Consider the following 57671-nt stretch of genomic DNA (forward strand, 5'->3'; position numbering starts at 1 on the left):
GACGTCGGTTACGAGCATTCAGGCGATGTATGAGCAGGTCGGAAAAATCGATGCGCTAGTTGTTGCGGCTGGCTCTGCATACTTCGGGCCGCTTACAACGATGACACCAGAAAACAACGAGCAATCCATTGAAGGGAAGTTAAAAGGACAGATGAATTTGGTCTTGTTAGGATTGGAACACCTGAACGATGGTGGTAGTTTTACACTTGTTACGGGCATTATGATGGATGATCCAATCAAGGAAGGTGCTTCTGCTGCAATGGTTAACGGGGGAATTCGTGCTTTTGTTAAATCGGCTGCAATCGAAATGCCGCGCTCGATTAGGATTAACAGTGTGAGCCCCAATGTATTACAAGAATCTTGGGATAAATATTCGGACTTTTTTGTTGGTTTTAACCCAGTGCCTGTCGAAAAGGTGGCGCAGGCATTTGTGAAAAGTGTTCTTGGAGGCCAAACAGGTCAGAATTATGAAGTCTATTAGGAGGAATTAGGATATGGATATAGTAAGAGGTACGAACGGTTTCGATGTGGTGCATGAGAATGGAAATTGGCAGTTAAATCGTGATACGGGATTTTCGCCAACACAAGTAACTGTTGCTGCCGTAGCAGCATGTAGCGGTTATGTGTATGATGCCATTTTAGAAAAAAAGCGGATAGATTATACGATTGAAAATATCCATGCTGATTTTGAGCAGGATCAAGAAGCGACTGTTCGCGTTTTAAAGAAAATCGAAGTAACATTTACGTTAAAAGTTGCGCCTGAAAATCGAGAAAAAGCAGAAAAAGCGTTGCATCTCGTTAAAAAATCGTGTCCTGTTGCGATGTCCTTAGATCCAAAAATCGAGATTCTTGAAAAAGTTATCTTTTCATAAAAAAGGCTTAGGTATGAGAAAAAATCAAACCACAGGCCTAGGTAATTTAGGAAACAATGTAGCATAATGTAAATATAAGTGCCAAATGTGTCGACATTGTAGAAAAATAAAATGATTTTTTGGCTGAAATTTTGTTATAATAAGGATGGACAAGATAATCCAGCATGTTGTGACAAGCATTAGAACAGCGCTTTTAACAACGAAAATAGGCTGGAAAAACAAGCTTGGGTAATGGCACGATGGTATTGTATCATGGTGTGGAGGGAAGGCGAAAACAGTGAACATAGGTATTTTTACAGATACTTTTTTTCCGCAGATTAGCGGTGTAGCGACATCAATTAAGACGATGGAAAAAGAGTTAACCAAACGAGGACACAATGTATATATATTTACAACTTCAGACCCACAGGCTGACTTGGTTGCGGAACAGGGGAAAGTATTCCGTTTTTCAAGCATTCCGTTTGTGTTTTTTCCTGAGCGTCGGATTGCAATGGCGGGAACACAGAAGGTGGCCCGTTTAATTAAACGCTTAGAAATTGATGTTATCCACACCCATACGGAATTTTCAATGGGGCTAATCGGGAAAAAGATGGCGAAGAAATTTGATCTTCCTGTTTTGCATACGTATCACACAATGTATGAGGATTATTTACATTATATTGGTAAAGGAAAGCTGATTGGGCAGGGCGTTGTGCAGAAGTTGAGTCGTGCTTTTTGTGAGTCGATGGATACAGTAATTGTACCTACTAAAAAGGTGCAATTGTCGTTGAGGCGTTACGGTGTTAACAATCATATTCGAATAATCCCGACTGGAACAGAATTTAAGTCGTTTCAGCCAGATCGGTTTGATAAGACTGTTTTAGCACAGACAAAAGCTGAACTTGGCATTTTGCCAGAGGATAAGGTTGTTGTTTCAGTTGGACGTGTGGCGCAAGAAAAGGGTATCGATATCATTGTGAGAGCTTTTCCGAGTGTTTTGGAGGAGGTTCCCAATGCAAAATTGCTGATTGTTGGGGATGGCCCTGCGCGCGCAGATCTTGAGGAACTGGTGTTTACAGAAGGCATTTCTAAATCTGTTATCTTTGCAGGCGAGCAGAATTGGGAGACAATTGGTCGTTTTTATCAATTGGGTGATGTGTTTGTGAGTGCATCGACATCGGAAACGCAAGGTATGACGTATATTGAGGCGATGGCTTCTGGCATTCCAGTGATTGCAAAAGCCGATCGGAGCAATGAAAACTTGATTTTGAATTGGAAAACGGGACGTAGTTTTAGAAGGGATTGGGAATTACCTGAGGTGGTGTGTGATATGTTGCAGCAAACTGAGGTAGCCAAGCGTTTGGCTACTAACGCGTTACAACATATAGGTAGTTTTTCGGCGGAACGATTTGGTGCGAATTTAGAGCAATTATATATGGAAACATGTGAGAATTACGGCTGGATAGATGGACAAAGGACCTATGAACCGCTTGATCAATACACTGTTAGCAATTATGTTTTAAGTATTCCGGCGGCAGTGCTTCAAAAACGAGACAAGAAAGTGAGAAAATATCATGAATAGAATTACGATGCTATCCTCTGCGGAAAAGGTAAAAGGACAGGGGGTAGCTTCTGCTTACCGAGAATTAATTAATTTAATGACGATGCATCATGCGGATAAGTACGACATGGCTATTAATACATATCGTAAATCTGAGATAACACACTATCACACGATTGATTTTCGCTTCTTTTTAACGACATTTGCGAAAAAAAGGCGTGGTGTGATGGTTGGTTACGTGCACTTTTTGCCAGAGACGTTGGATGAAAGTTTGAAATTGCCTTGGATTGCGAAAAAATTTTTTTTATAAGTACGTGATTCTTTTTTATAAGCGAATGGACGTGCTTGTTGTGGTAAATCCGTCGTTTATACCACAACTGGTTGCTTATGGTATACCGGAGGAGAAGATTAAGTACATTCCGAATTTTGTGTCTGCAAGTACATTCTACCCGATGTCGATAGATGAAAAACGGGCGTTGCGCAAGAAACATGGCATCGCGCCAGATGCGTTTGTAGCAATCGGTGTTGGTCAAGTGCAACATCGGAAAGGTGTTCTTGATTTTATTGAAGTTGCGAAACAGTTGCCAGAAATGCAGTTTATTTGGGCTGGCGGTTTTTCATTTGGGAAAATTACGGCGGGGTATAAAGAGTTGAAAGAGATTTATGATCACCCACCTGCAAATGTGCAGTTTCCTGGAATTGTGGAGCGCGTGGATATGAATACTTATTATAATATAGCGGATGTGCTGTTTTTACCGTCGTTTAATGAGCTATTCCCGATGGCGATTTTGGAAGGTATGAGTAGCGGACTTTCGGTTTTACTTCGTGATTTGGAGCTTTACGAGGGAATTCTCGCGGGTAATTATATCGAGGCTTCTGATGTAGCTGGGTTTAAGGCGCAGTTAGAGCGGATGGCAACAGATGGTGTGTATTTAGAAGTGGCTAAAGAGGGTGCTAAAAAAGGTGCGGCGTATTATTCAGAAGCCAGACTGACAGGGCTGTGGCAAGAATTTTATGATGGGCTTTTGAAAGGATAGAGGTTGATGAGTAAAAGTACGAGTCGGCATGTGATGAGTATTTTGCTAGTTATTGCGATTAGCGTTGGATTTATTTATTTTCAATTTAAAGATATTGAGTGGATTACGGTCATTGAGGTGCTAAAACATGTAAATTTGATTTATATTGGAATTGCATGTTTAGCGATGTTTTTATATTGGTGGCTGGAATCGCTTGTGCTACATCGTTTTGCGAAACAGGCTGATTCGACATTGAAGCTTAGGACGTCGTTTCGAATTACGATGATTGGCCAATTCTTCAATTCGGTCACGCCGTTTGCGAGTGGTGGGCAGCCGGCGCAACTCTATTTACTAACGCGGAGGAAAATCGATATTGGATTAGCGAGCTCGGTTTTACTTATCAAGTTTATTATTTATCAGGCGATGATTGTTGCCACATTTATTTTCTTTCTGATTGTCGGTTTTCCATTATTGGGACATACGACGTTCGAGATTAAATATTTGATTTTGATTGGTTTTGTCATTAATTTGGTGGTTATTGTTGGGTTAATTATAGTCGCTAAGAGTGAACGTGTGGCGTCTGCGATTGTGCATGTTTTTTTGAAGCCAGCGCTTTTATTCGTTAAAAAAGAAAAGCGTGAGGGGATTCGTGAAAATGTCGCTAGTAAGATTACTTCATTTCATGAGGAAAGCTTGCGTTTTAGTGGGAATAAGCGCCTAATTTGGGAATGTACGGCATATACGATTTTGCAATTATTATTTTATTTGAGTATTCCCTATTTTGTTTTATTGAGCATGGGTGTGACGGATGTTGGCTTGATGACGGTAATGACGTACCATGCGTTTGTGATGAAGCTATCGTCTTCGATTCCTACTCCTGGTGGCAGTGGTGGGGCAGAGTATAGTTTCACATCATTTTTTGGTATGGTGCTCGGTTCAGACAAGTTGGTGATTGGTTTGATACTGTGGCGGCTGATTACGTATTATAGTTGTACAATTTTTGGCGCGATTGCAATGATTCCATTTGGTCGTCGAAAAAATCGGCAATTGGGTGGAAATAGGTGAAAAAGAGTGAGTTCTCATGAAAATGGGAGCTTTTTTAGTTGAGAATGGTTATCAACTAGGCGAGGTGCATTTTTTTTTGATATAATAGAGTTTCTTGTGGGGGAGGGAATTGGAATTGTTGAAACGATTTTTTTAGTTATTATAAGCCTTATAAGCTTTTATTTATTATCGACTTTGGATGTGCAGTGATTGCGGCGCTTCTGGAGCTGGCGTTTCCGGTAGCGGTGAATCAAGTAATTGATAAGTTGTTACCAAGCAAGGACTGGAGTTTGATTGTGACGGCGACTTTGGCGTTGTTGTTTTTCTATTTTTTGAATATGTTTATGCAGTATATTGTGACGTATTGGGGACATATGTTGGGGCTTAATATTGAGACGGATATGCGACGGGATTTGTTTGCGCATTTGCAGAAGCAGCCATTTGAGTATTATGATAATCAGAAAACGGGGAAATTGATGTCGCGAATGACGACTGATTTGTTTGAAATTGGCGAGGTGGCGCATCATGGGCCGGAGGATATTTTTATTTCGATTATGTCGCTTGTGGGGGCGTTTCTGTTGATGATGACAATTAATGTGAAACTTGCGGTGATGACGATTGTACTCGTGCCAATTTTAGGTGTGCTGATTATTGCGTTCAACAAAAAAATGACAGGTGTTAATACCCAGATCTTTAAGGACTTAGGCAGTTTTAATGCAGGTGTTGAGAATGCGATTAGTGGTGTGCGAGTGGTTCAGGCGTTTGCCAATGAGAGTTTTGAGCGGGAGCGTTTTGGATTATTGAACGAGACGTATCGTAAGTCGAAATTGATGTTTTATAAGGTGATGGGATTTAGTTTCTCGTTTAACTACTTTTTGATGCGCCTGATTACGTTGTTTGCACTGTTTTTCGGGTCGTTTTTTGTGATTAATAGTGAGATTTCGTATGGACAGTTTGTGAGTTTTATTTTGCTGACGAATGTGTTTATGCGACCGATTGAGAAGTTTAATGCAGTGATTGAGAGTTATCCGAAAGGGATTGCTGGATTTAAGCGGTTTATTGACGTGATAGATACAGAGCCGGCGATTGTGGACCGCGTGGATGCAACCGATGTAGGTCATTTGCACGGCGATATCCAGTATAAACATGTGTCATTCCAATATGATTCTGGGAAAACAGTGCTGAATGGGATTGATTTGGAGGTGAAGGCGGGCGAGACGGTTGCTTTTGTTGGGCCTTCTGGTGCTGGTAAAACGACGATTTGTAACTTGTTGCCACGCTTCTATGATGTAACCGGTGGTGCGATTATGATTGATGGTATGGATATTCGATCGATGACGTTGGCTTCTTTACGAGCACAGATCGGTGTTGTGCAGCAGGATGTGTTCTTGTTTTCAGGATCGATTCGGGAGAACATTGCGTATGGAAAGCTGGATGCAACGGATGAGGAAATTTTGTATGTGGTGAAATTGGCGCATTTAGAGAAGGTTGTGGATGAGATGCCAGACGGTCTGGATACGATTATCGGTGAGCGTGGCGTGAAACTTTCTGGTGGTCAGAAGCAACGACTTGCGATTGCACGGATGTTCTTGAAAAACCCACCGATTTTAATTTTGGATGAGGCCACATCAGCACTTGATACAGAGACGGAACTCGTTATACAGCAGTCATTAGATGAGCTGGCAAAAGGCAGAACGACATTGATTATCGCGCATCGATTGGCAACGATTAAGCATGCGGACCGGATTATTGTTGTGAATGCGTCTGGTATTGCAGAACAAGGAACACATGAGGAGTTACTTGCGAAAAAAGGAGCGTATCGTAATTTACATGATGCTCAGTTTTCAAAGAAGAATAATTAGTAGCACAAGAGCCGAGTTTTTATGTTGGTAGTGTTCACAGTTTTTACAGTGATTCCAGCTCAATTTGATAGTTTTGAATCTGCTACAAAAGAGTTTTTTACGAGCGTTATTGTTGTGGTTTAAAATGGAAATGCAGTGACGGCGGATTCAGAACAGCTAAAGTTGGAGAAGAGCAAGGTGGATATTCGATATGGATGACTGGTTGTACTTGTTCGTAGCTGGATTCTTGATTCTGAGTGCAACGATTTTGTACACGCGAAGAAAATGTTAACTAGAAAATGAAGAGGATGGAGACTGACTCAATATACGTCGTGTTCCATCCTTTTTGGCATTATTTCAAGTGCTTTTCGCGATATTCTCGGGCTAGTATGCTCATCAAAATCGAATCATGATAGGCGTGATCATAAAATAGCGCTTCACGTTGTATGCCTTCGATTTTGAACCCGACTTTCTCATAGGCGCGAGCAGCTTGTTTGTTATAGTCGAACAAGTTTAGCTCTACGCGATGTAAATTTAAAATACCAAACCCATAATCAAGCATGAGCCGCATTGCTTCAGAGCCGTAGCCTTTACTTTGGTGTTCTACTTTTCCAATCGCGATGCGGATGTTGGCATTACGGTTTGTTGTGTCGATATCTTGCAATGCGATGTCGCCAATTATTTCCTCGGTTTCCTGCAAGCAAATTAAGAGGAGCACCGAACTGCTATCCTGCCATTTATTCGCGATATAGCTCTCGATTTGAGCGTAGGTAAATGCTTGTTTTGTTCCTGTAAGTCGCCGCACATCGTTGTCGAAAAACATCGTGTAGTATGTATCTTGGTCATCAGCGTTCAACGGGCGTAGAAAAACGCGTTCTCCTTGTAATAATTTATCTTCGCGCATAGGTCACACTCCTTCATTTGATGCCAGCAATTTCTCAGCGCCGGCAATAATAACATCTAATCCAAATAGAAAGTTCAGGTCAAAACGATTTTCGGACTCCGCATGTTTTCTCATAGCTGGCAGTACTTTTAAATGTTGCGCATCTTCACGTTCAAACATGGAGGCAAAAAGGCCGTGTATTTTGTCAGGTCCGACTTCTTGTAGCGTTCGGTCTTGTGACGATTCATCTATCGCAATTCCGGTCACATAATTATCGATTAAATTACACAATGCTAATGTTTGATCTTCTGTGAAACCTGCGTCTAAAAATGCGATGAATAAGCAATCGATCATCTGTAAACGGTGAATATCAATGGGAATTGTTTTCATCATGATTTCCGCGCCATCAGGAATTTCACGCATTGCATTATGGCTTCGGATGGCAAGGGAACGGGCTTTTTCTTGCCAAGGAAGTGCGGGATCAGGAAGTTCAATCTGGGATGAGATGTAGCTTGCCAAACCTTGGAGCAAATCTTGTTTGTTTTTGAAATGCCAATAAATTGCGGGAGCTTGGACGTTCATCGCTTCGGCTACTTTACGCATCGACAAATTTTGAATACCATTTTTCTGTAAAACTTCTAAGGAGGCGAGAATAATTTTTTTCTTTCGTTAGATTTCTTTTTTTGCGCACTAAAAATACTCCTTTAGACTGATTTTATTTTTAGGATAATCGGGATATAATTTAACGGTGTTAAATTAAGGGGATGAACCGTGCTATTTCTATTATACACGGTTGCAATCAAGAAGGGTGAGGAAAATGGCAAAAACAGAAACGAAAATTGTTCCAGTATTGATAGCGCTCATGCTTGGAATCTTTGTTTCTTCTCTTGACAACACGATTGTTGCAGCGAGTATGGGTACAATCGTAGGGGATTTAGGGGGACTTGATAAGTATGTTTGGATTACATCAGCATACTTAGTGGCGGAAATGGCAGGAATGCCGATTTTTGGAAAATTATCGGATATGTATGGACGGAAGCGGTTTTATGTGTTCGGAATTATATTATTTTTAATTGGCTCGATTCTTTGTGGAACAGCGGAGACGATGACGCAACTGGCGATTTACCGAGCGATTCAAGGGATTGGCGGTAGTGCGTTGATGCCGATAGCGTTCACGATTATTTGGGACGTATTGCCGCTAGAAAAAAGAGCGAGTGTCGGCGGTTGGTTCGGTGCTGTATTTGGACTTTCAAGCGTTGTTGGACCGCTACTTGGCGCGTTTATTACGGATAACATTAGCTGGCACTGGATTTTCTATATTAACGTGCCGATTGGAATTGTGGCTTTGTTTTTAATTAGTATTTTTTATAAAGAGTCACCGAAACATAATAAAGCCAAAATTGATTGGTTAGGCGCATTCTTCCTTGTTGGTGGGACGGTTGCTTTGATGTTTGGGTTAGAGCTTGGTGGCCAGACGTATGCATGGGATTCTGTGCAAATTTTGGGTCTGTTTACTTTGTTTGTAGTCGCAATGATTGTGCTGATTTTTGTGGAGCGTCGCGCGTCAGATCCGATTTTACCATTTTATTTGTTTAAGCGGAATGTGTACTTGGGTACGGTGCTGACGGGGATGCTGTATGGTGGTGTATTCATGGTGGCAACGATTTATATTCCGCTGTATGTGCAAGGTGTTGATGGTGGAACAGCGACGAATTCAGGCTTATTGCTTTTGCCGATGATGGTTGGTACGAGTGTGATGGCTGCTGTTTCGGGGAACTTGGCGAACCGCTTTAGTTTTCGCTCGATTATGATTTATGCGGGGATTTTGACGTTTGTTACAACGATTTTGTTTGGGACGTTGACTCCAGATACGCCGCGTTATATGTTAACGATTTACATGGTTATGCTAGGTGTTGGGATTGGTCCATCGTTCTCGATTCTGGGGACGGCAAGCTTGTATAAAATCAATCCGAGTGAGCGGGGAACAGCGAGTGCTACGAACAACTTTATTCGCTCATTTGGGATGACAGTTGGGATTACGATTTATGGCGTAGTGCAGCGCAATCTGTTTGCCAACGGGGTACCGGACATGTTTCAACATATGGATAGTCGCGCGATTTTATCACCAGAACTACGCGCCAAAATTCCAGTAGAAATTTTGGATAAAGTGACCGAAGTTTTGTGTAGCTCGATTGCACAGACGTTCTTGTGGACGCTTATACCATTAAGTGTGGCATTTGTGACGATGCTCTTGATGGGCAAGGCAAAGATGTCGGATTTAAAAGAGTAATTTAATAGTATGGTAAATAGCTAAAGACCGCGAAATCCTGATTTTTTGGGATTTCGTGGTTTTTGATTTGAAAATAGTGTTTTTCGGGTATAATGGATAGTATATTGGGAAAAAAGAGGTGTTTAGAGATGCAGAGATATCAGGAAGAGGCAGATAAGGTACTAGAAGAGTTAGAAACTTCTGCAAAAACTGGATTGACAACAGCGGAAGTTGCAAAACGCTTGGAACGAGATGGTTATAATGAATTGAAAGACAAGTTGCGGGATCCGTTGTGGAAACTATTTTTGGAAACCTTTAAGGACCCGATGGTGATAGTGTTGCTTGCCGCAGCGCTCGTGCAGATTTTGATTGGCGAGGTTGTGGAGTCGTTGATTATTTTTGCAGTACTGATTCTGAACTCGGTGATTAGCGTGGTGCAGACACGCAAGGCGGAGGGGTCGCTTGATGCGCTTAGAGAAATGTCGGCGCCTGAGGCTAAGGTAATCAGGAATGGAGAGAAGTTGACAATTGCGGCGCGGGAACTCGTTGTCGGTGATATTGTTTTGCTGGATGCTGGGGATTTTGTACCGGCGGACGGGCGGATTTTTGAAAGCGGTTCGCTTAAAGTGGACGAGGGGATGTTAACAGGGGAATCAGAAGCGGTTGAGAAGCATGTCCGCACGATTTCGGGTGAGGTGGCACTTGGGGATCGGAAAAACATGGTCTTTAGTGGTGCTTTGGCGGTTTACGGGCGCGGGGCTTTTGTTGTAACTGATACAGGTGGCGATACGGAAATTGGAAAAATTGCTGGTTTGCTTGAGAGTGCAGAGGCAAAACAGACACCGTTGCAGCAAAAATTGGAGAGCTTTAGTAAGAAGCTAGGTATCGGGATTTTGCTGCTTTGTATTTTAATTTTCGCGATTGAAGCTGGTCGTGTTTGGTTTGGCGATGGAAGTGGCGATATGACGAAAGCAATTTTGAATGCGTTTATGTTTGCGGTGGCGGTGGCTGTTGCAGCGATTCCGGAGGCGTTATCATCGATCGTAACGATTGTGTTATCTGTTGGGACAAATAAGATGGCAAAACGGCACGCGATTATTCGGAAACTACCAGCGGTTGAGACGCTTGGTTCGACAAGTGTTATTTGTACAGATAAAACGGGGACGTTGACGCAGAATAAGATGACGGTAGTGGATTATTATTTGCCGGACGGGACGCAAGAAGTTTTTCCAGATACTCCGGATACGTGGTCGGAAGGGGAGCGACGACTGATTCATATCGCGGTGCTTTGTAATGACTCGAACATCAATGAGGACGGGCTTGAACTCGGGGACCCAACAGAGGTTGCCTTGATTGCTTTTAGTAATAAGAATAATAAGGACTATAACGAAGTTAGGGAGCGTTATTTACGCGAGGCTGAAATTCCGTTTGATTCGGAGCGGAAGTTGATGTCGACGGTGCATACATTTGATGGGCAAAAAGCGATGCTGACAAAAGGTGGGCCGGATGTCGTGTTTGCGCGCTGTAGTCAGGTATTTTTGGATGGCAAGGAGCAGCCGCTGACGGAGGAGTTGAAGGCAAGCTTGATGCAAGCGAACGAGGACTTTTCGAATCAGGCGTTGCGGGTCTTGGCGTATGCATATAAACGCTTGGACGGTTCGCAGGTAGATGTTGATTTGGATGATGAACATGACTTGGTGCTCGTTGGTTTGACGGCGATGATTGACCCGCCACGTGAGGCGGTTTATGCGGCAATTGAGGAGTCGAAAAAAGCTGGGATTCGTACGGTCATGATTACCGGGGATCACAAGACGACGGCGCAAGCGATTGGACGCGATATTGGCTTGATGAATTCGGATGACATTGCATTAACCGGTCAGGAACTGGATGCATTAACGGAAGAAGAACTTGATGCAAAACTGGAGCATATTTCTGTTTATGCACGGGTATCGCCTGAAAATAAAATTCGTATCGTGAAGGCTTGGCAGAAAAAAGGCAAGGTTACTTCGATGACGGGGGATGGTGTGAATGATGCACCGGCCTTGAAACAAGCTGATATTGGTGTGGCAATGGGAAGTGGAACCGATGTTGCTAAAGATGCTTCAGCGATGGTTCTGACGGATGATAATTTTGTTTCGATTGTGAGCGCGGTGGAAGTTGGCCGTACAGTTTTTGATAATATTAAAAAGGCAATTGCGTACTTATTTGCAGGGAATTTAGGTGCGATTATTGCGATTCTTTTTGCCTTAGTATTTGACTGGATTAATCCATTTACAGCGCTACAACTTCTATTTATCAACTTGGTGAATGATTCCTTACCGGCGATTGCACTGGGAATGGAAAAAGCAGAGCCAGATGTTATGGAGCGCAAGCCACGGGATATTAAAGAAGGTATTTTTGCTGGTGGAACGATGCAAGCGGTTGTGACTCGGGGTGTGTTGATTGGGGTCGCGGTTATCATTTCGCAATATATCGGGTTGCAGTATTCACCTGAGATTAGTGTTGCGATGGCATTTACGACATTGATTTTAGCTCGTACATTGCAAACATTCGCAGCGCGCTCGAATAAACAAACAGCATTTGAAGCAGGATTTTTCAGTAATAAATATGTGATTTACGCGGTCTTAGTATGTTTTGTACTTTACGGTATCACGATACTTCCGGGTGCGCGTGAAGTTTTCTCAATTCCAGAATCATTTGGCTTAAATGAGTGGGGAATAGCAGCAGGTCTCGCTCTTGGCGCCGTAATTTTGATGGAACTTGGCAAATTGGTGAGTCGAATGGGACAGAAAAAATAACGCCAAGTAAAAAGGTACGCCGCTACCCCTTATGGATAGAGCGTACCTTTTTGTTGGGTACTAATTCAGCTTTATTTATTAAGCCAAGCGTTCATGCCACCAACGACATTTTCACATTGGTAACCGCGTGCACTTAAGTATTCGCATGCTTGCATAGAGCGATTTCCAGAATAGCAAATAATGCTGTAAATCGTATTTGGATTTAGTTCTTCGATGAAATTTGGCAGGCCGATTAGCGGGATATTGCGGACACCTTCAATATGAATGGCATTAAAATCGGCTGTATCCCGCACATCGATAATGTTTTCAGCAGAACGATTCTCTAGTTCTTCCACAGAAATAAGATTAAAACTCATAGTCAAAAACCCCTCTCGAATAAGCTTATTTTAAAGGATAACGGGCTTGGAATACAACTTCTCTGCTTAGGTGGGTGTGCTATTGCAAGTAAGTCATGAGGTAAATGACAATCCCGATGTGTAGGACAACCGAAATAGGAATGCTACATGTAAATTTTAGCTTGTGTGTTTTGTGATGAAAAAGATGCATACTGATCCAAGAGCCAATACCACCACCGAGAAATGCAAAAAATAAAAGCGTGAGCTCGGGGATACGCCATTGGTGTTTCATGGCTTTTCTTTTATCGATGCCCATTGACGCAAAACCGATGCTATTGATAGCTATATAGTAGATGACTAGTAATTTGACAAACATGATTTTCCTCCTCATTTTCCTGGGAAAAGCAACCGGTTAAATGTGTTAATTTTTGGTTGATAAGTTGTAATTATAACATACTGGAGTAAGAAAGGGGCTTAGAGATGATTCGAGATTATGTTTCATATGTGGGGATGACAATTGCGCGCCCAGTAAAAACGAGTATGCAGGCTAGTAAAGAGAAGGGGTATTTTGGTTTGCTTCACGTACTTTTGTTCGTGATGGGGCTTTCGATGCAATATAGCTGGAATATGAAGGGACTAATAGTGAATTCTTTGCAGGAGTATCCCATTATCCAAAAGATAATTACTGCGATTTTCGTTTCGTCAGGTCAAGTTTTTATTTACATGCTGATTTTGATGTTATTGAATATTACTGTTGCTTGGGCTGCGATTCGATATGTGATGGGCATTAAAGAAGTGACATTTATGAAGAGCGCTGCGGGTATTGGTGGCATGATTACTTTTCCGCTCGTTGTTTTAATTATTTCAATTACGATGACGTTGCTTGGTTCAGTGCTATTTTCTATATTGCTTTGTTTTGTCGCCTTATTATTTTTGCCATTTGCCATTATGTATTTTATTATTGGTCACTATGAAGAGTCGCGCGTAGACGTTTATTGGATCAGTCTTTTGGTGTTCTTGTTGGTGGCAGTGATTACGTTTGCCGGTATTTATCTGCTGATTCAAGTGTTTATGTCCAATGTGCATGATGTTACGGAGCAGGTTCAACAGCTTATTATAGAGCGCTGGCATCATTTCCGAGAGAAATTACCTATTTAAAGATTGCAAAACTATCTGAATTAACATACAATACTAACATAAACCATAACTAGGAGGATTTATACATGACAAAAGAAATTATTCACACAGATCAAGCACCAAAAGCGCTGGGACCATATTCTCAAGCAGTGAAAGTAAATGGCTTTATTTATGCATCAGGACAGTTGGGGATTGATCCAGCAACCGGTGAAATGGTAGCTGGCGTTGAAGCACAAACGAAGCAAGCATTCGCAAATATTAAAGCGGTATTAGAAGCTGGGGGCTCAAGTCTCGGCAAAATCGTCAAAACAACGGTATTATTCAAGGATTTGGCTAATTTTGTTGCGGTCAATGAGATATACGCATCATTTTTTGAAGGGGATTACCCGGCACGTAGCGCTTTTCAAGTTGCGAAATTGCCGAATGATGCGGATATTGAAATCGAAGTAATCGCGGAAGCATAGGGTGAAAGGCTGAACCTAGTAAAATAGGTTCGGTTTTTTTAAATTCAGGATTGGAGTGGAGATTATGGGAAAAGCACCATTTAGAGCAGATCAAGTTGGCAGTATTTTGAGAACAGAAGCCATTAAACAGGCGAGGTTAGATAGGGCGACGGGCAAGATTGGGGCCGAAGAATTACGCGCGATAGAAGACGCTGAAATTCGAACAATCGTGGCAAAGCAGAAAGAAGCTGGACTAAAAGCTGTGACGGATGGCGAATTCCGCCGCGCCTGGTGGCATTTTGATTTCCTAGAAGGTTTGGATGGTGTAGAAGGTTACGACGCGCAAGATGGTATTCAGTTCGCTAATGTTCAAACAAAGACACATTCTGTCAAAATTGTAGCACCAATTAAGTTCGGTAATCATCCAATGATTGCAGATTATCAATTTTTACATAGCATTGCGGGAGAGGATGCTGTTGCAAAAATGACGATTCCGAGCCCGGCGATGTTGCATTATCGAGGGGATATGGAATACGCGCCGTATTTGGCGGACAACGCATTGTTTATTCAAGATTTGGCGAATGCGTATAAGCAGGCGATTCAGGCTTTTTATGATGCGGGTTGTCGTTACTTACAGTTAGACGATACATCATGGAGCTATTTATGTTCTGATGAGCAGCGAGAAGTTGTTCGTGCACGTGGCTTTGATCCAGATACATTGCAAGAGACGTATAAAAATCTAATCAATGAAGCAATCTCCCAAAAACCGGCTGATATGGTGATTACGATGCACATTTGCCGTGGCAATTTCCGCTCGACATGGATTGCTTCAGGGGGTTATGAGCCAGTGGCCCAAACGCTATTTGGCGGTCTGAATATCGATGGTTTCTTCCTAGAGTACGACAATGATCGTTCTGGTGATTTCGCTCCATTGCGCTACGTAAAGCGTCCCGATTTGAAAATAATTCTTGGCCTTGTCACATCTAAAAATGGCACGCTGGAAAACCCAGAAGCGATTAAAGCAAGAATTAAAGAAGCGTCTGAATTTGTGCCGCTATCTCAACTTTGCCTAAGTCCACAATGCGGTTTTGCCTCGACAGAAGAAGGAAACATACTCACAGAAGATGAACAATGGGCGAAGCTGGCGCATGTTGTAGCCATTGCTAAAGACGTATGGGGCAATTGAAGCCTAACAAAATTTTAAAAATGATTAAAAAACCTTGGAATAGTGCTATTATTCCGAGGTTTTCTCATGATGTCCATTTAACCTTATCTGAATTGGGTATTTTCAATAAGGTTACATTATGATAAAATCGAGAAAGTGTTATGTTTGTACTGCATCAAAAGTAAAGGAACATTTTATATACATACTTGCAAAATGGGGAGGAAAAAATGAAAAAAACGAAAATACTATTTTTACTGCTATCATTCATGGCGGTATTCGCAATGGTCGCAGGTAGCTTTGTGCCAAATGCACAAGCAGCAGAGCAGAAAGTATATGAAATCGGAACGGATGAAACATTTGCCCCGTTTGAATTTCAGAATGAAAAAGGCGAGCTAGTTGGAATCGATATGGATATCCTAAAAGCTATCGCCAAAGATCAAGATTTTCAATATAATGTAAAGCCACTAGGTTTTAATGCGGCAGTTCAAGCACTTACAAGTAATCAAGTGGATGGCGTTATCGCAGGTATGAGTATCACGGATGAACGCAAACAAAAATTTGATTTCTCTGATCCTTATTTTGAGTCTGGCATCGTTATGGCCATCAAAAAAGGTGACGATTCGATTAAATCTTACGAAGACCTACGCGGCAAAAAGGTTGCTGTCAAAACGGGCACAGAAGGCTACGCTTTTGCAGATGCTAATAAAGAAAAATATGGCTACACACTCGTACCTTTCGATGATTCTGCAAGCATGTATGCAGATGTTAGAACAGGTAATTCTGCTGCTTGTTTCGATGACTACCCTGTGCTTGCTTATGGCGTGAAACAAGGGAATGGTCTTGATATTGTCACAGAAAAAGAAAAAGGAAATTCTTACGGTTTTGCGGTGAATAAAGGTAAAAACCAAGAGTTACTTAAGAAATTCAATGCTGGTTTGACAAATATCAAAGCAAGCGGAGAGTACCAAGAAATTTTGGACCGCTATATTGGTAGCGATGTAAAACCCCAATCATTCTGGGATTTGCTCATTGAAAGCCTACCAGCATTACTTCTAGGCCTCTGGTACACAATTAAATTAACGCTTATTTCTCTTGTTTTCGCAGCTGCCTTAGGTCTCTTGTTTGGATTCTTAAAAGTAAGTCGCAGTAAAGTGTTACGCGGTATTGCAACAGTTTACGTTGATATTTTCCGCGGTATTCCATTAATCGTTTTAGCTTTCTTCATCTATTTTGGTATTCCTGAAGCAATGGGCTTTAAAATGGATGCCACCGTTGCAGCAGTGATTACGCTAAGTTTAAATGCAGGAGCTTACATTACCGAAATTATTCGTGGCGGAATCCAAGCTATCGATAAAGGTCAAATGGAAGCAGGTCGCTCACTCGGCCTACCATACGGCAAAACGATGATTAAAATTATTCTCCCTCAGGCGATTCGCGTCATGATTCCGTCGTTCATCAATCAGTTTGTCATTACGTTGAAAGATACGTCAATCATGAGTGTTATCGGTCTTGTTGAGCTTACGCAATCTGGTAAAATTATCATCGCTCGTACATTCGAATCATCGACTATTTGGCTGATTGTCGCAATCATGTACTTGATTGTCATCACCGCCTTAACGAAACTATCGAACTGGATGGAACGGAGGGTAAATAATGACTAAACTAAAAGTAACCGATTTAAAGAAGAGCTTTGGTACGAATGAAGTTTTAAAAGGAATCAATCTGGAAGTGGCAGAAGGCGAAGTAGTTTGTGTCATCGGTCCATCTGGATCTGGTAAAAGTACATTTTTGCGTTGTATGAATAAGCTTGAAGAAATAACAGCAGGCGATGTGATTGTTGACGACTACCAAATTACAGACAAAAAAACGGATATTAATAAAGTCCGCGAAAACATTGGCATGGTATTTCAGCATTTCAACCTTTTCCCGCATATGTCTGTTTTGAAAAATATCATGCTTGCTCCAACTGAACTTGGCAAGCAGTCCAAAGAAGACGCACGAAAAAATGCGCTTGCGCTTTTGCAACGCGTTGGGCTAGCAGATAAAGCTGATGCCTTACCGAGCCAACTTTCTGGTGGACAAAAACAACGTGTGGCGATTGCACGAGCACTTGCGATGAATCCAGATATCATGCTTTTTGACGAACCGACATCCGCACTCGATCCAGAAATGGTCGGTGAAGTTCTAGGGGTTATGAAGGATTTGGCGAAAGAAGGCATGACGATGATGGTTGTCACACATGAGATGGGCTTCGCAAAAGAAGTCGGTGATCGGGTGATTTTTATGGACGGCGGTTATATCGTGGAAGAAGGCACACCAGAGCAAGTATTTGACGCGCCAAAACACGAACGTACGATTAGTTTTTTAGAAAAAGTATTGTAATTCCAATAAACCATGTTGCCTAGCTAGTGCGACATGGTTTTTGAAATACGGGTTGTTTTTTGATATGATGCAGTCTAAGAGAAGGGAAGCGACAGGATGAAACAGATTCTAGTAGTAGATGACGATCGGCACATTCGCCAACTGATAGGGCATTGTCTTCGCGCAGAGGGGTTCCATGTCTTAGAAGCAAGTGACGGAGCTGAGGCCGAAGCGATTGTTGATAACCAACACGTACATTTGGCTGTCATTGATATTATGATGCCGAAAATGGATGGCTTCGAACTATGTCAAAAAATGCATCAAAGCTATCCGGAAATCCCGGTTATTATGTTGACTGCCAAAGATGCGCTTGCGGATAAAGCACGGGGGTTTGAAGTTGGGACAGATGACTATATCACCAAGCCATTTGAGCCTCAGGAACTGATTTTCCGAATTCGGGCATTGCTACGCCGATCCAATCAATCAAGCGAACCAAAAATTAGAATTGGCAATATTACGATTGACCAAAAAAGTTATGGGATTACAGTAGGTCAACGCGAAATCATGATACCAGTAAAAGAGTTCGAGTTACTTTACCAATTGGCAAGTTATCCAGGCCGTATTTTTACACGAGAAGAATTAATCGAGCGGATTTGGCAACGTGATTATGATGGCAGCGACCGCACGATAGATGTACATATCAAACGTTTGCGAGACCACTTTGATGAGCATCAAAACGGTATAAAAATTACAACCGTGCGTGGCGTTGGCTATAAACTGGAGGAAACGATATGAGAACGCTCTATATCCGTATTGTCGTCACGATGCTCGTTGTTATTCTTACCAGTAGCCTACTTGGGTTCCTCTTTGCTAATATTTACTATCAAGTAAAATTAAAGCCATTTAACGATGAAAAAGTAACTGAAATGGCTCGCGGAATCCAATCTTTTTATCAAGAAAATGAAACTGTCTCACTAGATAGTTACCTTCAAAGTGTCGGTGCATTGGGCTACGAATTATTCTTAACAGATGGTAAAATGGAGTCCAACTATTTCGGTGGCGAATTCAGGAAAAATGAGTTGCCAGAAAAAACAGTGCAACAAGTGCTGACTGGTGAAACTTATCACGGTATTGATACATTCGAAACAGGGTTCTTCATCACAGGATTTTTTGATAACGATGTGCGCAATACAATTGGTGTGCCAATAAAAACGGACGGAGAAACGAAGGCACTTTTTCTAAGGCAAGATCCAGAAAAGCAATTTGGAGAGTTGCGCATTTTTTTTCGCGATGATTCTTACATTTACATCGATTATTAGTATTCTACTCGTGCTTATTAGTGGTAGGTACATAGTGAGCCCAATTATAAAATTGACTAATGCGACTAAGAAAATTCGTAAAGGGAACTATGATGTAGCATTACAAGTTCGACGCAAGGATGAAATAGGTCAGTTGGCAGCATCTTTCTCCAAAATGGCTAGTGAACTTGAGAAATCAGAGGCTGCGCGTCAAGAATTTGTGGCGAATGTTTCGCACGAATTACAATCACCGCTCACATCCATGCAGGGTTTTGCGACATTATTACGCTCAGAAACATTGACAGAAAAAGAACAGGCGGAATATTTAGCCGTTTTATCAGAAGAAACAATGCGCTTATCTTCCTTGACGAAGCAGCTATTAACGCTTGCATCACTAGATCAAGAGGCAACATTACGAAAAAAAGAAACGTTCCAACTAGAAGCGCAGTGGCGTCAATTATTACAGATGACAGAATGGAGCTGGCGTGAAAAAGAGCTGACAATGGATGTTGAACTTGAGGATGTAATTTACACTGGAGATGCAGAACTCCTCTATCAAGTTTGGTCGAATTTATTGACGAACGCGATGAAATTCACACCAAAAGGCGGGATTATTAAGATTCATTTGTATGAAAAAGCCAATGAAGTCGTCGTGGAAGTAGCTGATAATGGTATTGGAATAAGCGATAAAGATAAAGCGCACATTTTCAGTCGATTCTACAAAGCTGATCAAAGCCGGTTACGTGAAGAAGGTTCTATTGGTCTCGGTCTTTCCATCAGTAAAAAAATTATCGACCTGCATAATGGAACCATCTGTGTCGAAAGTAAGCTAGGACAAGGCACGACATTTACCGTCACCTTGCCAAGAATTAATTTGTAAAATCTGATTCACATTCTGTTTACAAAGCTCCGTTAAACTAAGCGTAAGATCTTAGGAGGAGTTGAACAGAATGTTTTTGGCATTAAGAGAATTGAAACACGCAAAATTACGCTACTTTTTAATCAGTTTAATCATGGTATTGATTGCTTGGTTGGTTTTATTTGTTACTGGCTTAGCAAACGGTCTTGCAAATGACAATGGAGCCGCGATTTCCTCAAGTCCAGCAACCTATTTTGTGTTGCAGAAAGACTCGGATAACCGCTTAACCCGCTCAAATTTAACCACATCCGAAACGCAAGAAATTGCAAAACAACTACGCAAAAAGGAGAGCGGCAATCTTGGTGTGCAAATGGGAACGATTACGCCACCAAAAAAAGACAAGAAAACGGATATCACTTATTTTGGTATGGATAAAGATAGTTTTATGAAACCAACTATAACAGAGGGAACGGCACCGAAAACGAAAAATGAAGTAATAGCCGATATTTCACTCAAGGAATCAGGGTATACACTAAACAGCAATCTAAAAGACAGTGCTACCGGTCAGCAGTTTAAGATAACAGGCTTCACAAAAAACAATACGTTTAGTCATGCGCCTGTTATTTTCGTGGGCTGGGATGCTTGGAGTCTCATTCACCAAACGAATCAGTCCGCACAAGGCGAATATACTGCTGTTGCACTCGATGTTTCCGAAAGTAAGGCCGAAAGTTTGACACTAGGAAAACTAGAACTTGCATCCAGCAAAGAAGTTCTCCAAGGTATACCAGGTTATTCTGAAGAACAAGGCTCGCTACTGATGATGATTGCTTTCTTGTTTGTTATCGCAGCTTTCGTCCTCGCGGCATTTTTCTATGTTATTACCATCCAAAAAATTAACCAATTTGGTGTGCTAAAAGCAGTGGGGGCAGGAACCGCCTATCTTGGAAGGAGTATTATCAGCCAAGTTCTATTTTTATCGGTTATCAGTTTGGCAATTGGCAATGGTTTAACATTCGGGCTTGCTGCCATTTTACCTGCTAGTATGCCATTTACACTTGAGCCTGTTCTCGCAGTTGGTTGTTCAGTACTCTTTCTCATCGTCGCGGTGGCTGGCTCGATGTTATCACTATATCGTGTGGTTAAAGTAGATGCACTAGAAGCAATCGGGAGGGCAGTCTAATGACATTAAGCATGAAAAATATCTCAAAAAGTTATCAAGATGGAGATCAAATAGTAGAAGTTTTGAAGAATGTATCTTTAGAAGTCGTGCAGGGAGAATTCGTAGCTATTGTTGGTCCATCAGGCTCAGGAAAAAGTACTTTTTTATCCATTGCGGGTGCTTTACTATCACCAACTACTGGGGAAATAGAGATAGGTGGTACCGAGCTAAGTGGACTTTCTGGTAAAGCGTTGACAAAGATTCGCCTTGATAAAGTTGGATTCATCTTCCAAGGGGCTAATCTTATTCCTTATCTACACATTCGTGACCAGTTGCTACTCATTGCTGAATTGGCCGGAAATCGTGGTGGTCAAGCGAGACAAAAAGCGGATAGACTGCTTAAGGAACTAGGTTTAAACTCGCGAGCACGTAATTATCCAGAGAGTTTATCAGGTGGTGAAAAACAACGCGTCGCAATTGCAAGAGCACTTATGAACAATCCGGATATTATTTTGGCAGACGAACCGACCGCGAGTTTAGATGCGAGTCGCGGACATAAAGTTGTGCAGATGATTGCTGAAGAAGTGAAACGGAATAACAAGGCGGCTATTATGGTTACGCATGATGAACGTGTATTAGATTTAGTAGATCGTGTGGTAAGAATAGAGGATGGCTATCTAAAATAAGCAGGTACAAAAAATACAAGCATTCTTTTCCAACAGCGGAATAAGATTGCTTGTATTTCTTTTGGTTTACTTTTTCTTGTTTTGTTTTTGTTCTTTGTGTTCGCAAATCGATTGTTGCAAAAACACTTCTATGAATTGTCGGATCTGCCCCACCCTCACGGACATGCTTCATTCGTGTTTTCTTTGCCTTTGATATTGCCATGTAAATCACTCCTTATTTAATGTCTCTAAATTATACCAGAATTTCGCCACACAGTCTTTCTTTGCATGTAATATTCGGTTTTAAACCGTTTACAGGGAGCAAATATAAAAAATAATTCGTAAATACCAGAATTTTTTTTGAAAAGGGGTATTTTTGTTAACGTTTTTGTGTTAAAGTGAACCTATAGAGAAAATACAAACGGGATAGTTTTTGAAAAGGCGATTGGAGTGATACCATTTGCAAGAAAATAAAGATGTATTAAACAAGGTAATCCAACAATTAGAGAAGAAAGGTATTTTTGTAGAGAAGACTAAGTCGAGAAATGACATTTGGCGAAATCTGCAAAAGAACAATTTGAACATTGTAAAATTAGGCATACACTAAACTACATAATCTTTTTAGCGCTGGTATCTATGATGCCAGCGTTTTTCTAAAAAGAATTACGCTCATGGGATGTTGTCATCAATTAGTAACTAATATTTGAATCAATTGACACATACATTTGGTCGCAAGTGTTGTATGATGAACATATAGATGTGTGAAAGAGGTGAATGAGGCAATGAAAAAAGAGTCTTTGAAACAACAGACGATTTATGTACATATAGATAATGTAATAAATAATGTTGTAACAAGCGGAATTACTTTTTGCGATTTTATGAATGGTGTTATGTCGCCACCCCAAAATATTTTATTGTTAAAACACCAGTTTCCAGATGCATCTTTCAATGCGCATACATCTTTTCACTATAGCGAAGTTAGTGATTTGTCAGAACTGAAAAAAGCACCTGTCTCACAATATGGTGATTTTTGCTGGGTGGATTTTGAAGAAATTGATTTAGTGAATCAGCTTACAGCGCAGGAAGTCGCAGAATTGCTTTATTTGGCGCATACAGGGAGACATTTGCGTTCTCCATTCTACTATAAATTGCAAAACGATTTTATCTACTTAACGAAAGATGATGGGCGCTATAATAAGGTTTATTATCGTAATTTAGATCAATTTTATCATGTGCTTGGCTATGCAATTTGGAAAAATATGATGCAGATGACAGCAGAGAAAATCATATTACCTTTCATGAAGCGGAAAAAAATTGCAGACATACCCACAGACTTATTGAAGAAATTCGCCAAGTATTTTCGAGAAGGGGCTTGTATTTCTTTTGATGATGCTGTGAAAACTCGGAATCAGATTGAGGTGCCTATTGGGTTGAATCTGAAAGACGATATGCAAGAGTTACTACGTTCGAACGATTTAATCGAGTATGGGCATGTGGTAGCGCATTTAATCTATGATGTGAAGCAAAATGAATGGTCTGTGATTGATGGTTAATCGAGCTTTTTAAGAAATCATGAAATAAAAAGGTTGTATTTCATGATTTTTTTGATATAATAAAACTAATGAATGTTAGTTAGGCGGTGATTACATGTCTGGACAACGATTGAAAGATGCTGCATTGCCGCTTTTTGCGGAACAGGGCTATGAAGGAACGGCGTTGTCAGAAATTGCAAAGGCGGTCGGGATTAAAACGCCATCGATTTATGCGCATTTTGCCTCGAAGGAAGCGTTGTTTTTAGAGATTTATCGTGATGTGATGCGGCATGAATTGTTGATGCTGCAGGAGGTTGTACAGGAAAAGCATGCTACAATGGAAGCTGAATTGCGAGCCTTCTTTTATAAAGTAACCGACTTTGGCGTGAATTCTCAGGTAAAACGGTTTTTCCAACGTGCTATCTTTTTCCCACCCCAGTCACTTGCGAAACAGATGCGCGAGGAAATGATGACATATGAAGCAATGACATCGAAATCCATTGGTGAAATTTTGGGCAAGAAGTTGGGTTCTGCACAGAAAGAGAAGTGGGTTTTCTTATTCTATTGCTTACTAGATGGTTTAAGCTTGGAGCACGAAATATACAGTCAAGAGGATTTTGCAAAGCGTCGTGACGCAGCGTGGGAATCATTGGCCGCGTTATTATAGGAAGAATGAGAGAGGATGACCTTTCGGAATACGAGCTTTACCGTATTTTAAACCAATTTGGGACAGCCCAGTATTTAGGAGGAAAAAGTGATGGCATGGTTTTATTTAGTGCTCGCTGGATTGTCTGAAATTGTTTGGGCGTTCGGCTTGAAGGAAGCACACGGATTTAGTAGATTAGGATGGAGTTTGTTAACCATTGCGTTTTTGATTGTTAGTTTCTATTTGTTCGCTCGGGCGATGCGCAAGATTCCAATTGGAACGGCGTATGCGGTCTTCACTGGTATTGGAGCAGCTGGAACGGCAATTATTGGAATGGTATTCTTAAACGAATCAGCAAATCTTTGGAAGATTATTTCGCTGATTGTATTGATTTTGGGGATTATTGGATTGAAGTTGGTTGATGGTGGCGCGAAGTCGGATGAAAAGGCTGGTGACGCATGATGGCTTGGATTTTTCTGTTGGTTGCCGGTCTTTGCGAAATGGCTTTTGTTGTGATGATGAAGCTTTCAGAAGGGTTTAAAAATCTAAAATACTCTATTTTGACAATCGTGTTTATGGCGGCGAGTTTTTTCTTGCTTTCCCTTGCTTTAAAGACGATTCCAATTGGCACAGGTTACGCGATTTGGACAGGGATCGGTGCGGTTGGCTCGGTCGTGATGGGGATGGTGCTTTTTAAAGAGAAGAAAAGCGCGTTGAAACTTTTGTTTATAACGCTTATTATCGCAGGCGTTATCGGTTTAAAATTAACTAGCGGGCTTTAAAAGCTATTGAGGTTATTCGAATAAAGGGAGTTACAGTTCCAATATACATGAGAGCAAGGTGAACCTGTAATTGTTTTCGTTAAAGCTTCTGTTTTTTTCAATCTCCAGCTTTTCCTATACCAAAGAATTGTGGTCACTTTTATGGTTAAGCAAGATATCAGAGATTTAAAAATGAAAAGATGACAATAATACAATACTAAAAGATGAGGCATTGAGAGATTTTTTTCAGTGCTTTTTCTGTTATTCTTTTGAAAACGTGTTAAAATAGATTGTATTGATTTGGAGAGTAAAATGGAGGTTATCATGAAAACAAAATTAGTAGTTTTATATGGTGGGAAGTCGGCGGAGCATGAGATTTCTTTGCAAACGGCTTTTTCTGTAATAAATGCACTTGAATTCGATAAATTTGAAGTCAAACCGATTTACATAACGAACGAGGGTGACTGGGTACAAGGCCCGAACTTGTCTGGAAAATTGGATTTTGTGGAGCAATTGCGTTTTGAGCAAATGGACGGATTTAGGCTCGCGGATTCGCAGGATGTAAAATCGTATGGATTGGCTGTTAGTCCGGCATCTTTGCGTGAGGAAGGTGATTTGGAACAGTTGGTTGTGTTCCCATTATTGCATGGTCCAAACGGGGAAGACGGTACGGTGCAAGGACTGTTGGAAGTGCTAAATCTTCCTTATGTTGGGGCTGGGGTTCTGGCTTCAGCGGCGGCAATGGATAAAATTGTGATGAAGATGGTGTTCGCTGATGCGGGCATTCCGCAAGTTCCTGCTGTGGCGGTTCGTGCAATTGAATGGCAGGAAACACAGGACGCAATTGTTGCAAAAATTGAGGCGGAACTTGATTATCCAGTGTTTGTGAAACCGGCGAATCTTGGTTCCAGTGTCGGTATTAGCAAGGCAACGGATCGGGTAACATTGATTGAGGCAATGGATGAGGCGCTTCGTTATGATCGGCGAATTGTTGTGGAGCAAGGTGTTGTCGCTCGTGAAGTAGAGATTGCAGTTCTTGGTAATGATACACCAGCTTGTTCTGTTCCGGGTGAAATTATTCCAAAAGGTGCGGAAGCGGCTTTCTATGATTATCGAGCGAAATACCAAGATAACGATACCGTGATGGCGATTCCAGCGGAGCTTGATGCATCGGTTTATGAACAGTTGGTAGATTACTCGAAGCGTGCTTTTCTTGGGCTAGCTGGCAGTGGGCTTGTGCGCGCGGATTTTTTCGTGACGGCAGATAATCAGATTTTCTTGAATGAAGTGAACACGATGCCAGGGTTTACACCGTACAGCATGTATCCGCTACTTTGGCAGGAGAGTGGCTTGCCATACTCGGAGCTGATTGTGAAGTTGGTGGAACTTGCCAAAGAACGATATGAGGCAAAAAATAACTTGAAATATACACTAGAGGATTAATCGAGTTAGAAAAGCAGTGCCAAATGCGGGCTGCTTTTTTCTCGAGATTTTAGGAGGATTAGATTTGAAAAAGACGATGGCAGAAATTGCAGAAATGATTCAGGTTTTAAATAGTGTGGATGCTTGGCGTGACATCGAATTGACAGGTGTTTGCTTTGATACACGCCAAATTAAAACGGGAGATTTGTTCGTTCCTTTTGTTGGCGAATCGCGTGATGGGCATGCGTTTGTTACAGATGCATATGATGCAGGAGCAAGTGCTGCTTTATGGCAAAAAGATGTACCGAATCCTCCAGCAGGCGTGCCAATTTTGATGGTTGAAGATACATTAACGGCGTTGCAAAACCTGGCAAAAGCCTATTTGCAAGAAGTAAATCCAATAACGATTGCAATTACAGGAAGCAATGGGAAGACAACGACAAAAGATATCATGGCCGCAATTGCTACTTCGAAATACCGTGTACACAAAACGGGCGGGAATTTTAACAATCATATCGGTTTGCCGTATACGATTCTTAGTATGCCAGCGGATACTGAAGTTGCAGTGCTTGAGATGGGAATGAATCACCGCCATGAGATTGAAGTTTTGACGAAAATTGTCATGCCTGATATTGCGATAATTACGAATGTCGGTGAGGCACACTTAGAGCATCTAGGATCCAGAGCAGAAATCGCCAAGGCGAAAATGGAGATTGCGGTCGGCCTGAGCGCAGCGAGCTTGCTCATTTATCCAAGTGATGAGGAACTTCTAAAGCCTCTAATTACAACCGATTATCGTGTCGCTACTTTTGGTAAAAGCGGAGATTTGCGTCCTGAAATGATGCGAACCGAAATGGAAGGTACATCTTTCACGACGAATATCGAGCCAGATGTGGAAATTTTCGTACCGATTGTCGGTGAGCATAACGTATTTAATACCATGGCCGCGATGTTAGCAGCAAAAGAACTTGAGATTTCGGCAAGTGATGTAAAGAAAGCATTGGCGAATATGGAGCGTTCAACTAGCCGTTTAGAATGGCTTGTTGGGGAGAAAGGCAGCGATATTCTGAACGATGCCTACAATTCTAGCCCAACCGCACTGATGGCTGTATTAAAAACATTTATGCATTTGGAAGCCCCAACTAAGAAAAAATTTGTTGTGGTTGCGGACATGCTAGAACTTGGCGCAGATGCAGACGCATTCCATTCTAAAGCAGGAAAAACAATTGAAAAAGGAAGCATTGACAAAGTGTTCGCTTATGGTGATCATATCAAAGCCTTCGCACAAGCAGCATCTGAGCAAATCGGTCAGGAAAACGTGTTCTATTTTGAGACAAAAGAAGCATTAAAAACCATGCTATTATCACAAGTGACCGGTGATGAATATATCATGGTTAAAGGTTCCTACGGCATGGGGCTAAAAGATATTGTGGAAGCATTAACTGGGGATATAAAATAGACATATAAAAGTGGTCTGGAGATTAGGTGGAAATCTGATTTTCAGACTTTTATCGGAGTAATAGAAAAATTATAAGACATACTAAGAGCAGTATTTTTAGGAGCTATTTAATCATGACGCTTGTCTATAAATATACTTTTCATTTTGTTGTAAGTTAATTTTTAATTACTTAATTTGTTTCACCACTCCAATGTATGCGCATACTTGAAAGTAAACCATAAATATAACGTTTAAATCAAGTTTAATCATTGAAAATACAAGGAATTCGTGTTATGATGGTTTGTGGAAGTTAATTAGGTTTTTACGATAGGCCTACATTATTATTAGAGGGCTTTTTTATTTTTTGCGTAAGAGACTGTGGACAGAATCGATTGCTTGTCGGCATTGATGACTGAACCCAGCCTCCATTATGTCGTGAATCATATGCTTGGTTTATCCAAGCTTTTCTATTGCAGAAAAATGAAAAATGTGAGCGTTAAGATGTTATCCAGAACAATTTGCTTGCATTAACCAGATGAATTAAAACGATGAGTAAAGATGATGAAGATGAGAAAGTGCTCTCCCAAAAAAACTTATTTTTAAAGGAGAAATGACATTGACAAAGTTTTCGGAGTTCGGTTTAGATCCGCTAATTGTTAAATCAGTAAACAGAATGGGATTTGAGGAAGCTACCCCAATCCAAGAAAAAACAATTCCACTAGGTCTTTTAGGTAAAGATATTATTGGACAAGCACAAACAGGTACAGGTAAGACGGCAGCATTTGGTTTGCCGCTTATCAACAAAATTGACCCTAAAAAATCAGGTGTACAATCGCTAATTATCGCGCCAACACGTGAGCTTGCGATTCAAGTTTCAGAAGAGCTTTATCGCTTAGCTTCTGACAAACGCCTTCACGTTTTGGCAGTATACGGTGGTTCTGACATCAGCCGTCAAATCCGTTCATTGAAGAAAAATCCACAAATCGTTGTTGGTACACCAGGACGTATCCTAGATCACATCAATCGTAAAACGTTGCGTTTAGAAAACGTGGAAACATTAGTATTGGATGAAGCGGATGAAATGCTAAATATGGGATTCATCGATGATATCGAGTCGATCCTAAAAACAGTTCCAGATAAACGTCAAACTTTGCTATTCTCAGCAACAATGCCAAAACCAATCCAACGCATCGCAGAACGCTTCATGAAAGATCCTGAATTGGTAAAAGTAAAAGCGAAAGAAATGACGGCTCTATTAATTGAACAATTCTTTGTAAAAGTAAATGAAAGAGAGAAATTTGATGTTCTTTCTAGACTTTTAGACGTACAAGCACCAGAACTTGCAATCGTATTTGGACGTACAAAACGCCGTGTTGACGAAGTATCTCGCGCACTTGACATGCGTGGTTATGTTGCAGAAGGCATTCACGGTGATTTGACCCAAGCGAAACGTATGAGCGTATTGCGCAAGTTTAAAGAAGGAAAAATCGATATCCTTGTTGCAACAGACGTGGCGGCGCGTGGACTAGATATTTCTGGTGTAACACATGTTTATAACTTCGATATTCCACAAGATCCAGAGTCATACGTTCACCGTGTTGGACGTACTGGTCGTGCAGGTAAAGAAGGTATGGCAGTAACATTCGTGTCCCCACGTGAAATGGGTTACCTAAAAATCGTGGAAGATACAACGAAAAAAACGCATGACACCACTTCAACCGCCAACTTGGGATGAAGCATTCGAAGGTCAATTGCGTGTAGCTACTGGAAAAAATTAGTGAGATTGTTCGTGAAGACAGCCTAGCTGATTATAAAGTAGTGGCAACGAAATTATTAGAAGAGTATGATGCAACAGACATCGCAGCAGCAATGTTGAAACTGTTATCAAAAGAACCAGATCAAACACCAGTTCACATTTCCGAAGAACGTCCATTACCTCATCGCGGAGGAAAAGGTGGCGGCAAAGGTAAAGGTGGCGGTTATCGCGGAGGCAATAAAGGTGGTTACCGTGGTGGAGATCGTAAAGGCGGAGGCGGCGGTTATCGTGGCAAAGGCGGCTCTGGCTCTGGAAACGGTGGCGGACGTCGTTACAGCAATGATCGTAAATCTGGCTCTGGTGGCGGACACAAAGGCGGAAATTCTAAATAATAAATGAAGCAGAACTCCGGACTAGTTGATATCAGCTAATTCGGAGTTTTTTTTAACCATATCATATCCATCAATTATAAATAAAGCTTAGTATCACGTATTAGCACTCGACTTAATACTGATACTAAGCTTTTCTCCGTTAAACATCCATTTTTCGGCTCGCCATCCAACGAATCATTTCTGGATCTGTGTGAGAGAAAAATTGACTTTCTCCCTCGTTTAATTCCGCAATCTTTTGCTTATCTGCTTCCGTTAATTCAAAATCAAAGACATCCAAGTTTTCTGACATCCGCTCTGGCTTAACTGATTTCGCTAAAACAATGACATCTTGTTCTATTAGCCAGCGGGTAATTACTTGTGCGACCGACTTATTATATTTCGCGCCGATTGCAACGAGTATGGCGTTGTGGAAGATATCATTTTTCCCCTCTGCAAACGGTGCCCAAGCTTCAGGCATGATTCCTTCTGCTTTTAGAGCTGCAATATTTTTTGTTTGTTGCTGAAATGGATTGATCTCGATTTGATTCACTTGTGGGGTCATATCATTGAACTCTGCTAAGTCTACGGCACGGTCTACTGCAAAATTGGAAATCCCAATCGCGCGAACTTTTCCTTGCTTTTGTAGGGTTTGCATCGCGCGCCAAGCTCCGTAAACATCGCTGTAAGGTTGGTGAATAAGCAGTAAATCAATGTAATCTAAGCCAAGGCGTTGTAATGAGCGCTCGAATGAGGAAAGGGCACCGTCATAGCTAACATTTTCGACCCAAATTTTTGTGGTAATAAACAATTCCTCGCGCGCAACACCGGATTTAGCGATGCCGCGACCAACAGCCTCTTCGTTCATGTAGCTTTGTGCGGTATCAATATGGCGGTAACCAGCTTTAATTGCTTCAATCACAGCAGTTTCAGCTTGCTGAGCATCGGTAATTTGAAAGGTTCCGAATCCTAAAATGGGTACTTCGACGCCATTATTTAATGTAACAGTTTGCATAAATAAGTCCTCCTAGATTTTATTAGTTATTCTAGTTTTAACTATAAACCTTGAAGTTAAGTCCAATGCAAGTTATTTTATTTCCCATAATTTTTCAATGTTTTCAGTATTCATTTCGCCAGTTTTAAATTTTGCAATATGTTCATCGTAAGTTTCGATTTTATAGACGAGTAAATCGCGTACTTGTTGCATTTCGGCTAGTTTATCGTCCAGCTCTTTCAACTGATCTCGTAAAACTTGTTTTTGAGCTTTCTCTACATTTTGTGTTTCGCGTAATTGAGCTAATGTCGCAAATTCAATGAGCGACTCGACAGATAATCCAGCTTTGCGCAAATTCTTCACGAGATAAATCCAGTTTAAATCACGGGTGGAGTAGTCACGGTAACCACTGGAATTACGGTGTACTGGCGGGATAACACCAACTCTTTCATAGTAACGCAACGTATCTACGGTCAAGCTAAATATTTCAGCCGCTTGTTTAATATTCATTGTTACTCACCTCCATATTGTATTATAAACCTTGGAGTTAAGACTAATGCAAGAAAGAGCTCGAGTGACAAATAAAATATTACTTTGAAAATAAAAAAACAGGAAGCTTGTATAAAACCACTCTAAAAAATGTCATGCACCCCTGAAGTTAGATTTTTTAACTCTAACTTTAGGGGTGCATGACAAATGGAGTATACATGATTCCTGTTTTTTATTTTCTAGCCTCTTCCTTCAGTTAAATCGTTTTTTCATGCAATGTTGTCACTGGAAATCGTTTGTTTTTTCGAATCGTTAATGTCATAATAAGCAAAGCATTAAATAATACAATCAATCCAACTAAAACCCAAGCGCTAGTAGCAAAGAGGCTGTTTCCAAGCCCTGATGAGATTGCTTGACGGAAGCCGTAAACAGAATGCGTCATTGGTAGGAATGGATTAAGCGCGTTGAAAAATCCGTCTGTTAATGGCATTGGGAAGGTTCCGCCACTTGCTCCAAGTTGCAAGACAAGGATAACCATCGCAATGAAGCGGCCTGGATTTCCAAATGCTGTTGCAAGTAACATAACGAGGAACATGAATGTGAGCGACGTCAAAATAGAGATTAAGAAGAAGTCTCCCATATGGGCCACTTCAAGGCCGAGCGCTAACATCACGAAATCAAGAATTAATGCTTGTAAAATCGCTGCTACAAAGCCTATAGAGAATTTACTTGCCCACCATGATACACCTGATGTTGGTGTCATCGATGGGCGGCGGATTGGGAAGATGAAGTTGAATACCAATGCGCCAACGTAAAGGCCAAGCGATAGAACGTAAGGTGCTAAGCCGTGACCATAGTTTGGTACGTTACTTAGTTTTTCTGCAGTGAGGTCGGTTGGTTGGGCAATCATATCATATGTTTTTGATGATGGATTGATTTGGCTGACCTGTGTGGCGCCATCTTTTAATTTGGTTGCAAGTTCGCTTGTGCCATCATTTAGTTTTACAAGATTGGAGGCGATGGTTGCTGATCCAGTAGCGAGTTTACTTGAGCCATCACTTACTTGTGTTGCACCACTTGCTAGTGTATTCGTGCCGTTCACTAGTTCTGGTAAGCCACCAGCTAAGGTATTCGTACCATTTGCGAGTGCGGAAGAACCTGCGAGTAAAGCTTGGTTGTTTTCGGTTAATTGTGTAGCGCCGTTATTGGCTTGACTGACGCCGTTAGCTACAGTGTCTACGCCTGTTGTATAAGTTTGTAAGCCACTATTTAGTGTGCTAGATCCGTCTGCAAGTCGCGATACACCACCGACAAGAGCTGGGACGCTATTCGTGAGTGCAGATGTTCCAGAGGCTAATTGGTTACTCCCTATTAGTGCGGAATCAAGTCCTGCTTTTAGGGCAGCTGATCCATCTAAAATACCATTGTTCGGAGCAACGAATGCACTACGGATTGTGTCGTAACCTTGGATGGCTTTGATGGCAACTGGAATACCAACCGATGATTTACTATTTAATTCCGATACGCCAGCTTTCAGTGCACTTATATTTCCTGCAACTGGTTGTAATTTATTTTGTAAAATATTTGCAGTACTAGAGAGGTTCGCGCCAAGTTTTTGGGCAATCGCGATTTGTTCACCGGCTTGTTTCGTTAATTCTGTGCTGAGCGCGTCTATAATTTCTTTTTGCTGTGCGGGTGCCAAGTTTTGGAATGCGTTCGTACTAGCAACAGCTGTTGTTGTGTTTTTACCATTATTTTGTACGGACTTGCCTAAATCTGAAATCGCTATTTCCATCGTTTCCATGTTTGTTTGTAATGTTTTCATGGAAGCGCTCAAATCGTTACTTGCTTGTAGTGAGCTATTGATTGTACTGATGCCGTCTTTCATGGCGTTTAATCCGGATGTGAGCTCTTGGACGTTGGATGCAGTCGGTAGTCCGTTTGCTAGCTTGTTAAGTCCAGCGTCTAGTTTTGCGCTCCCTGCGTGTAATTTTTGTAAACCACTGTTTAAGGATTGTTGCCCGTTATTTAATTCTGGGACTTTTGCAGCTAATGTTTCGGTATTTTCGTTTAGCGTGCCAAGGCCTATAGCTAACTTGTCACTTCCAGCAAGTAGGGCGGGGGAGTTCGCGCTTAACTGTGCGGTTCCACCTTGCAATTTACCGAGGCCTGATTGGATTTGGGATACACCTGTAGTATATTGGCCAAGTGAACTATTTAATTTGTTAGCGCCGGCATCTAGCTTATTCACGCCATCTGCTACCGTTGTACCTAGTGCGACGCTGATTTTGTTTGCACCATCTGCTAGTTTCGGCGTGCTTGCGGCTAATTCGTTCAGTTTAGAAGTCAGTGTTTTGCTACCGTCTTTCAACTGCACCGCGCCGCTATCGATTTCTTTAGAACCATCAGCGGCTGTTTCAAAACCATCACCAACCTTAGCTATTTGTGAAAAAATCGCCTTAGCATAGCTTTCTGTGACTTTTTTCGAAATTTTGGCGTTGACGGCTGATGCGCCTTGACCTGTAACCACTTCCCCGATATAGTTCTGTGCAGGGTTGATTTCATAAGAAAGATTCATTTTTTTAGGTGTTGCATCAAGAACGGTTGAGGCATTTTTGGAAAAATCCTTAGGAATCGTAATTACCATGTAATATTTTCCGTCTTTCAAGCCTTTGTTGGCGGTTTCGGCGTCTGTGAAATTCCAGCCTAAATCGTTATTTTTCTTCAGTTCTTTGACAAGTTCATTCCCGACGTCTAGCTGCTGTCCTTCATAATTGGCGGTTTGATCTTCATTGACAACCGCAACAGGAAGCTCACTCGTCTTGCCATAAGGATCCCAAACGGATTTTAGAAAAACACCGCCATATAAAATAGGGATAAACATGATAACGATTGTTGAAACGAGCAGGATTTTGTTATTTAACAGTCGTTTCCATTCTTGTTTTAACATATTCATAAAACTCACTCTTTCTCCTTTTGATTGCTTAGATTCATTGTGTTCCAATTAAGTACTGGTATTTCGGATTGTTCCATCGTGCGTTTCAGTAAGTCTGCGGCTGTTTGCTTAGATAAGTAGTCGCGAATGAGGTCGCTTACGCCGTTAAAAAACGTCTTGTAACACTGCTTCCCCTTTAGAAGTGTGTTTGCCATCGCGAAAAACTTTGTTGATTAGGCCTGTGTCTGGATAAATGGAGATAGGGCCTTCCATGGATTCGACGACTTCCAATAGTGTGATTTCTTCTGGACTTTTCGCCAATGAAAAACCGCCGTTGTTGCCTGGTACAGAGCGGATAATATTCTGGACGACAAGTTTACGCATGATTTTCTTTAAGTAAGAAGGTGAAACTTGTAAATGCTCGCTGATTGTGTCAGATGCTAGTGGATTGTGATTATCTTGGGTCGACAGCAGGACAATGATACAGATTGCTTGCTCTACGCCTTTTGTTAATTTCATATTTCTATTCACCTCATTTTCATTGTGGATATAATTTGTCGCTTATTAAAATTCATTATGGACAAATAAAGTCTATAATTGAATTTACACCCATTTGCGAAAAAAAGCAAGTATTTTTTATAAGATACCGCTTACTTACGAAAAAAAATGAAATGACCTTGATGTGGCGATGGTTTTAGGGTAACATAGATGAGAAAACGTAGTTCGAAACCATCCTACGTAAAAAAACTAAGGGGAGCTTATTTAGAATGAAAATAAAAACGTTAACAGTCAATGCGATTGTTGCGGCGCTTTATGTTGTCGTAACTTTAGTTGTTGCGCCTTTTGGCTTTACGAATATTCAATTTCGTTTGTCGGAGATGTTCAATCATTTAATCGTATTTGATAAGAAGTACTTTTTTGGAATTGTCGTGGGGGTTTTGATTGCGAATTTCTTCTCACCACTTGGTTGGTATGACTTGGTTTTTGGCGTAGGACAGTCTGCAATTTCACTAGTTATCGTGATCTTGCTTAGCCGCTATATTGCGAATGTGAAAGTAAGAATGGTTTTAACAACGCTCGTTTTCTCGGTAACAATGTGTATCATTGCTTGGGAATTGGCGCTCGTTTTTGGATTACCATTTTTGTATACGTGGTTAACACTGGCTATCAGCGAATTCATAGTTCTAGCAGTCGGCGCACCGATTATGTATTATATTAACAGTCGCATCGATTTCAAAAAAATTATCAATTAGAATGTAAAGAAGCATGATGACGAGTCGTTTCAACGCGACTAGTATCATGCTTTTTTTTATGATCCGTTTAATTTGTGTATGAACCACTGTTTTTGCTCTTCGATGAGGTTAGAGAACGGATCGCTTACTTCTTCGACGGTTGTTGCTTCTATATAGTTCGTTTTTAACTTGCTGGCTGTGTCTTTTACATCTGGTTGTGTGAGTAAGATGCTGACGCCTAACGCGATTAAGAAACATAAGGCTCCGAATCCAATTTTCTTTTTCAATGTAGGTATCCCTCCAGTAATAGTTAAGTTCTATACTACAGGATAATTGTGAGATGGAAATGAAAATAGGCGGAAAGTTTTCTAAGAATGCGCTCTTCTTGATGGAGAAAGAGCTGTATCTGTAATTTTTGGCATAACTTTATGCTTGGATTTCGGCATTGTTTTAATTGTGGTGGGGTAAGATCTGCTGATACCAGATTTTGTTGTGACGGTCAAAATAAGGTGATTCGTCTCTGCAAGTCGATTAATGGTCAGCTCTTGATCTTGCGTGTAATTAGTTGTTTTGATATGGATGCTACTACTACGAATGCTCACTTTCGCATCTTCGGCAGTGGTGAACATAAGTGTAGCGGTATTTCCATTCACTAAAATATATGGATTTGCTGCTGTATAATTGTCAATTTCGAACATATCGATAAAATCATCGGCGCTCTTATGGGAAGTAGTGGGACTCGTTGTTGCGGCGCTGACTGGAAGATGTACGCTTGTCGAAAAGAATAAAATGAACAATAGGAATTTGTAAAATCGTTTTTTCATACTTACTGCCACCTTTCCTATTTGTTCATTATAAAGCTAATAAATGAACAAACTATGAACGAGAAATGTCGAGTCTAAGAAGTTTTCGTTGGAATTAAGTATACACAAAATCAAAGAATAAGGGCATAAATATGCTTGTAGTTTGTTCAAAATAGCAGAGGATAAAGCTTTATTTTTCAGGGGTTTTCAAGTATCATTAAAAGAAAAAGGGAGGGTGTTTTATGGAGCTTGGGAATTTAGCACAGAAATTACCAGAGAAGATTAAAACAGTATGGCGTCAAGGTTATGCCATTGCGATTTTGATATTTTTGATTGCGTCAATTGGAGCAGCGATACTATTTTATTTTATTGATGTTTCGGTGTGGTGGAGTGCGATTGGTTTTGCATTCACGATTGGCTATTTTATTTTGACTTTTTTTTGTGATTGTACCTTTTCGCTGGGCTAGGTGGAGTTACCAAATTCGACATGACGAGATTGAGATTCAACATGGGATTATTTTTAGAAGTCGAGTTTTGATTCCGATGATTCGAGTGCAGCACGTAGAGACAGACCAGGGGCCACTGCTTAGGAAGCAAAAATTGGTGAGTGTTTCCATTTCAACAGCAGCAACGGTTCATACGATTGAGGCGGTTCGTGCAGAGGAATCAGATGCGCTTAGGCACCATATTTTAGAGCTTGTAAAGGTGGCGAAGGAAGATGTATGAAGATAGACGTCTGCATCCGATTGCGCTTATAAAAGAACTAATTGTTAGTGTGAGACAGAGCATTATTCCGATTGCTGTTGTTGCTTTTACAGTGTTTCGGAATCTAAGCGGTGAGGGGATTTTATCGTGGTGGATGTATCCATTACTTGTTTTGGCATTGATTATTTTGCTTCTTGCACCTGCACTTATTAAGTATTTTACATACCGTTATCGCATGGATGACAAGGGGATTCGCGTGAAGTATGGCTTATTTTTCAAGAAAAACATTTTCATTCCGTATGAGCGTATTCAGACTGTGCAGCAGAAACAGTGGTTTTTCTATATGCCATTTCATGTTGTCCAAATTTTAATTGAAACAGCTGGCGGTGGGAAAGCAGAAGCGGATTTGAGCGCGGTCCCTGTGAGTGTTGCACAGGAGTTGAAAGATTTGCGCGCAGGGAAGGTAGCTGAATTGGTGGAGGAAGAGCAACTTGAAACAGAAGAAATTCCTGTAGTTCAGGATAAGGACGAGAAGCCATTTTCGACATTTCAGCTAGAGGTGAAGGAACTATTATTAATGGCTGTGACGTCTGGTGGTGTGTTTGGGGTTTTTCTGATTATCCTTGCACTTAGTCAGCAATTTCGCGACGTAATTCCAACAGATTTTGTGGAAGAGCAATTTGATACGATTGTGCGATATGGTGCGGTTGTTCTTGTTATCATTGGACTTGTCGTACTGCTAATTCTTTGGGGGATTGCGATTGTTACAACGCTATTTAAGTATTTCCAGTTCAAATTGATGAAATTTGAAGATCACCTTGTCATTGAAAAAGGATTATTGCAGCGAGAGCATACTTCAATTGCCTTTGAACGAATTCAATCGATTAAATTAGTGGAATCGCCACTTCGCCAAATGTTGAAATTGGCATCGGTGCGTGTTGTGACGGCAGGTAGTTCAGGCGATAACGAACATTCTGGTGATATTCTCATTTTGCCAATTGTAAAAAAAAGCGAAGGCATTAGAGATTTTGCCTCAGTTTTTAGAGGATTACGAGTTTCCTGTTGAACACTTAGAGCGAGCGCCTAAGACAAGTTTGCGACGTTTTTTATTTATTAACGTGATTTGGACGATACCGGTTATTTTGCTCGTTAGCATACTATTGTTCCCATGGGGGCTATTCAGTTTAGTGTTACTACCTCTTTTTGCATGGAAGGCTTATGCAGCATATCGCGCAACTGGTTTTTGCACAACAGAAACGGAGCTTGTGATACAGGGACGACCATTTATTTCTAAACAGACGAATTTCATGCTGAAACGTCGGGTTCAGTCCGTGAACTACGCGCAAAGTATTTGGATGAAAAAAGGCAATGTTGTACATTTTTCGGTACTTTTAAAGTCAGGTCAAACGCATTTGAATGCTGGCGTTCATTATATCGCTGTGCAGGATGCGAATCAGCTTTATTACTGGTATCAGCCATCAAAATAAGTAAGCTTTATTCAGAAAGAAGGAACCTATTATGAAAAAAGTCATCATTATTGGCGGCGGGCTCACCGGGTTATCCGCGGCGTATTATTTGAACAAACAAGTAGATCAAGAAACCGTGGATTGGCAAATATTTGAGTCAGACAAGCAGTTTGGTGGGAAATTTAATACGATTCATCGCGACGGTTTTATTATTGAGAAGGGACCAGATTCTTTTTTAGCGCGTAAGCCGGCGGGATTGGAACTTGTTGAGGAGCTGGGATTAACAGATCAGTTGATTACGAATGCTACGGGGAAATCGTATATTTATCATGATGCAGCACTCCATCCCATACCAGAAGGTTCTGTAATGGGAATTCCAACTGATATTCGCGCGCTTTTGGAAAGTGATTTGTTAACGCAAGCTGGGAAAATAAGAGCGTTAGAAGAATTGATGTTAGATGGGAATGTGACAGACGCGGACCAGTCGATAGGAGACTTTTTTGAGTATCGTTTTGGAAAAGAGATGGTAATTCGTTTAATTGAGCCATTACTTGCTGGTATTTATGCAGGAAACATTTATGAAATGAGCCTGCGAGCTACTTTTCCGCAGTTTGAGAAGGTGGCGAAGGAACACCGGAGTTTGATGTACGGACTCAAAAGCCATCGACCAGAAATGATGAATACAACGGGGACAGCGAAGACGATTGGTGCTTTTCGAACGCTTAATGGTGGATTATCAACCTTGACCGATGCACTAGTTGACGCTCTTCCAGTAGAGCGACTACATGCTAACACGAAAGTCAAGGCGATTGAAAATACAACGGTCGTCTTGGAGAGTGGAGAGCGTATTATTGCGGATGCGATTATTATTGCTGCGACGCACGATGTTGTGTTGCAATTACTAGACGTCCCTGCAGTGGAGCCGCTTGCGGACCAGCCAATGACGAGTTTGGCAACGATTTCGCTTGCTTTTGAGAAAGATGCGGTTCCAGAGATTCCAGAGGGGACTGGGTTTCTGGTGGCGAGAACAAGTGATTACAATATCACGGCCTGTACGTGGGTGCATGAGAAATGGCCGCATATGGTACCTGATGGAAAAATTTTACTTCGCGGTTTCCTTGGAAAGGCAGGACAAATCGGGTTGCTTGACCAAACGGATGAGGAAATGGCAACTAAAGTGCAGGCGGATTTGAAAGAGATGATTGGACTTCAAGGCGAGCCATTATTTTATGAGGTGAGTCGTATGAAAGAAGCAATGCCGCAATACACGGTGGGGCACCAAGAACGACTAGCAATGGTAGAGGGAAATTTGAAGCATAGCCACCCAACTATTTTTCTGGCAGGAATGTCTTATCGAGGGGTGGGAATTCCTGATTGCATTCAAGCTGGGAAAGCAGCCGCTGATGAGGCAGGCCAGCTTTTGGAGCTGATGAAACAATGATTAAAGGTATCGGATTAGACATGATAGATTTAGATCGAGTGGAGAAGGTGTTGACGCATAATCCGCGTTTTGTAGAACGAATTTTGACGGAAGACGAGCAGAAACTACTTGGCAGGTATAGTGGTGTGCGCAAAGTAGAGTTTTTAGCAGGACGTTTTTCTGCCAAGGAAGCTTATGCAAAAGCGAACGGTACAGGATTTGGAAAAGAGCTTAGTTTTACGGATGTTGAAATTTTGACATTGCCAAATGGACGACCGATTTTGACGAAGCCGAAGCGATTGGATGAACAGGTTTTTGTTAGCATTACCCATACGGAAAGGAGTGCCGCGGCGCAAGTCATTATTGAAGAGGTAGATCGGGGGCGGAAAGAATGGCAGTAACGGGATGGCATCGTCCGACTTGGGTGGAGATAGATTGTGCGGCGATCCAGGCTAATATTCAGAATGAGCAAGCGCATTTACCGGACGACGTAGCTTTATTTGCTGTTGTCAAAGCGGACGCATACGGTCATGGAATGCTGGAAGTTGCAAAAACAGCAAAAAAGGCTGGTGCAAAAGGTTTTTGTGTTGCAATTTTAGATGAGGCATTAGCTTTGCGAGAAGCTGGATTCGATGATTTTATTTTGGTGATGGGTGCAGTTCCTCAATCGTTTGCTAGGCTTGCAGCGGAGAAACAGATTGCTTTGACAGTGTTTGATTTAGACTGGCTGACGGGGTTAGAATTGTTACCAGTAAATCTAGATGTTCACGTGAAAGTAGATACTGGTATGGGGCGATTGGGATTGCGTTCTATGGAAGCTGTTCGCGAGATAGAGGCGGAAATCGTTAAACGTGAAGATGTGACGTTAGATGGTATCTTTACACATTTTGCAACCGCAGATCAGTTGGAGACATCTTACTTTGAGAAGCAGTTAGCCTGTTTTCGTGAGGTAGTAGCTTCGATGGTGACGCGTCCAACATGGGTACATTGCGCGAACAGTGCTACGGCGTTATTGCACGATCAAGTTGATTTTGATGCTGTGCGGTTTGGGATATCGATGTACGGTTTAACGCCGTCACCTGAAATCATACCAGTGCTACCATTTGAATTGCGACCAGCTTTATCGTGGTATACAGAAATGGTACAAGTGAAGGAGTTATTTCCAGGAGATTGTGTTAGCTATGGTGCGACTTATGAGGCGAATGAACGCGAATGGGTGGCGACGCTTCCTGTTGGTTATGCAGATGGGTTTATTCGTGCTTATTCAGGGTTTGAAGTATCGGTGGACGGTGTTTTGATGCCGGTTATTGGTCGTGTTTGTATGGATCAATGCATCATTAAATTACCGCATAAATATTCTGTTGGGACAAAAGTGACGTTAATTGGTAGTCCGAACTCTGCAGACGTTGCGGCGAGACATTTAAATACGATTAATTATGAGGTCACTTGCCTTATTTCTGAGCGTGTTCCAAAAAAATACATCTGATTGAGGTATTTTACGTGCATAGTTTTTGATTAGGAATTATAATGAGAAAGTACACAACATATTTCCTAACTCTTAGGTATTCAGTCTAGCATGCATAATAGGGAATCAGGTCTAATAGCGTATTTTTTGGAAAAAACACTCCGAAAAGCCTTTCAATCGCGCGTCTATAGTGTTACGATATATATGTTATAGAGTAATACACAGCTGGGGGTGTGACGCGTGTTAGAAAAGACAGACACGACAGAAATCTGGGTAGAAATGACGCAGCAGGTATTGGACGACTTAGATGAGGCTCGGGCAAAAGAAAAAATGGGGCGGAGTGAAATAATTATGGAAGCAACACAACAGTTTTTACGTCAAAGAAAAGCACGCGAATTACGTGACGAAATGGAACGTGGGTATACCGAAATGGCTTCTATCAATTTCTCGATCGCATGTGAATGTACGCATGTAGAATCGGAAGCCGAGGATAAAAATTTACAAGTTTTAGGAGGATGAATGTGCCGATGGTGAAGCGTGGGGATGTTTACTACGCGGACCTATCTCCTGTTGTAGGTAGTGAACAAGGAGGGATACGGCCTGTTCTCATCATTCAAAACGATATTGGCAATCGGTTTAGTCCTACTGTCATCGTGGCGGCAATTACGGCAAAGATTTCTAAAGCCAAATTGCCGACCCACGTTGAGGCAGCTCGGAAACATGGCTTTGATCGTGACTCTGTTATTTTATTAGAACAGGTTAGAACGATTGATAAACAACGCTTGACGGACAAGATTACGCATCTGGACGACAGCTTGATGAATCAAGTAAACAAAGCGTTAGAAATTAGTATGGGCTTAGTAGATTTCTAAAATTGCGAATATTTGTGAGTAGTAAAGCTGATGTGTCTTCTACATAATTGATGATTAAGAATGGCTTTACTAGATGGAAGAGGTTGTACGTGAAGGTTTCGCGAAGATTTAAAGGGAACAAAAGAGAATTACATATTTGATGATACTTGAGTTTAGAATATAATGTCTGGCTTTTAGTACCGGACATGAGAGAAGCTTCTTAGGCTGTGGCAAACCCCATTTTGCTCCCCCCTTGCTTTTCTTATGTCTCTTTTTTTTAGAAAGATTAGACTAGGTTTCAAGCGAATGAGAAAGGTTGGAAAGATAAATATGTATAGAGATTTTGCGAATTTTATCCATACGAACAAAGATGTGTTGCTAAACAAGTGGATGGAACAGATGAAGGAACAGGCAGATCCAGCGATTCTACTGGTGACGAGCGATGTTCTATATGAGGATACAAGTCGCGAGTTTTTAGATTTGATTGTCGCGAATGTTTTGGGAACAAAAGATGGTTCCTTTAATGAGAAACTAGATGGTTTTTCAAGAAAAGTGGTACATCTTAATTGGTCGGTACATTTTGTAACGGCTGGTCTGCGAACATTTGGACTTTTAGTTTACAGCGAGATGAAGCGACAAGGATTATTTAATGAGAAAAAAGAGAATTTGGATGAGGATATTTACTATCATTTTGAGAACTGGTTATCCTCCATGTACAATGTGGTTGTGAATGCTTATGCAGAATCTTGGGAGAAGACAGTTTCTATTCAAAAAACGGCATTACAAGAGCTGTCCGCACCGTTATTACCGATTTTTGATGGAATTTCGGTGATGCCACTTATTGGAACGATTGACACGGAGCGTGCGAGATTGATTATGGAGAATTTGCTAATTGGTGTCGTGAAGCATCGTTCGGATGTGGTGTTAATTGATATTACGGGGGTTCCGATTGTAGATACAATGGTGGCGCATCACATTATTCAGGCTAGTGACGCGGTCAGATTGGTGGGATGCCAAGCGATGCTCGTTGGAATTAGGCCAGAGATTGCGCAGACGATAGTTAATTTAGGGATAGAATTAGATCAAGTTATCACGACGAGTACAATGAAAAAAGGCATGGGGAAGGCGCTCGCGATGACAAATAGAGAGATTGTAGAAAAAGAGGAGTGAGAGAATGGGAATTCCGATTTTGAAATTGGGCGAATGTCTATTAATTTCCATCCAGAGTGAGCTCGATGACCACACGGCGGTAGAATTTCAGGAGGATTTGCTTGCTAAGATTCATGAAACGTCTGCAAGGGGCGTTGTGATTGATATTACATCGATTGATTTCATTGACTCTTTCATTGCTAAAATTTTAGGCGATGTTGTCAGCATGTCTCGATTGATGGGAGCGACGGTAGTTGTGACGGGAATCCAGCCAGCTGTGGCGATTACGTTGATTGAACTCGGTATTACATTTGAAGGTGTCCTCTCCGCGATGGATCTAGAAAGCGGTCTGGAAAAATTAAAACAGGAATTGGGGGAATAGAGATGGAATTCCAATCCTGTGTCAAGATTATCAATGAGTGGGACATTGTCGCCGCTCGCCAGTTAGGAAGAAAAGTATCGAAGGAAATCGGTTTTGGTACGGTGGATCAAGCGCGTATTACAACGGCGATTAGCGAACTTGCCCGAAATATTTTTCTCTATGCGGGAACTGGAGAGATATGTATTGAGAAGATGGTAGAAGCAGGAAAAGATGGGCTAAAAATTGTTGCGAAAGACAAAGGCCCAGGAATACGAGATGTAAGGCAAGTGATGCAGGATGGTTACACCACATCAGGTGGCCTTGGTGCCGGTTTGCCGGGTGTAAAACGATTGATGGATACATTTGATTTAGTATCTAGCGTGGAAGAAGGGCAACAAGGAACCATTATTACAACACAAAAGTGGGTCCGCTAGGGGAGGACGACGCTAAATGGAAGATAGACAGGTCAGGGAGTTTAAAGAGAAATACCGCGACATTATGTTGAAATATTTAGAACATCAAGATGAAGAAATATTGTATTCGTGCGAAAAATTGACACGAGAGGCAATGGAAAGTCATGTATCACCCGAAGAGGTAGTGAATCTGCATCGTTCTATTTTAGAAGAATATGATGCAGATTTGCCAGAGTTTGTTTCTTCTTCATTTGATGTCCTGCTAGAAATGATGGTTGGTTACGGAATGGCTCACATGGAGCACCTTAGTTTACGGACAGAGCAGATAGCACTTCGTCGCGAGATTGCGCAAGCGGAAGATATGCAAAAAACGATGATGAAATCGGATATTCCGATGGTGGACGGGCTTGAGGTAGGTGCGGTAAGTGTACCGATGCGCCAGATGAGCGGCGATTTTTATAGTTTCACCAATGAGGGCGATAGTAAAATTAGCGTGACACTCGCAGATGTGATTGGTAAAGGGATTCCCGCAGCATTTAGTATGTCGATGCTGAAATACGCGGCGGATAACTATGGAGGAGATGCAAAGACTCCAAGTGAGATGTTGCAAAACTTGAATGTGGTTGCTGAAACGAATATTGCGGACAATATGTTTATTACGATGTTTTATGGCTTGTATGACACGAAGCGCCACTTATTTGAATTTGCATCGGCTGGTCATGAAGTTGGGCTATACTATAGTGCCAAAACACAACGCTTTACTGATTTGTATGCGCGAGGTTTGCCGCTTGGTATCGATTCAAGTGCTACGTATCGCGCTTTTGAGAAGGAAGTGGAGCTTGGGGATATGATTTTTATTATGTCGGATGGTGTGACAGAAACGCGGACTGCTGAAGGCTTTATTGAGCGCGAGGATTTGATTGCCGTTTTCAAGAAACGGATTGATTTGCCGCCTCAAGGTTTGGTTAAGGGGGTGTATGATCATTTGTGTAAAATGCAGGAATATGAGTTGCGCGACGATTTTACACTAATTTGTTTGAAACGTGTTTAAAGAAACGATATTTAGGGTAGGTAATTTGGATACACAAAAATGGGCGAGGTGAAGTGATGAATATCAAAGTAGAGATCAGAGAAAATGATAGTAATCATGCGAAAGTAGTTGTGGGTGGCGAGATTGATGCGTATACGGCGCCAAAATTAAAAGAGGCTTTGAGCGAATTTTTAAATCAAGAGAATTTTAGGTTACAGATTGATTTAGCCGAAGTGAGCTATATGGACAGCACGGGTTTAGGTGTTTTTGTTGGTCTATTTAAGAACTTGCGTGCAAAGAAAAGTGAATTAGAATTAATTGGTTTGTCAAATCGTATTTATCGTTTATTTGAGATTACTGGTTTGACTGATATTATTGAAATCAAAAATGTAGAGGGTGAAATGAATGGCAACAATGCATGACACGATTGAGCTAAAAATTCCGGCAAAACCTGAGTTCGTAAGTTTAGGACGATTAGCAGTATCTGGTGTCGCAAGCCGAATTGGTTTTTCTTTTGAAGCGATTGAGGATTTAAAAATTGCGATTAGTGAAGCGATTACGAACGCTGTAAAACATGCTTTTAGCGAAGAGGATAGTGGTGAAATTCAGATTACTTTCTCCATTTATGAAGATAAGTTAGAGGTGCGTGTCACGGATGAAGGCAAAAGCTTTGATCTGGAGAAGCGCAAGGCAGAAATTGGTCCATATGAAGAAGAAAGCGATGCGGATATGTTGCGTGTTGGAGGCTTAGGTTTATTTTTAATTGAGACGCTGATGGATGATGTTGAATTGCATTATGAAGATGGAGTCTCGGTAGTCATGACTAAATATATAGAGGAAAAGCAGGTGGAGGGGAATGCCAAAATTATCTCGACCTGAGGAACTGGCGGCAAGAGAGGAAGCCCGTGAAAAAGCCAAAGAGAAAGTGTACAAATGGATTAGTGATTACCAAGAAACCGGCGATGAGGAAGCACAGTATGAGCTTGTTGTTCACTATAAAAATTTGGTGGAATCCATTGCTCGCAAGTATTCTCAAGGTAAATCATTTCATGAAGATTTAGTGCAAGTTGGAAATATTGGATTGCTCGGTGCGATTCGCAGATATGATGCAACGTTTGGCAAAAGTTTCGAAGCGTTTGCGGTACCAACGATTGTCGGAGAAATCAAGCGCTTTTTACGAGATAAAACTTGGAGTGTTCACGTACCACGCAGAATCAAGGAGCTTGGCCCTAAGATTAAAAATGCGGTTGAAGAATTGACGCGGGAACTGCAACGTTCGCCGCAAATTAGCGATATTGCTGATTATATCGGTGCAACGGAAGAGGAAATTTTAGAAGCGATGGAAATGGGTAAAAGTTATCAGGCTCTATCTGTGGATCATTCGATTGAGGCGGATTCAGATGGAAGCACGATTACGCTTTTGGATGTTGTCGGTGGCGAAGATGATGGTTTTGAGCGAGTGAATCAACGGATGCTACTTGAGAAGGTACTACCAGCGCTTGATGAGCGGGAGCAGAAAATTTTGCAATACACGTTCATTGAGAATCGTAGTCAAAAAGAGACGGGGGATTTGCTGGATATTTCGCAAATGCACGTTTCACGGATTCAGCGTCAGGCAATTAAGAAATTGCGTGCGGCACTGCAAGATGAGGATTTAGATTAGATGAATGCGATGTGGCAGTCAGATGTCGACACGGAAGTTTATATTTTTCAACGTGCTAAACATTTACAGCAGCATTGTGGAGATCAAATTTTTATAGAAGAAAGTGCATCAGGAATTCTCTGTGCGTTGGTGGATGGTCTCGGCAGCGGAAAAGAGGCTGAGAAAGCCGCTAAAGCTGTGACAGAGGCAATTGATGCGAACAGCTCATTAAAGTCATTAGCAGACATTGTCGCGCGCTCAAACGAAGCAGTAGCGGGTTTAAGAGGTGCGGCAATTGCAGTATGGCGAGCAGACTGGGCGAAACAAAAACTGACGTATTGTGGCATTGGGAATATCCGATTTTATATGTTAGGAGAAGACGACAAATTAGTCTACCCAATCTCATCGACAGGTTTTTTATCAGGAAGAAAGCAAAAAATACGGACACAAGAATTCAGCTATCGTCCAGGCTCTACCTTCCTAATGCACTCTGATGGTCTAACGCTAGCGGGGGTTAAGAAACACCTTCATGCGAGAGGATCAATAGAAACGATAGGACACAATATTGAGAGTAACGTAGCGGACGTACCAGAAGACGATGTGACCTTTTTGGTTGGGAGAATGAAAAGCTGAAGAAGCCCGTTAGGCTTGAAAAAATTTGTTAGAGGGCGTAGTAAAAGTCCTCCTTTGACTTTTATGGAGACCACGAAAATTTCGAGGGCCTGGCTTCTGAAGCTGGATCACATGAAAAGCTGAAACGGCCCGTTCAGCTCCGACAAAAACTGGAGCGGCCGCAAGAAAAAGCCGCTCTTGCTTTTTATGGAGGGCGTGAAGTTTTCGAGGAGTTGGCTAAGAAGAAGGCAGTTTCATTACATTCAACTGCATATTGAGGTTCTAAAAAAGCAAACTACGCTTTTCAAGAACCACAACAAAGCTGGATCCGGAGGTGCTTCACGTGATGCAGTACATGGATTACATGCTCACTCCGTTCTCATGCATATTGAGGCTCTCATGAGTACTGCTTCTTATTTGATTCTAGTTACTTCCTGTTCTGCGCTTAAGAGCCACTGACGGATTACATGCTCACTCCGTTCTCATGCATATTGAAGCTCTCATGAGTACTGCTTCTTATTTGATTCTAGTTACTTCCTGTTCTGCGCTTAAGAGCCACTGGTGGATTACATGCTCGCTTTGCTCTCCTGCATATTGAGACTCTAATTCAGCACACTTCGCTTCTTAAGAGTCTCAACAATATCTAAAAGGATTTATCTGCGAAGTAAGGTGGATAGATCCTTGTTTCATTTTGCTGTGATATTAGAACCTACCTCATGTATTCTATGGTACAATGACAAGAGATGAAATTATGGAGGCAAAGATAAACATGGAAGAAATTTTAAAATTAGTACATACATCACTACCATACCGCCCGAATCAAATCAATGCGGTTATAAACCTACTTAATGAAGGAAATACCGTGCCGTTTATTGCGCGTTATCGGAAAGAAATGACTGGTAGCTTGGACGAGGTCGAAATTCGTAATATCGAAGAACGCTATGCTTATGTGGAAAAGCTAAAACAGCGTAAAGAAGAAATTTTGCGATTGATTGAAGAACAAGGCAAGCTTACAGAAGATTTAGCGACAGCGATTGAAAAAGCAGAGAAACACCAAGCGCTGGAGGATTTATATCGCCCATATAAACAAAAAAAACGCACCAAAGCAACGATTGCAAAAGAAAAGGGATTGGAGCCATTCGCGACATGGTTACTCACATTTCCACAATCAGGTGACGTGATGGCAGAGGCAGCGAACTATATTTCTGCCGAGCATGAAGTGGCAACGACGGAGGATGTCTTGCTAGGCGCACATGAAATTATAGCAGAGGTCATTTCGGATGAACCAACTTACCGAAAATGGATTCGCGAATTCACTCGAAAATTTGGTATGATGCAATCGGTTGGGAAAAAAGTAGAGCTAGACGAAAAATCCGTTTACGAGATGTATTATGAGTACCAAGAAATTATTGGGAAAGTAGCAAGTCACCGTGTTTTGGCATTTAACAGAGGCGAAAAAGAGGATATTCTGCGTGTTGGAGTTGTAGTTGATTCAGCTAAAATTATCGAGTACTTGCGCAAACAGGTGATTAAGAAGGCTGGTTCTATTTCAGAAATCTATGTCATTACCGCGATTGAAGATGCATACAAACGCTTTATTGGGCCTGCTATCGAGCGCGAAATAAGAGCTGAATTAACCGAGGTTGCGGAAGAACAAGCGATTCATATTTTTGCGGAAAATTTGCGGAAATTACTTTTACAACCGCCGCTAAAAGGAAAGATAATTTTAGGACTTGATCCAGCATATCGTTCGGGTTGTAAGCTTGCTTTGCTTGATAAAACTGGGAAAGTGCTCACCATTGATGTGATTTATCCGCATCCGCCCCAAAATAAAAAAGCCGACGCAAAGCAAAAAGTATTACAACTAATGAAGACATACTGTGTCGAGGTGGTAGCGATTGGGAATGGTACGGCATCACGTGAGTCCGAGCAATTTATTGCAGAGTTAATTAAAGAAGAAAAGCTTGACGCCTATTATTGCATTGTAAACGAGGCGGGAGCTAGTGTCTATTCCGCAAGTGATATCGCACGTGAAGAGTTTCCAGATTTCCAAGTTGAACAACGAAGCGCCGTATCAATCGGTCGCCGTTTACAAGATCCACTTGCCGAACTTGTAAAAATTGATCCGAAATCTGTCGGGGTTGGCCAATATCAACATGATGTAGCGCAGAAACAGCTCAACGACACGCTAACATTCGTCGTGGAAACAGCGGTAAACCAAGTGGGAGTCAATGTGAACACGGCCTCAGCATCACTTTTACAATATGTCGCTGGGCTCAATAAGACGGTTGCTGGGAACATTCGCAAATACCGCGAGGAAAACGGGCCATTCGCATCACGCAAAGAGCTTAAAAAAGTACCACGCCTAGGTGCTAAATCATATGAACAAAGCATCGGATTCTTGCGTATTTTAGAAGGCAAGCATCCACTTGACGCGACAGCAATCCATCCAGAAAGCTACGAAATAGCAGAAAAAATTGTGATTTCAGCTGGATTCAAACTGACAGATCTTGGCTCACAAGAACTTAAAAGAGCATTGGCCCAATTTAGCTTGGCAGAAATGGCCGCAGAACTTGAAGTCGGAAAAGAGACGCTTCAAGATATTGTAGATTCACTTGTAGCGCCAGGACGTGACTTGCGTGATGAGCTCGATGCACCGCTTTTGAAGCAAGATGTTATTTCAATGGAAGATTTGAAAAGCGGAATGGAACTCCAAGGAACAGTGCGCAATGTTGTTGATTTCGGAGCTTTTGTTGATATCGGTGTAAAACAAGACGGTCTTGTGCATATTTCGAAGCTAAGTAAATCTTTTGTTAGCAAGCCGATGGACGTTGTTTCGGTAGGTGATATTGTAACTGTTTGGGTGGATGATGTTGATCAGAAAAAAGGGCGGATTTCGCTAACGATGCTAAGCCCTGATCAAGGGAAGTAAGCAAATGATGACAGAACAAGAGTTGCAACGACATATGGAGAGCGTGTCGTTGCAATTTTTCCAGAAACGATTTCGACATCAAGCCCATTTTAATTCGCGCCTACGAACGACTGGCGGGCGTTATTTGCTAAAAAGCCATGTTATCGAGATGAACCCGCGCTATCTTGAGAATTTTGGTTTGGAATATTTTATCGGGATTATGAAGCATGAGTTGTGCCATTACCATCTCCATCTTGAAGGAAAAGGCTACCAGCATCGTGATGCCGATTTTCGAGAACTCCTCGCCAAAGTTGATGCTCCGCGTTTTTGTCAGGCGATTCCGACTGCGCAAAAAATGCATTGCTACGTCTGTTTATCGTGCCAAACCGAGTTTTTACGCAAGCGCCGTTTTGATGTAAAGAAGTATCGTTGCGGTCGCTGTAATGGCCGATTAGCTTACATGGAAGAAAAAATTGTGAGTAGCTGAAAATGTTTTGCTGAAAATAGTCAGATAAAGCTTGATTTTTTTAGCGTACCTGCTTATAATGTAAAGAGTCAGCAGAAACAAAATGATGCTATTCCACAGTAGCTCAGTTGGTAGAGCAATCGGCTGTTAACCGATCGGTCGCAAGTTCGAGTCTTGCCTGTGGAGTTCTTTTTATGCGTATACTAAGCTGGCAATGTTATATGGGGAAGTACTCAAGTGGCTGAAGAGGTGCCCCTGCTAAGGGTATAGGTCGTTAACGCGGCGCGAGGGTTCAAATCCCTCCTTCTCCGCCATATAATACACATTCAAAACGATGCTGAAGTGTCGTTTTTTTTACGTCCAAAAAAGCTTCTTACTCTTACAAAGTGACATTATTGTAACTTGGCACAACTGGATTCTATGATAACTAGACTACCTGTCCCAAAATTAAAGCCAGATTTTCATCTAGTCTATCAAAGGCGAGGCGAAGATTTGGCTTTTTAAGATGGTTATCTTAGCTTTGTATCCTATTCTAGTGGCTCAAACAAAAAAAGCAGAAGACAAAAATCTTCTACTCGTAAAATCAATCTATAAAAAATTCAAACTTAGTCCATGGTTCCATGTAATCCAATAAGAAAATTTCCTCATCTCGAATCCGACCAACCACATTAGTCTTTCCTCGATTTTCCATATCTTTTAGAGCAATTTGTAATTCCCCTTTGTACTGCCCATATAACTCGTTCTCAATTAAAATATCACCGCGTCTGATGTTTGGTGTGAACGTTGGCTTGAATGCTTCGTCACGGTACTTCACGCGAGATTGTGTAGAACGGATGAAGTAATCAGACACATCACCACGATAAAAATGAGGCTCTTCTGTCACAATTTTGCGCTCGAGCGGTGTAATTGTATCGTGAAGCTGTATGTTCAAGCCAAATTTCTCTGCGCGGAGTACGGCGCTAAGTTTTGCGATTTCAGCCTCAGATGCGTAGGCATTGGCCACAATAATGTCATCGATGAGTTTTGTTGCGAGAAGATGCTTCGCCTGCGTATCAATCGGCAAACCACGGTGCATCTCAAGTGTGCATAAACCTTCTGTGACTGGCCAAGGACCGTATGTCGCGTCGTTGGAATGGACAAATGCTGCCGTACGAATCTGAAAACTTCGGAAGCGCTCGCTACACTTCACAAAATAATCATAAGAAAGTCCAGCGTAGCGATGTGGATAAAAATTATGAGATCCAATTAAATTTTCTCGGTTCGGCTGAAAATCGATAATATTATTCAAATAATTGGTGTCATTACTCATGTTGATTTCAATTTTGAGACCGTATGGATTGAATGTCATTGCAGCTTCCTCACTACCGGTAAAGCCCATATCTAATCGAATCCCATAAGCACCAAGCTCGTGGAAAAAAGATAAATCATCATAGGAAATATGAAGCGCTTCGAAAATCCGTGGTGAAATATCAACCAAAACTTCCAGACCAAGCGCATTCGCATGGCTAATCGTCTCTTTAAACTCGCGCAAAATCTTTTCTTTATCGCCACTCACTGATAATAAACAAGTGAAAACGCGCGTAAAACCATACTTATGCGCTAAATCGATGTACGCCTTATCTTTTTCAGGTGTCGAATGCTCGGGATAAATCGAAATACCAAGTTTATGCATGAGCGGTACCTTCTTCCTTATATTTTAGTGGCGGGTAGGTGACGTTTCCAAGGATGACATGATCGCGTGCACCGGTCGCCTTAGGAACGTTCGATGGTCGACCGTGCAATGTTTCATAAGCTAATAATCCGAATGCGACGGCCTCTTTTGCATCTGAAGAATAACCGATATCTTCCTGCGTCAAAACTGCGCAACGTCCTTCTAAAAGTTCTGCTAAATAGCGTAGCAATGTCTTGTTATAACTGCCACCACCGCTAACAATCACTTCATCAATTGCCATTTTTTGAAAAAACGAATTGTTCGTAATTCGAAACAATGGTTTTGGCAGTGAACATTGTTAATGTCGCAATTAGATCTTTTGGTGCCAAATGTCCGTATGTAAGCAGCAGCTCATCGGTATATTCCTTCCCGAAAAGTTCGCGCCCAGTCGATTTTGGAATCGCAGCCGTGATAAATGGATCTTCCATACAGTAGGCGAGCAACTCCTCGTTTACAACACCTTGAGCCGCTGTTTCACCGCCATCATCATAGCCATGCCCAAATAAGCGCAACATCAAGTCATCGATAATCATATTTCCAGGCCCTGTATCAAACGCAAAAACTTGATTAATCGTCGCATTTTTCGGCATTACTGTCACATTTCCGATACCACCGACATTTTGCAAAAGTCGATTTTTATGAGCGTCACGATAGAGTAGTAGTTCTGTGAATGGCACGAGCGGCGCACCTTGACCACCAGCAGCCATATCCATCGTACGGAAATTTGATACAACGGTTGTTCCTGTGCTATACGCAATTACAGCTGGTTCGCCGATTTGTAATGTCGAAGCAGCAAAATTCCCTATCTGTTCGGGCTGGTGAAAAATCGTTTGGCCATGTGAGCCAATCACGCCAAGTTCTGATGCCGCAATGCCATTTTTACTACAAATCATTTTTACACTTTCCGCAAAAAGCACGCCTAATTTGAAATTTAAACTACAAATAAGCTGTGAATCGGATTCCTCGATACTCAAACTTTTGCGAATTTCTGCTACGATTCCAGGTTGAAAGGGTACGGTTTTAAAATCAATTAGTTTTGTGGATAAGTTGCCATTCTTTTCTTGGATATCAAGTAAAGCCACGTCCACGCCATCAAGTGATGTGCCAGACATTAACCCAACAACATACATATTATTACCTCCTTATTTTAGCTAACATACATTAAAAAGTAACAGCTTGCCGTACATACTAACGTAACGATTGCTGTAAAAATGGATGCCTGTTTTTTTGATTTATAAAAGCCATGTTTCGCAAGTAGGATATAAGAGAGTGCTGCGCTACTGGCAAGGCTCGTAAGTAGGAACAGACCGAAAGCCCTTGAAACACCAAGGCTTGTAAGTATTGGTAAGAAAATAAGATTGGCTAGGATCGTGATAGTGAAAAAGATGACAGCGCTTTTGTAATTGAATTTAATCCATTTGCTATTCGTTTCCATATGAAAACCTCCCTTTTTGAATAAAGAGGGACAATAAAGCTAACTGTCCCTCTTTGTGTTCTTTGTTAAGCTAAATTCGGTTCATTACTATGCGTTTCTTTATTTTCCTCTGTCTGTGCTTTTTCTTCCTCCAATAGCTTCTGATCATACATTTTGAAGAATGGGATGTAAATGACAAATGATATGGCTATATTGACGAGGACAAGAACGATAGCTCGCCAGTCGCCACCTGTTGAAAGATAGGCGCCAATTGGAGCAGGTAAAGTCCAAGGTGCCATGACATAGGTTGGGGAAATGAAACCAAGTGTTGTTGCAAAATAAGAAATAGTCGTTGTTATGAGTGGGATGAAGATAAATGGAATAATTAACATAGGATTTAGTACAATTGGTGTCCCAAAAATAACAGGCTCATTGATATTGAAAATACTCGGAACTAGTGTCGTTTTGCCGAGCGCTTTCAAATAACTAGATTTAGAAAAGAACAGCATTGCAAGTACTAAACCGAGTGTTGCGCCAGAACCGCCAATCCAAACAAACCACTGGAAGAAAGTTTCTGGTGCTACGTGAGGAATGGGACTACCAGCAGCTACAGCCTCAGCATTGGCACCTAAATACTTTTCCCAAAGAGGCCTTGCAACTGCTCCAATAACGGAAATCCCGTGAATACCGAAAGACCAGAAGAAACCAATTAAAAATACAGGTAAGAGGACACCGAATAAGGTATCACCGGCTTTTACAATAGGTGAAACTGCTTGATCGACTAGTGAATGGACATCGATACCGAGTACAACCGTGATTAATGTCATAAATACAACAACAAAAGCAACAGGTATAAGTGCTTCAAAAGATCTTGCTACACTAGGTGGGACTTGTTCCGGCATCTTGATTGTGATATTTCGTGTTTTACAGAATCGCATAATTTCAACAGAAAAAATGGAAACAATCATGGCCATAAATAATCCATGCCCGCCGAGATTAGCCATTGGTAGGACAAAGCCGACTTTATCAAGTGCGATTGGTGTCAAGGTAAGCAAGAACGAAGCAACAGCAATTTGCCCACCAGATAGCGGATCAAGCTTGTAACTTTTCGCTAAATTGTAACCAATTCCAAAAGTGATATACAGGGACATAATAAACATCGTCATCCTATAAGGAATTAAAATTTCGAAGGCGTGCGCCTGGGCCCATTGATAGAGTGCGGTACTCTCAGGAACCGGTGGAAATGCAACAATCAAGAACATACTACCGACAATGATAAACGGTAGTGACGAAACAACCCCATCCCGAATCGCGCGCAGATGCCGTTGTTCAGACAGCTTTGCCATGGGCATCGACAAATATTTTTCTAAAAAATTCATAAATGTTTGCATAATGACTCTCCCTTTTTGTTTGATAAGTATAGTTATGTATCGTCTCGCTGTTAGACTAGGGTAACCCCTCCTTTTTTTGTTATGGTAATTTACTTCTCAACGTGTATTCTAGTTCATTTGAAATAAAATGTCAACGTTTACAAAATTGAATTAAAAATTTATTTCAAACAATTTGAAACATGAAATAGATTGATACGAGCGGGATAGAGCGCTTTTTTTTAGTATGTATAATTGTGATATATAATTAATTTTTCTAAAAAAATAAGTTGAAATCAATCTTTGAAGATGATATATTGAACCCGTAATCGTCATCTGGAAAATATTATAAATTTGACGATATAAAAAAGGGGGATGAAAAATGAAAAAATGGGCATCAATGTTAGTCATACTTGTATTAAGTGTATCGGCTTTTTCCTTGACGGTACAAGCGGAAGAGGGGACGCAAGGACTTACAAAGTTTATAAAAAAAGCAGACGGGACATACGGTTATGATGCAAATACACCGGTTTTCTATTACAATGGTTCCAGCGAGCAAGTCCAAATTCCAACGACATACACGCAAGATAAGGAGCAGTTTAAGAGTTCCTGGGTTGCAACAATTGCCAATCTGAACTTTGCAAAAGTAGGATCAGAATCGGCTTTTCGGGCACAATATGACACGGTATTGGACGACTTTGAATCTTGGAATATGAATGCGGTTATTTTTCAAGTTCGGCCACTCCTTGACGCGTTCTATCCATCGAAAATCAATCCGTGGTCGGAGTTTATTGCAAATGGTGTACAGGGTGCAAATCCTGGATATGATCCGCTTGCGATTATGGTGGAGGAAACGCACAAACGGGGGATGGAATATCATGCTTGGTTTAATCCATATCGTGTGACGAATACGAAGTTGACAACACAGAGCGTTTTGACAAAAATCGGTGCAACCAAAGAGGAAGCGCTTGCAATGACGATTCCAGAACAGATTGCAGCATGGCATAAGGCTGGACTTTTAGCTGATACGAATTATGCTGTTTTGCATCCTGAAAATGTTTTGCGTTTTGATGAGAAATTATTCCTTAATCCGGGTATTCCGGAAGTGCAAGATCATGTAGCAGCAACGATTGAAGAAGTCGTGACGAATTATGATGTGGACGCGATTCATTTTGATGATTATTTCTACCCATATCGCATTACGGTAGACGGTAAGAATGTGCTTTTTGGGGATAAGGGGGAAGATGCGGAAACATTCGCGAAATACGGTATTCCAGCGGGCTATCCGAATACAAAAGCGGGCATCGATGACTGGCGTCGCGATAATATTACAACGCTTATTGATAAGGTGAAACATGCGATCGATACGAGCAACCAAGCGAAGAAAACTGCCGTCCAATTTGGAATTAGCCCATTTGGTATTTGGGAACACAAGGCAAATAATCCGCTCGGTTCCAACACACCGACGGGATCTTCGCAGTCTTATTCACAAAGTATTTTTGCTGATACGTATCAGTGGATTAAAGACGAGAAAGTAGATTATATGGTGCCACAAATTTATTGGAGTTTTGACCAAGCAGCGGCTCCATATGGGGATTTGGCAAGGTGGTGGAATAAGGCTGCAGAAGGAACACACGTGCAAATTTACGTTGGGCATGCGAATTATAAACATGTAGGAAACGGTGGCTTTGATGCCGCATGGATGAACCCAGCCGAAATTCCGAATCAGATGCGCTTTAACCAGTTACTAAATCAAGTTTCTGGGAGCGTCCTGTTCAGTTATAACGATATTAAAAAGAGCAATATCGCGAGCATCCCAGACGCACAAAAGCCAGCTAACCAAGCAAAAAATGACTCGATTGATCTTTTAAAAGAAACCTATTTTGCAACCACCTCATTGACACCGAGTAAGCCGTGGCTAGCGCATCAGGCCATTGCCGCACCACTTCAAGTCAAGCAAACCGCGGATACACTCACGTGGTCAGACACAGCTACTAATTCTGCGCGTTACTATGTCGTGTATAAAGGGGCAGGAACAGCAGAGGAAATCATCGCCAACCCAGCCAATATCGTTACAAAAATTTGGAGCGGAGATGGGTTAGAATTCAGCTATCCAATTAGTGAGACTGGCACGTATGTAGTGACTGCACTGGACGCAGCAAGCAACGAATCAGCACCAATTATTGCCCAAATTCCAGGCGCTGATGTAACTGTTTTATATCAAGATGAAAACGGTGGAGAAATCGCACCATCTGAAACTTTACAAGGGAATATCGGTGAAAATTTTGCAGCGGAAATCAAAGTGATTGCGGGATATACGAAAAAAGACGCACAAGTAACTGGAACGTTCACAGATCAAGCCCAGACAGTTGTTGTGAGCTACACGAAAGACCCAGAGGAAGTCGTCTTACCAACAGAACCGGATCCAGAACCGACACCAAAGCCCGAGCCAAAACCAACACCGGATCCAGCACCAAAGCCTGATGGAACCATCGTTATTCCACCAGAAAAAGAGATTGTACCACAACAACCAGAAAAAGCGCCAAGCCTTGAAAAAGTAGCGCCAAAATCAGAACCTAGCAAAGAAAAAGGATTGCTACCAACAACCGGTGATAAGTCGACGGATT

At 41.5% G+C, this 57671-nt stretch carries 52 protein-coding genes, 2 tRNA genes, 6 pseudogenes and 1 riboswitch (1 of these 61 running past the window's edge); of the genes and pseudogenes, 46 read left to right on the forward strand and 14 right to left on the reverse strand.

Translation table 11 applies throughout. The features are described from left to right. The 6 genes and pseudogenes from PROCOU_RS13105 to PROCOU_RS13130 form a co-directional block, all read left to right on the forward strand. Nucleotides 1-481, forward strand: a 481-nt coding sequence (locus tag PROCOU_RS13105) for a short chain dehydrogenase (RefSeq protein ID WP_036073175.1), incomplete at its 5' end; no start/stop codon positions are given. 13 nt (nucleotides 482-494) lie between these two features. Continuing rightward, a complete protein-coding gene (locus tag PROCOU_RS13110; RefSeq protein ID WP_036073177.1) occupies nucleotides 495-872 on the forward strand; it encodes an OsmC family protein in 378 nt (125 codons plus the stop codon). Nucleotides 873-1149: 277 nt separating this feature from the next. After that, nucleotides 1150-2433: a glycosyltransferase family 4 protein gene (locus tag PROCOU_RS13115; RefSeq protein WP_036073179.1), complete on the forward strand. Its 1284-nt coding sequence runs from the start codon at nucleotides 1150-1152 to the stop codon at nucleotides 2431-2433. After that, nucleotides 2426-3449, forward strand: a pseudogene (locus PROCOU_RS13120) (glycosyltransferase family 4 protein). The gene PROCOU_RS13115 and the pseudogene PROCOU_RS13120 overlap by 8 nt, the downstream one beginning before the upstream one ends. 6 nt (nucleotides 3450-3455) lie before the next feature. Next, the gene (locus tag PROCOU_RS13125) at nucleotides 3456-4493 is read left to right on the forward strand and encodes a lysylphosphatidylglycerol synthase transmembrane domain-containing protein (protein ID WP_051994407.1); all 1038 of its coding nucleotides are present in this window, start codon (nucleotides 3456-3458) and stop codon (nucleotides 4491-4493) included. A gap of 164 nt (nucleotides 4494-4657) precedes the next feature. After that, nucleotides 4658-6334, forward strand: a complete 1677-nt coding sequence (locus PROCOU_RS13130) for an ABC transporter ATP-binding protein (protein ID WP_051994408.1) — start codon at nucleotides 4658-4660, stop codon at nucleotides 6332-6334. A 331-nt stretch (nucleotides 6335-6665) separates the two neighbouring features. Here the strand turns inward: PROCOU_RS13130 and PROCOU_RS13135 are convergent, their stop codons facing one another. Both PROCOU_RS13135 and PROCOU_RS13140 read right to left on the reverse strand, forming a co-directional pair. Then, nucleotides 6666-7217, reverse strand: coding sequence for a GNAT family N-acetyltransferase (locus tag PROCOU_RS13135; RefSeq protein ID WP_036073181.1), 552 nt, complete (start codon nucleotides 7215-7217; stop codon nucleotides 6666-6668). 3 nt (nucleotides 7218-7220) lie between these two features. After that, nucleotides 7221-7853 (reverse strand): TetR/AcrR family transcriptional regulator C-terminal domain-containing protein, encoded by a 633-nt coding sequence (locus tag PROCOU_RS13140; RefSeq protein ID WP_341871265.1) that lies wholly within the window; start codon nucleotides 7851-7853, stop codon nucleotides 7221-7223. A 160-nt stretch (nucleotides 7854-8013) separates the two neighbouring features. Here PROCOU_RS13140 and PROCOU_RS13145 point away from each other — a divergent pair, with 160 nt between their 5' ends. Then, entirely contained in the window at nucleotides 8014-9486 is a 1473-nt protein-coding gene (locus PROCOU_RS13145; protein ID WP_036073186.1) for an MDR family MFS transporter, read from the forward strand. 128 nt (nucleotides 9487-9614) lie between these two features. Continuing rightward, the gene (locus PROCOU_RS13150; RefSeq protein WP_036073188.1) at nucleotides 9615-12263 is read left to right on the forward strand and encodes a cation-translocating P-type ATPase; all 2649 of its coding nucleotides are present in this window, start codon (nucleotides 9615-9617) and stop codon (nucleotides 12261-12263) included. A 71-nt stretch (nucleotides 12264-12334) separates the two neighbouring features. Here PROCOU_RS13150 and PROCOU_RS13155 read toward each other — a convergent pair whose 3' ends face one another. Together PROCOU_RS13155 and PROCOU_RS13160 are read right to left on the reverse strand one after the other, a co-directional pair. Beyond that, nucleotides 12335-12619 carry a rhodanese-like domain-containing protein gene (locus PROCOU_RS13155; protein WP_036073191.1) on the reverse strand — a complete coding sequence of 95 codons (285 nt, stop codon included), beginning with the start codon at nucleotides 12617-12619 and terminating at the stop codon, nucleotides 12335-12337. Nucleotides 12620-12698: 79 nt separating this feature from the next. Beyond that, nucleotides 12699-12974 (reverse strand): DUF1294 domain-containing protein, encoded by a 276-nt coding sequence (locus PROCOU_RS13160; RefSeq protein ID WP_036073193.1) that lies wholly within the window; start codon nucleotides 12972-12974, stop codon nucleotides 12699-12701. 104 nt (nucleotides 12975-13078) lie between these two features. Between PROCOU_RS13160 and PROCOU_RS13165 the strand changes: the two genes are divergently transcribed. From PROCOU_RS13165 to cshA, 17 genes and pseudogenes are all read left to right on the forward strand, one after another. Then, nucleotides 13079-13756, forward strand: coding sequence for a hypothetical protein (locus PROCOU_RS13165; protein WP_036073195.1), 678 nt, complete (start codon nucleotides 13079-13081; stop codon nucleotides 13754-13756). A gap of 65 nt (nucleotides 13757-13821) precedes the next feature. Beyond that, the gene (locus tag PROCOU_RS13170) at nucleotides 13822-14199 is read left to right on the forward strand and encodes a RidA family protein (RefSeq protein WP_036073197.1); all 378 of its coding nucleotides are present in this window, start codon (nucleotides 13822-13824) and stop codon (nucleotides 14197-14199) included. 64 nt (nucleotides 14200-14263) lie between these two features. Continuing rightward, a complete protein-coding gene (locus tag PROCOU_RS13175) occupies nucleotides 14264-15364 on the forward strand; it encodes a 5-methyltetrahydropteroyltriglutamate--homocysteine S-methyltransferase (protein WP_036073199.1) in 1101 nt (366 codons plus the stop codon). Between the two features lie 206 nt (nucleotides 15365-15570). Beyond that, nucleotides 15571-17004 (forward strand): amino acid ABC transporter substrate-binding protein/permease, encoded by a 1434-nt coding sequence (locus PROCOU_RS13180; RefSeq protein ID WP_036073201.1) that lies wholly within the window; start codon nucleotides 15571-15573, stop codon nucleotides 17002-17004. Then, nucleotides 16997-17725, forward strand: coding sequence for an amino acid ABC transporter ATP-binding protein (locus PROCOU_RS13185; RefSeq protein WP_036073203.1), 729 nt, complete (start codon nucleotides 16997-16999; stop codon nucleotides 17723-17725). Before PROCOU_RS13180 ends, PROCOU_RS13185 begins: the two co-directional genes overlap by 8 nt. 96 nt (nucleotides 17726-17821) lie before the next feature. Further along, the gene (locus tag PROCOU_RS13190; RefSeq protein WP_036073205.1) at nucleotides 17822-18499 is read left to right on the forward strand and encodes a response regulator transcription factor; all 678 of its coding nucleotides are present in this window, start codon (nucleotides 17822-17824) and stop codon (nucleotides 18497-18499) included. Further along, nucleotides 18496-19882: pseudogene (locus PROCOU_RS13195) on the forward strand (sensor histidine kinase). The gene PROCOU_RS13190 and the pseudogene PROCOU_RS13195 overlap by 4 nt, the downstream one beginning before the upstream one ends. A 70-nt stretch (nucleotides 19883-19952) precedes the next feature. Then, nucleotides 19953-21041: an ABC transporter permease gene (locus tag PROCOU_RS13200; RefSeq protein ID WP_036073207.1), complete on the forward strand. Its 1089-nt coding sequence runs from the start codon at nucleotides 19953-19955 to the stop codon at nucleotides 21039-21041. Continuing rightward, nucleotides 21041-21706 (forward strand): ABC transporter ATP-binding protein, encoded by a 666-nt coding sequence (locus PROCOU_RS13205; RefSeq protein WP_036073210.1) that lies wholly within the window; start codon nucleotides 21041-21043, stop codon nucleotides 21704-21706. The genes PROCOU_RS13200 and PROCOU_RS13205 overlap by 1 nt, the downstream gene beginning before the upstream one ends. 439 nt (nucleotides 21707-22145) lie before the next feature. Continuing rightward, nucleotides 22146-22292: an Lmo0850 family protein gene (locus tag PROCOU_RS18950; RefSeq protein WP_260444245.1), complete on the forward strand. Its 147-nt coding sequence runs from the start codon at nucleotides 22146-22148 to the stop codon at nucleotides 22290-22292. A 175-nt stretch (nucleotides 22293-22467) separates the two neighbouring features. Further along, nucleotides 22468-23238 (forward strand): hypothetical protein, encoded by a 771-nt coding sequence (locus PROCOU_RS13210; RefSeq protein ID WP_036073212.1) that lies wholly within the window; start codon nucleotides 22468-22470, stop codon nucleotides 23236-23238. Nucleotides 23239-23332: 94 nt separating this feature from the next. Then, a complete protein-coding gene (locus tag PROCOU_RS13215) occupies nucleotides 23333-23884 on the forward strand; it encodes a TetR/AcrR family transcriptional regulator (RefSeq protein ID WP_036073214.1) in 552 nt (183 codons plus the stop codon). Between the two features lie 90 nt (nucleotides 23885-23974). Then, entirely contained in the window at nucleotides 23975-24325 is a 351-nt protein-coding gene (locus tag PROCOU_RS13220; RefSeq protein ID WP_036073217.1) for a DMT family transporter, read from the forward strand. Then, a complete protein-coding gene (locus tag PROCOU_RS13225; RefSeq protein ID WP_036073293.1) occupies nucleotides 24325-24645 on the forward strand; it encodes a DMT family transporter in 321 nt (106 codons plus the stop codon). Before PROCOU_RS13220 ends, PROCOU_RS13225 begins: the two co-directional genes overlap by 1 nt. A 303-nt stretch (nucleotides 24646-24948) precedes the next feature. Continuing rightward, nucleotides 24949-26067, forward strand: a complete 1119-nt coding sequence (locus PROCOU_RS13230) for a D-alanine--D-alanine ligase (protein WP_036073219.1) — start codon at nucleotides 24949-24951, stop codon at nucleotides 26065-26067. Nucleotides 26068-26131: 64 nt separating this feature from the next. Beyond that, entirely contained in the window at nucleotides 26132-27505 is a 1374-nt protein-coding gene (locus tag PROCOU_RS13235; RefSeq protein WP_036073221.1) for a UDP-N-acetylmuramoyl-tripeptide--D-alanyl-D-alanine ligase, read from the forward strand. Nucleotides 27506-28100: 595 nt separating this feature from the next. Next, a pseudogene (gene cshA, locus PROCOU_RS13240) lies at nucleotides 28101-29632 on the forward strand (degradosome RNA helicase CshA). A gap of 139 nt (nucleotides 29633-29771) precedes the next feature. Here the strand turns inward: cshA and PROCOU_RS13245 are convergent. The 4 genes from PROCOU_RS13245 to PROCOU_RS13260 all read right to left on the reverse strand — a co-directional run bounded on the left by PROCOU_RS13245 (nucleotide 29772) and on the right by PROCOU_RS13260 (nucleotide 34545). Continuing rightward, on the reverse strand, nucleotides 29772-30623 hold the full coding sequence (locus tag PROCOU_RS13245; protein WP_036073223.1) for an aldo/keto reductase: 852 nt from the start codon (nucleotides 30621-30623) through the stop codon (nucleotides 29772-29774). A 72-nt stretch (nucleotides 30624-30695) separates the two neighbouring features. Continuing rightward, nucleotides 30696-31112, reverse strand: coding sequence for a MerR family transcriptional regulator (locus PROCOU_RS13250; RefSeq protein WP_036073225.1), 417 nt, complete (start codon nucleotides 31110-31112; stop codon nucleotides 30696-30698). Nucleotides 31113-31347: 235 nt separating this feature from the next. Continuing rightward, the gene (locus PROCOU_RS13255; RefSeq protein WP_036073227.1) at nucleotides 31348-34047 is read right to left on the reverse strand and encodes a YhgE/Pip domain-containing protein; all 2700 of its coding nucleotides are present in this window, start codon (nucleotides 34045-34047) and stop codon (nucleotides 31348-31350) included. A 144-nt stretch (nucleotides 34048-34191) separates the two neighbouring features. Further along, nucleotides 34192-34545, reverse strand: coding sequence for an RrF2 family transcriptional regulator (locus tag PROCOU_RS13260; protein ID WP_244266323.1), 354 nt, complete (start codon nucleotides 34543-34545; stop codon nucleotides 34192-34194). Between the two features lie 193 nt (nucleotides 34546-34738). Continuing rightward, nucleotides 34739-34783: riboswitch (PreQ1 riboswitch) on the forward strand. Nucleotides 34784-34793: 10 nt separating this feature from the next. Between PROCOU_RS13260 and PROCOU_RS13265 the strand changes: the two genes are divergently transcribed. Then, a complete protein-coding gene (locus PROCOU_RS13265; protein WP_036073229.1) occupies nucleotides 34794-35279 on the forward strand; it encodes a QueT transporter family protein in 486 nt (161 codons plus the stop codon). A 56-nt stretch (nucleotides 35280-35335) separates the two neighbouring features. Here PROCOU_RS13265 and PROCOU_RS13270 read toward each other — a convergent pair whose 3' ends face one another. Beyond that, complete coding sequence (locus PROCOU_RS13270; protein ID WP_036073230.1) at nucleotides 35336-35545, reverse strand: hypothetical protein; 210 nt, start codon at nucleotides 35543-35545, stop codon at nucleotides 35336-35338. Between the two features lie 81 nt (nucleotides 35546-35626). Next, on the reverse strand, nucleotides 35627-36082 hold the full coding sequence (locus PROCOU_RS13275; protein ID WP_036073233.1) for a hypothetical protein: 456 nt from the start codon (nucleotides 36080-36082) through the stop codon (nucleotides 35627-35629). Nucleotides 36083-36303: 221 nt separating this feature from the next. Here PROCOU_RS13275 and PROCOU_RS16765 point away from each other — a divergent pair. The 19 genes and pseudogenes from PROCOU_RS16765 to PROCOU_RS13380 all read left to right on the forward strand — a co-directional run bounded on the left by PROCOU_RS16765 (nucleotide 36304) and on the right by PROCOU_RS13380 (nucleotide 50866). Continuing rightward, a pseudogene (locus PROCOU_RS16765) lies at nucleotides 36304-36787 on the forward strand (PH domain-containing protein). After that, a pseudogene (locus tag PROCOU_RS13290) lies at nucleotides 36780-38253 on the forward strand (PH domain-containing protein). The pseudogenes PROCOU_RS16765 and PROCOU_RS13290 overlap by 8 nt, the downstream one beginning before the upstream one ends. Before the next feature lie 31 nt (nucleotides 38254-38284). Further along, nucleotides 38285-39673 carry a protoporphyrinogen oxidase gene (hemG, locus tag PROCOU_RS13295; RefSeq protein WP_036073240.1) on the forward strand — a complete coding sequence of 463 codons (1389 nt, stop codon included), beginning with the start codon at nucleotides 38285-38287 and terminating at the stop codon, nucleotides 39671-39673. Further along, nucleotides 39670-40053: a holo-ACP synthase gene (acpS, locus tag PROCOU_RS13300; RefSeq protein WP_036073242.1), complete on the forward strand. Its 384-nt coding sequence runs from the start codon at nucleotides 39670-39672 to the stop codon at nucleotides 40051-40053. Before hemG ends, acpS begins: the two co-directional genes overlap by 4 nt. Continuing rightward, nucleotides 40044-41138 (forward strand): alanine racemase, encoded by a 1095-nt coding sequence (gene alr / locus PROCOU_RS13305; protein ID WP_036073245.1) that lies wholly within the window; start codon nucleotides 40044-40046, stop codon nucleotides 41136-41138. Before acpS ends, alr begins: the two co-directional genes overlap by 10 nt. 219 nt (nucleotides 41139-41357) lie before the next feature. Beyond that, nucleotides 41358-41636 carry a hypothetical protein gene (locus PROCOU_RS13310; RefSeq protein WP_036073247.1) on the forward strand — a complete coding sequence of 93 codons (279 nt, stop codon included), beginning with the start codon at nucleotides 41358-41360 and terminating at the stop codon, nucleotides 41634-41636. Between the two features lie 8 nt (nucleotides 41637-41644). Further along, on the forward strand, nucleotides 41645-41989 hold the full coding sequence (locus PROCOU_RS13315) for a type II toxin-antitoxin system PemK/MazF family toxin (protein ID WP_036073294.1): 345 nt from the start codon (nucleotides 41645-41647) through the stop codon (nucleotides 41987-41989). A gap of 309 nt (nucleotides 41990-42298) precedes the next feature. Then, entirely contained in the window at nucleotides 42299-43138 is an 840-nt protein-coding gene (locus PROCOU_RS13320) for an RsbT co-antagonist protein RsbRA (RefSeq protein ID WP_036073250.1), read from the forward strand. Between the two features lie 4 nt (nucleotides 43139-43142). Beyond that, complete coding sequence (locus PROCOU_RS13325; protein ID WP_036073255.1) at nucleotides 43143-43499, forward strand: STAS domain-containing protein; 357 nt, start codon at nucleotides 43143-43145, stop codon at nucleotides 43497-43499. 2 nt (nucleotides 43500-43501) lie between these two features. Next, entirely contained in the window at nucleotides 43502-43912 is a 411-nt protein-coding gene (locus PROCOU_RS13330) for an anti-sigma regulatory factor (protein WP_036073262.1), read from the forward strand. A gap of 16 nt (nucleotides 43913-43928) precedes the next feature. Next, complete coding sequence (locus tag PROCOU_RS13335; protein WP_036073264.1) at nucleotides 43929-44942, forward strand: PP2C family protein-serine/threonine phosphatase; 1014 nt, start codon at nucleotides 43929-43931, stop codon at nucleotides 44940-44942. 56 nt (nucleotides 44943-44998) lie between these two features. Further along, nucleotides 44999-45343: an STAS domain-containing protein gene (locus tag PROCOU_RS13340; RefSeq protein ID WP_036073266.1), complete on the forward strand. Its 345-nt coding sequence runs from the start codon at nucleotides 44999-45001 to the stop codon at nucleotides 45341-45343. Beyond that, on the forward strand, nucleotides 45327-45800 hold the full coding sequence (gene rsbW, locus PROCOU_RS13345) for an anti-sigma B factor RsbW (RefSeq protein WP_036073268.1): 474 nt from the start codon (nucleotides 45327-45329) through the stop codon (nucleotides 45798-45800). Before PROCOU_RS13340 ends, rsbW begins: the two co-directional genes overlap by 17 nt. Beyond that, a complete protein-coding gene (gene sigB / locus PROCOU_RS13350; RefSeq protein WP_036073271.1) occupies nucleotides 45778-46584 on the forward strand; it encodes an RNA polymerase sigma factor SigB in 807 nt (268 codons plus the stop codon). The genes rsbW and sigB overlap by 23 nt, the downstream gene beginning before the upstream one ends. A gap of 9 nt (nucleotides 46585-46593) precedes the next feature. Further along, entirely contained in the window at nucleotides 46594-47196 is a 603-nt protein-coding gene (locus PROCOU_RS13355) for a PP2C family serine/threonine-protein phosphatase (protein WP_376700398.1), read from the forward strand. Between the two features lie 748 nt (nucleotides 47197-47944). Next, nucleotides 47945-50107 carry a Tex family protein gene (locus PROCOU_RS13365; protein WP_243832087.1) on the forward strand — a complete coding sequence of 721 codons (2163 nt, stop codon included), beginning with the start codon at nucleotides 47945-47947 and terminating at the stop codon, nucleotides 50105-50107. A 7-nt stretch (nucleotides 50108-50114) separates the two neighbouring features. Next, nucleotides 50115-50573 carry a SprT family protein gene (locus PROCOU_RS13370; protein ID WP_036073295.1) on the forward strand — a complete coding sequence of 153 codons (459 nt, stop codon included), beginning with the start codon at nucleotides 50115-50117 and terminating at the stop codon, nucleotides 50571-50573. 92 nt (nucleotides 50574-50665) lie between these two features. Next, nucleotides 50666-50738: transfer RNA gene (locus PROCOU_RS13375), tRNA-Asn, on the forward strand. A 37-nt stretch (nucleotides 50739-50775) separates the two neighbouring features. Then, a tRNA-Ser gene (locus PROCOU_RS13380) sits at nucleotides 50776-50866 on the forward strand. 269 nt (nucleotides 50867-51135) lie between these two features. Here the strand turns inward: PROCOU_RS13380 and PROCOU_RS13385 are convergent. From PROCOU_RS13385 to PROCOU_RS13400, 4 genes and pseudogenes are all read right to left on the reverse strand, one after another. Continuing rightward, on the reverse strand, nucleotides 51136-52224 hold the full coding sequence (locus PROCOU_RS13385; RefSeq protein WP_036073282.1) for a DUF871 domain-containing protein: 1089 nt from the start codon (nucleotides 52222-52224) through the stop codon (nucleotides 51136-51138). After that, nucleotides 52217-53393 (reverse strand): annotated as a pseudogene (gene anmK, locus PROCOU_RS13390) (anhydro-N-acetylmuramic acid kinase AnmK). The gene PROCOU_RS13385 and the pseudogene anmK overlap by 8 nt, the downstream one beginning before the upstream one ends. 17 nt (nucleotides 53394-53410) lie before the next feature. After that, nucleotides 53411-53698, reverse strand: coding sequence for a hypothetical protein (locus PROCOU_RS13395; RefSeq protein ID WP_036073284.1), 288 nt, complete (start codon nucleotides 53696-53698; stop codon nucleotides 53411-53413). Between the two features lie 65 nt (nucleotides 53699-53763). Then, on the reverse strand, nucleotides 53764-55068 hold the full coding sequence (locus PROCOU_RS13400; protein ID WP_036073286.1) for a PTS sugar transporter subunit IIC: 1305 nt from the start codon (nucleotides 55066-55068) through the stop codon (nucleotides 53764-53766). Nucleotides 55069-55426: 358 nt separating this feature from the next. Here PROCOU_RS13400 and PROCOU_RS13405 point away from each other — a divergent pair, with 358 nt between their 5' ends. Continuing rightward, nucleotides 55427-57671 carry the 5' portion of a family 10 glycosylhydrolase gene (locus PROCOU_RS13405; RefSeq protein WP_036073288.1) on the forward strand. 77 nt of this gene lie beyond the right edge of the window, so the window shows 2245 of its 2322 coding nt (coding positions 1-2245); the start codon lies at nucleotides 55427-55429; its stop codon lies off the right edge, out of view.

The organism is Listeria rocourtiae FSL F6-920 (assembly GCF_000525975.1).
GTDB classification, from domain to species: domain Bacteria; phylum Bacillota; class Bacilli; order Lactobacillales; family Listeriaceae; genus Listeria_A; species Listeria_A rocourtiae.

Coding starts and splice junctions, on each gene's coding strand:
- PROCOU_RS13110 (WP_036073177.1), top strand. CDS start 495: ATGGATATAGTAAGAGGTACGAACGGTTTCGATGTGGTGCATGAGAAT.
- PROCOU_RS13125 (WP_051994407.1), top strand. CDS start 3,456: ATGAGTAAAAGTACGAGTCGGCATGTGATGAGTATTTTGCTAGTTATT.
- PROCOU_RS13135 (WP_036073181.1), bottom strand. CDS start 7,217: ATGCGCGAAGATAAATTATTACAAGGAGAACGCGTTTTTCTACGCCCG.
- PROCOU_RS13145 (WP_036073186.1), top strand. CDS start 8,014: ATGGCAAAAACAGAAACGAAAATTGTTCCAGTATTGATAGCGCTCATG.
- PROCOU_RS13150 (WP_036073188.1), top strand. CDS start 9,615: ATGCAGAGATATCAGGAAGAGGCAGATAAGGTACTAGAAGAGTTAGAA.
- PROCOU_RS13155 (WP_036073191.1), bottom strand. CDS start 12,619: ATGAGTTTTAATCTTATTTCTGTGGAAGAACTAGAGAATCGTTCTGCT.
- PROCOU_RS13160 (WP_036073193.1), bottom strand. CDS start 12,974: ATGTTTGTCAAATTACTAGTCATCTACTATATAGCTATCAATAGCATC.
- PROCOU_RS13165 (WP_036073195.1), top strand. CDS start 13,079: ATGATTCGAGATTATGTTTCATATGTGGGGATGACAATTGCGCGCCCA.
- PROCOU_RS13170 (WP_036073197.1), top strand. CDS start 13,822: ATGACAAAAGAAATTATTCACACAGATCAAGCACCAAAAGCGCTGGGA.
- PROCOU_RS13175 (WP_036073199.1), top strand. CDS start 14,264: ATGGGAAAAGCACCATTTAGAGCAGATCAAGTTGGCAGTATTTTGAGA.
- PROCOU_RS13180 (WP_036073201.1), top strand. CDS start 15,571: ATGAAAAAAACGAAAATACTATTTTTACTGCTATCATTCATGGCGGTA.
- PROCOU_RS13185 (WP_036073203.1), top strand. CDS start 16,997: ATGACTAAACTAAAAGTAACCGATTTAAAGAAGAGCTTTGGTACGAAT.
- PROCOU_RS13190 (WP_036073205.1), top strand. CDS start 17,822: ATGAAACAGATTCTAGTAGTAGATGACGATCGGCACATTCGCCAACTG.
- PROCOU_RS13200 (WP_036073207.1), top strand. CDS start 19,953: ATGTTTTTGGCATTAAGAGAATTGAAACACGCAAAATTACGCTACTTT.
- PROCOU_RS13205 (WP_036073210.1), top strand. CDS start 21,041: ATGACATTAAGCATGAAAAATATCTCAAAAAGTTATCAAGATGGAGAT.
- PROCOU_RS13210 (WP_036073212.1), top strand. CDS start 22,468: ATGAAAAAAGAGTCTTTGAAACAACAGACGATTTATGTACATATAGAT.
- PROCOU_RS13215 (WP_036073214.1), top strand. CDS start 23,333: ATGTCTGGACAACGATTGAAAGATGCTGCATTGCCGCTTTTTGCGGAA.
- PROCOU_RS13220 (WP_036073217.1), top strand. CDS start 23,975: ATGGCATGGTTTTATTTAGTGCTCGCTGGATTGTCTGAAATTGTTTGG.
- PROCOU_RS13225 (WP_036073293.1), top strand. CDS start 24,325: ATGGCTTGGATTTTTCTGTTGGTTGCCGGTCTTTGCGAAATGGCTTTT.
- PROCOU_RS13230 (WP_036073219.1), top strand. CDS start 24,949: ATGAAAACAAAATTAGTAGTTTTATATGGTGGGAAGTCGGCGGAGCAT.
- PROCOU_RS13245 (WP_036073223.1), bottom strand. CDS start 30,623: ATGCAAACTGTTACATTAAATAATGGCGTCGAAGTACCCATTTTAGGA.
- PROCOU_RS13250 (WP_036073225.1), bottom strand. CDS start 31,112: ATGAATATTAAACAAGCGGCTGAAATATTTAGCTTGACCGTAGATACG.
- PROCOU_RS13255 (WP_036073227.1), bottom strand. CDS start 34,047: ATGAATATGTTAAAACAAGAATGGAAACGACTGTTAAATAACAAAATC.
- PROCOU_RS13260 (WP_244266323.1), bottom strand. CDS start 34,545: ATGAAATTAACAAAAGGCGTAGAGCAAGCAATCTGTATCATTGTCCTG.
- PROCOU_RS13265 (WP_036073229.1), top strand. CDS start 34,794: ATGAAAATAAAAACGTTAACAGTCAATGCGATTGTTGCGGCGCTTTAT.
- PROCOU_RS13275 (WP_036073233.1), bottom strand. CDS start 36,082: ATGAAAAAACGATTTTACAAATTCCTATTGTTCATTTTATTCTTTTCG.
- hemG (WP_036073240.1), top strand. CDS start 38,285: ATGAAAAAAGTCATCATTATTGGCGGCGGGCTCACCGGGTTATCCGCG.
- acpS (WP_036073242.1), top strand. CDS start 39,670: ATGATTAAAGGTATCGGATTAGACATGATAGATTTAGATCGAGTGGAG.
- alr (WP_036073245.1), top strand. CDS start 40,044: ATGGCAGTAACGGGATGGCATCGTCCGACTTGGGTGGAGATAGATTGT.
- PROCOU_RS13315 (WP_036073294.1), top strand. CDS start 41,645: ATGGTGAAGCGTGGGGATGTTTACTACGCGGACCTATCTCCTGTTGTA.
- PROCOU_RS13320 (WP_036073250.1), top strand. CDS start 42,299: ATGTATAGAGATTTTGCGAATTTTATCCATACGAACAAAGATGTGTTG.
- PROCOU_RS13325 (WP_036073255.1), top strand. CDS start 43,143: ATGGGAATTCCGATTTTGAAATTGGGCGAATGTCTATTAATTTCCATC.
- PROCOU_RS13330 (WP_036073262.1), top strand. CDS start 43,502: ATGGAATTCCAATCCTGTGTCAAGATTATCAATGAGTGGGACATTGTC.
- PROCOU_RS13335 (WP_036073264.1), top strand. CDS start 43,929: ATGGAAGATAGACAGGTCAGGGAGTTTAAAGAGAAATACCGCGACATT.
- PROCOU_RS13340 (WP_036073266.1), top strand. CDS start 44,999: ATGAATATCAAAGTAGAGATCAGAGAAAATGATAGTAATCATGCGAAA.
- rsbW (WP_036073268.1), top strand. CDS start 45,327: ATGGCAACAATGCATGACACGATTGAGCTAAAAATTCCGGCAAAACCT.
- sigB (WP_036073271.1), top strand. CDS start 45,778: ATGCCAAAATTATCTCGACCTGAGGAACTGGCGGCAAGAGAGGAAGCC.
- PROCOU_RS13355 (WP_376700398.1), top strand. CDS start 46,594: ATGTGGCAGTCAGATGTCGACACGGAAGTTTATATTTTTCAACGTGCT.
- PROCOU_RS13365 (WP_243832087.1), top strand. CDS start 47,945: ATGGAAGAAATTTTAAAATTAGTACATACATCACTACCATACCGCCCG.
- PROCOU_RS13370 (WP_036073295.1), top strand. CDS start 50,115: ATGACAGAACAAGAGTTGCAACGACATATGGAGAGCGTGTCGTTGCAA.
- PROCOU_RS13385 (WP_036073282.1), bottom strand. CDS start 52,224: ATGCATAAACTTGGTATTTCGATTTATCCCGAGCATTCGACACCTGAA.
- PROCOU_RS13395 (WP_036073284.1), bottom strand. CDS start 53,698: ATGGAAACGAATAGCAAATGGATTAAATTCAATTACAAAAGCGCTGTC.
- PROCOU_RS13400 (WP_036073286.1), bottom strand. CDS start 55,068: ATGCAAACATTTATGAATTTTTTAGAAAAATATTTGTCGATGCCCATG.